This window comes from Novosphingobium sediminicola (assembly GCF_014196525.1).
GTDB lineage: Bacteria > Pseudomonadota > Alphaproteobacteria > Sphingomonadales > Sphingomonadaceae > Novosphingobium > Novosphingobium sediminicola.
The window spans coordinates 55798-111907 of sequence record NZ_JACIDX010000001.1 but is presented as its reverse complement, the minus strand read 5'-3'; the positions used below and the strand labels follow the sequence as shown (position 1 = coordinate 111907).

General features: G+C 63.6%; 55 protein-coding genes, 2 tRNA genes and 1 pseudogene (2 of these 58 running past the window's edge). 31 read left to right on the top strand and 27 right to left on the bottom strand.

What is annotated here, in order from left to right; genetic code table 11:
• Positions 1-2852 carry the 5' portion of a transglutaminase family protein gene (locus GGR38_RS00550; RefSeq protein WP_183621657.1) on the bottom strand. Its footprint begins 505 nt before the window's first position, so 2852 of the gene's 3357 nt are visible here — the first part of the coding sequence; its start codon is at positions 2850-2852; the stop codon falls past the left edge of the window.
• Between the two features lie 124 nt (positions 2853-2976).
• Between GGR38_RS00550 and alr the strand changes: the two genes are divergently transcribed.
• The gene (gene alr, locus GGR38_RS00545) at positions 2977-4059 is read left to right on the top strand and encodes an alanine racemase (RefSeq protein ID WP_343058935.1); all 1083 of its coding nucleotides are present in this window, start codon (positions 2977-2979) and stop codon (positions 4057-4059) included.
• Positions 4060-4100: 41 nt separating this feature from the next.
• Here the strand turns inward: alr and GGR38_RS00540 are convergent, their stop codons facing one another.
• Positions 4101-6551 carry a TonB-dependent receptor gene (locus tag GGR38_RS00540; protein ID WP_183621655.1) on the bottom strand — a complete coding sequence of 817 codons (2451 nt, stop codon included), beginning with the start codon at positions 6549-6551 and terminating at the stop codon, positions 4101-4103.
• 299 nt (positions 6552-6850) lie between these two features.
• Here GGR38_RS00540 and GGR38_RS00535 point away from each other — a divergent pair, with 299 nt between their 5' ends.
• The gene (locus tag GGR38_RS00535; protein ID WP_183621653.1) at positions 6851-7894 is read left to right on the top strand and encodes an AI-2E family transporter; all 1044 of its coding nucleotides are present in this window, start codon (positions 6851-6853) and stop codon (positions 7892-7894) included.
• Here the strand turns inward: GGR38_RS00535 and GGR38_RS00530 are convergent.
• The 5 genes from GGR38_RS00530 to GGR38_RS00510 all read right to left on the bottom strand — a co-directional run bounded on the left by GGR38_RS00530 (position 7885) and on the right by GGR38_RS00510 (position 14784).
• Positions 7885-10209: an EAL domain-containing protein gene (locus GGR38_RS00530; RefSeq protein WP_183621651.1), complete on the bottom strand. Its 2325-nt coding sequence runs from the start codon at positions 10207-10209 to the stop codon at positions 7885-7887. The genes GGR38_RS00535 and GGR38_RS00530 overlap by 10 nt on opposite strands.
• 131 nt (positions 10210-10340) lie before the next feature.
• A complete protein-coding gene (locus GGR38_RS00525; RefSeq protein ID WP_246404150.1) occupies positions 10341-11219 on the bottom strand; it encodes an HpcH/HpaI aldolase/citrate lyase family protein in 879 nt (292 codons plus the stop codon).
• Positions 11220-11339: 120 nt separating this feature from the next.
• A complete protein-coding gene (locus GGR38_RS00520) occupies positions 11340-11780 on the bottom strand; it encodes a chemotaxis protein CheW (RefSeq protein ID WP_183621650.1) in 441 nt (146 codons plus the stop codon).
• A gap of 91 nt (positions 11781-11871) precedes the next feature.
• A complete protein-coding gene (locus GGR38_RS00515; RefSeq protein WP_183621649.1) occupies positions 11872-12366 on the bottom strand; it encodes a flavin reductase family protein in 495 nt (164 codons plus the stop codon).
• A 120-nt stretch (positions 12367-12486) separates the two neighbouring features.
• The gene (locus tag GGR38_RS00510; RefSeq protein ID WP_183621647.1) at positions 12487-14784 is read right to left on the bottom strand and encodes an ATP-dependent helicase; all 2298 of its coding nucleotides are present in this window, start codon (positions 14782-14784) and stop codon (positions 12487-12489) included.
• Positions 14785-14890: 106 nt separating this feature from the next.
• On the opposite strand from GGR38_RS00510, the gene GGR38_RS00505 reads away from it, so the two are divergent.
• A complete protein-coding gene (locus GGR38_RS00505) occupies positions 14891-16168 on the top strand; it encodes an MFS transporter (protein ID WP_183621645.1) in 1278 nt (425 codons plus the stop codon).
• A gap of 218 nt (positions 16169-16386) precedes the next feature.
• Here GGR38_RS00505 and rsmD read toward each other — a convergent pair whose 3' ends face one another.
• Complete coding sequence (gene rsmD, locus GGR38_RS00500) at positions 16387-16947, bottom strand: 16S rRNA (guanine(966)-N(2))-methyltransferase RsmD (protein ID WP_183621643.1); 561 nt, start codon at positions 16945-16947, stop codon at positions 16387-16389.
• Positions 16944-18017, bottom strand: a complete 1074-nt coding sequence (locus tag GGR38_RS00495; RefSeq protein WP_246404149.1) for a pseudouridine synthase — start codon at positions 18015-18017, stop codon at positions 16944-16946. The genes rsmD and GGR38_RS00495 overlap by 4 nt, the downstream gene beginning before the upstream one ends.
• 129 nt (positions 18018-18146) lie before the next feature.
• On the opposite strand from GGR38_RS00495, the gene GGR38_RS00490 reads away from it, so the two are divergent.
• Positions 18147-19877, top strand: a complete 1731-nt coding sequence (locus GGR38_RS00490) for an AmpG family muropeptide MFS transporter (RefSeq protein ID WP_246404148.1) — start codon at positions 18147-18149, stop codon at positions 19875-19877.
• A gap of 235 nt (positions 19878-20112) precedes the next feature.
• Here GGR38_RS00490 and GGR38_RS00485 read toward each other — a convergent pair whose 3' ends face one another.
• The 5 genes from GGR38_RS00485 to trpB are packed head-to-tail and all read right to left on the bottom strand — an operon-like array spanning position 20113 to position 24521.
• A complete protein-coding gene (locus GGR38_RS00485; RefSeq protein ID WP_183621641.1) occupies positions 20113-21429 on the bottom strand; it encodes a folylpolyglutamate synthase/dihydrofolate synthase family protein in 1317 nt (438 codons plus the stop codon).
• Between the two features lie 23 nt (positions 21430-21452).
• A complete protein-coding gene (gene accD / locus GGR38_RS00480; protein WP_172341115.1) occupies positions 21453-22307 on the bottom strand; it encodes an acetyl-CoA carboxylase, carboxyltransferase subunit beta in 855 nt (284 codons plus the stop codon).
• Complete coding sequence (trpA, locus tag GGR38_RS00475) at positions 22304-23104, bottom strand: tryptophan synthase subunit alpha (RefSeq protein ID WP_183621639.1); 801 nt, start codon at positions 23102-23104, stop codon at positions 22304-22306. Before trpA ends, accD begins: the two co-directional genes overlap by 4 nt.
• A gap of 2 nt (positions 23105-23106) precedes the next feature.
• Entirely contained in the window at positions 23107-23259 is a 153-nt protein-coding gene (locus GGR38_RS00470) for a hypothetical protein (protein WP_183621637.1), read from the bottom strand.
• Positions 23256-24521, bottom strand: coding sequence for a tryptophan synthase subunit beta (gene trpB / locus GGR38_RS00465; RefSeq protein ID WP_183621636.1), 1266 nt, complete (start codon positions 24519-24521; stop codon positions 23256-23258). The genes GGR38_RS00470 and trpB overlap by 4 nt, the downstream gene beginning before the upstream one ends.
• Positions 24522-24856: 335 nt before the next feature.
• Here trpB and GGR38_RS00460 point away from each other — a divergent pair, with 335 nt between their 5' ends.
• Together GGR38_RS00460 and GGR38_RS00455 are read left to right on the top strand one after the other, a co-directional pair.
• Complete coding sequence (locus tag GGR38_RS00460; RefSeq protein WP_183621634.1) at positions 24857-25330, top strand: outer membrane protein; 474 nt, start codon at positions 24857-24859, stop codon at positions 25328-25330.
• Positions 25331-25527: 197 nt separating this feature from the next.
• Complete coding sequence (locus tag GGR38_RS00455) at positions 25528-25962, top strand: hypothetical protein (RefSeq protein WP_183621632.1); 435 nt, start codon at positions 25528-25530, stop codon at positions 25960-25962.
• A gap of 42 nt (positions 25963-26004) precedes the next feature.
• Here GGR38_RS00455 and GGR38_RS00450 read toward each other — a convergent pair whose 3' ends face one another.
• From GGR38_RS00450 to radC, 6 genes are all read right to left on the bottom strand, one after another.
• A complete protein-coding gene (locus GGR38_RS00450; protein WP_183621630.1) occupies positions 26005-26649 on the bottom strand; it encodes a phosphoribosylanthranilate isomerase in 645 nt (214 codons plus the stop codon).
• A gap of 4 nt (positions 26650-26653) precedes the next feature.
• Entirely contained in the window at positions 26654-27151 is a 498-nt protein-coding gene (locus GGR38_RS00445) for a GNAT family N-acetyltransferase (RefSeq protein WP_183621628.1), read from the bottom strand.
• Positions 27152-27156: 5 nt separating this feature from the next.
• Positions 27157-27834, bottom strand: coding sequence for an orotidine-5'-phosphate decarboxylase (gene pyrF, locus GGR38_RS00440; protein WP_183621627.1), 678 nt, complete (start codon positions 27832-27834; stop codon positions 27157-27159).
• Between the two features lie 9 nt (positions 27835-27843).
• Entirely contained in the window at positions 27844-28158 is a 315-nt protein-coding gene (locus GGR38_RS00435; RefSeq protein ID WP_183621626.1) for a lipopolysaccharide assembly protein LapA domain-containing protein, read from the bottom strand.
• A 103-nt stretch (positions 28159-28261) separates the two neighbouring features.
• Positions 28262-29575 carry an adenylosuccinate lyase gene (gene purB, locus GGR38_RS00430; RefSeq protein ID WP_183621624.1) on the bottom strand — a complete coding sequence of 438 codons (1314 nt, stop codon included), beginning with the start codon at positions 29573-29575 and terminating at the stop codon, positions 28262-28264.
• Between the two features lie 92 nt (positions 29576-29667).
• Positions 29668-30381: a RadC family protein gene (gene radC, locus GGR38_RS00425; protein ID WP_246404181.1), complete on the bottom strand. Its 714-nt coding sequence runs from the start codon at positions 30379-30381 to the stop codon at positions 29668-29670.
• A gap of 196 nt (positions 30382-30577) precedes the next feature.
• Between radC and GGR38_RS00420 the strand changes: the two genes are divergently transcribed.
• The 10 genes from GGR38_RS00420 to GGR38_RS00375 all read left to right on the top strand — a co-directional run bounded on the left by GGR38_RS00420 (position 30578) and on the right by GGR38_RS00375 (position 38288).
• A complete protein-coding gene (locus GGR38_RS00420; protein ID WP_183621620.1) occupies positions 30578-33733 on the top strand; it encodes an intermembrane phospholipid transport protein YdbH family protein in 3156 nt (1051 codons plus the stop codon).
• 47 nt (positions 33734-33780) lie between these two features.
• On the top strand, positions 33781-34053 hold the full coding sequence (locus GGR38_RS00415) for a YnbE family lipoprotein (RefSeq protein WP_246404147.1): 273 nt from the start codon (positions 33781-33783) through the stop codon (positions 34051-34053).
• On the top strand, positions 34053-34448 hold the full coding sequence (locus GGR38_RS00410; protein WP_183621618.1) for a YdbL family probable chaperone protein: 396 nt from the start codon (positions 34053-34055) through the stop codon (positions 34446-34448). The genes GGR38_RS00415 and GGR38_RS00410 overlap by 1 nt, the downstream gene beginning before the upstream one ends.
• A gap of 352 nt (positions 34449-34800) precedes the next feature.
• Complete coding sequence (locus GGR38_RS00405) at positions 34801-35121, top strand: AtpZ/AtpI family protein (protein ID WP_183621617.1); 321 nt, start codon at positions 34801-34803, stop codon at positions 35119-35121.
• Positions 35122-35214: 93 nt separating this feature from the next.
• Entirely contained in the window at positions 35215-36000 is a 786-nt protein-coding gene (locus tag GGR38_RS00400) for a F0F1 ATP synthase subunit A (protein WP_183621616.1), read from the top strand.
• 62 nt (positions 36001-36062) lie between these two features.
• Positions 36063-36290, top strand: a complete 228-nt coding sequence (locus GGR38_RS00395) for a F0F1 ATP synthase subunit C (RefSeq protein WP_168603674.1) — start codon at positions 36063-36065, stop codon at positions 36288-36290.
• Positions 36291-36447: 157 nt separating this feature from the next.
• Entirely contained in the window at positions 36448-36939 is a 492-nt protein-coding gene (locus GGR38_RS00390; protein WP_183621615.1) for a F0F1 ATP synthase subunit B family protein, read from the top strand.
• On the top strand, positions 36932-37486 hold the full coding sequence (locus GGR38_RS00385; protein ID WP_183621613.1) for a F0F1 ATP synthase subunit B family protein: 555 nt from the start codon (positions 36932-36934) through the stop codon (positions 37484-37486). The genes GGR38_RS00390 and GGR38_RS00385 overlap by 8 nt, the downstream gene beginning before the upstream one ends.
• A gap of 68 nt (positions 37487-37554) precedes the next feature.
• Entirely contained in the window at positions 37555-37749 is a 195-nt protein-coding gene (locus GGR38_RS00380; protein ID WP_183621611.1) for a DUF4169 family protein, read from the top strand.
• A 185-nt stretch (positions 37750-37934) separates the two neighbouring features.
• The gene (locus tag GGR38_RS00375) at positions 37935-38288 is read left to right on the top strand and encodes a hypothetical protein (RefSeq protein WP_183621609.1); all 354 of its coding nucleotides are present in this window, start codon (positions 37935-37937) and stop codon (positions 38286-38288) included.
• 10 nt (positions 38289-38298) lie between these two features.
• Here the strand turns inward: GGR38_RS00375 and gloB are convergent, their stop codons facing one another.
• Positions 38299-39057, bottom strand: a complete 759-nt coding sequence (gene gloB / locus GGR38_RS00370; RefSeq protein WP_183621607.1) for a hydroxyacylglutathione hydrolase — start codon at positions 39055-39057, stop codon at positions 38299-38301.
• Between the two features lie 320 nt (positions 39058-39377).
• Positions 39378-41081 (bottom strand): 30S ribosomal protein S1, encoded by a 1704-nt coding sequence (gene rpsA / locus GGR38_RS00365; RefSeq protein WP_172341136.1) that lies wholly within the window; start codon positions 41079-41081, stop codon positions 39378-39380.
• A 403-nt stretch (positions 41082-41484) separates the two neighbouring features.
• Here rpsA and GGR38_RS24375 point away from each other — a divergent pair, with 403 nt between their 5' ends.
• On the top strand, positions 41485-41928 hold the full coding sequence (locus GGR38_RS24375; RefSeq protein ID WP_172341137.1) for a hypothetical protein: 444 nt from the start codon (positions 41485-41487) through the stop codon (positions 41926-41928).
• A gap of 12 nt (positions 41929-41940) precedes the next feature.
• Here GGR38_RS24375 and GGR38_RS00355 read toward each other — a convergent pair whose 3' ends face one another.
• The 3 genes from GGR38_RS00355 to aroA are packed head-to-tail and all read right to left on the bottom strand — an operon-like array spanning position 41941 to position 44197.
• Positions 41941-42579 (bottom strand): (d)CMP kinase, encoded by a 639-nt coding sequence (locus GGR38_RS00355; protein ID WP_183621605.1) that lies wholly within the window; start codon positions 42577-42579, stop codon positions 41941-41943.
• Entirely contained in the window at positions 42576-42860 is a 285-nt protein-coding gene (locus GGR38_RS00350; RefSeq protein ID WP_183621602.1) for a CBU_0592 family membrane protein, read from the bottom strand. The genes GGR38_RS00355 and GGR38_RS00350 overlap by 4 nt, the downstream gene beginning before the upstream one ends.
• Positions 42857-44197, bottom strand: a complete 1341-nt coding sequence (gene aroA, locus GGR38_RS00345) for a 3-phosphoshikimate 1-carboxyvinyltransferase (RefSeq protein WP_183621601.1) — start codon at positions 44195-44197, stop codon at positions 42857-42859. The genes GGR38_RS00350 and aroA overlap by 4 nt, the downstream gene beginning before the upstream one ends.
• A 214-nt stretch (positions 44198-44411) precedes the next feature.
• Here aroA and GGR38_RS00340 point away from each other — a divergent pair, with 214 nt between their 5' ends.
• From GGR38_RS00340 to GGR38_RS00285, 12 genes and pseudogenes are all read left to right on the top strand, one after another.
• Complete coding sequence (locus GGR38_RS00340; protein WP_168603665.1) at positions 44412-44729, top strand: FYDLN acid domain-containing protein; 318 nt, start codon at positions 44412-44414, stop codon at positions 44727-44729.
• Between the two features lie 156 nt (positions 44730-44885).
• Positions 44886-44961, top strand: a tRNA-Ala gene (locus tag GGR38_RS00335).
• A gap of 23 nt (positions 44962-44984) precedes the next feature.
• A tRNA-Ala gene (locus tag GGR38_RS00330) sits at positions 44985-45060 on the top strand.
• 149 nt (positions 45061-45209) lie between these two features.
• Positions 45210-46700: a signal recognition particle protein gene (gene ffh / locus GGR38_RS00325; protein WP_183621599.1), complete on the top strand. Its 1491-nt coding sequence runs from the start codon at positions 45210-45212 to the stop codon at positions 46698-46700.
• 26 nt (positions 46701-46726) lie between these two features.
• Positions 46727-47086, top strand: a pseudogene (gene rpsP, locus GGR38_RS00320) (30S ribosomal protein S16); the annotation flags it as partial.
• A gap of 23 nt (positions 47087-47109) precedes the next feature.
• A complete protein-coding gene (gene rimM, locus GGR38_RS00315; RefSeq protein ID WP_425497034.1) occupies positions 47110-47592 on the top strand; it encodes a ribosome maturation factor RimM in 483 nt (160 codons plus the stop codon).
• 3 nt (positions 47593-47595) lie between these two features.
• Complete coding sequence (locus GGR38_RS00310) at positions 47596-47946, top strand: hypothetical protein (protein WP_183621595.1); 351 nt, start codon at positions 47596-47598, stop codon at positions 47944-47946.
• Between the two features lie 136 nt (positions 47947-48082).
• Positions 48083-48832, top strand: coding sequence for a TIGR04222 domain-containing membrane protein (locus GGR38_RS00305; RefSeq protein ID WP_183621593.1), 750 nt, complete (start codon positions 48083-48085; stop codon positions 48830-48832).
• A 48-nt stretch (positions 48833-48880) separates the two neighbouring features.
• Positions 48881-49630 carry a tRNA (guanosine(37)-N1)-methyltransferase TrmD gene (gene trmD / locus GGR38_RS00300; RefSeq protein ID WP_183621591.1) on the top strand — a complete coding sequence of 250 codons (750 nt, stop codon included), beginning with the start codon at positions 48881-48883 and terminating at the stop codon, positions 49628-49630.
• On the top strand, positions 49627-50007 hold the full coding sequence (gene rplS / locus GGR38_RS00295; RefSeq protein WP_172341147.1) for a 50S ribosomal protein L19: 381 nt from the start codon (positions 49627-49629) through the stop codon (positions 50005-50007). The genes trmD and rplS overlap by 4 nt, the downstream gene beginning before the upstream one ends.
• A gap of 126 nt (positions 50008-50133) precedes the next feature.
• Positions 50134-52374, top strand: coding sequence for a S9 family peptidase (locus GGR38_RS00290; RefSeq protein WP_183621589.1), 2241 nt, complete (start codon positions 50134-50136; stop codon positions 52372-52374).
• A gap of 83 nt (positions 52375-52457) precedes the next feature.
• On the top strand, positions 52458-53483 hold the full coding sequence (locus GGR38_RS00285; protein ID WP_183621587.1) for an aspartate-semialdehyde dehydrogenase: 1026 nt from the start codon (positions 52458-52460) through the stop codon (positions 53481-53483).
• Between the two features lie 75 nt (positions 53484-53558).
• Here the strand turns inward: GGR38_RS00285 and GGR38_RS00280 are convergent, their stop codons facing one another.
• Complete coding sequence (locus tag GGR38_RS00280) at positions 53559-54209, bottom strand: hypothetical protein (RefSeq protein WP_183621585.1); 651 nt, start codon at positions 54207-54209, stop codon at positions 53559-53561.
• Positions 54210-54428: 219 nt separating this feature from the next.
• On the opposite strand from GGR38_RS00280, the gene GGR38_RS00275 reads away from it, so the two are divergent.
• On the top strand, positions 54429-54731 hold the full coding sequence (locus GGR38_RS00275; protein WP_183621583.1) for an EF-hand domain-containing protein: 303 nt from the start codon (positions 54429-54431) through the stop codon (positions 54729-54731).
• 181 nt (positions 54732-54912) lie between these two features.
• Positions 54913-55692, top strand: a complete 780-nt coding sequence (locus GGR38_RS00270; RefSeq protein WP_183622300.1) for an alpha/beta fold hydrolase — start codon at positions 54913-54915, stop codon at positions 55690-55692.
• Here the strand turns inward: GGR38_RS00270 and GGR38_RS24510 are convergent.
• Positions 55682-56110 carry the 3' portion of a TonB family protein gene (locus GGR38_RS24510; RefSeq protein ID WP_183621581.1) on the bottom strand. 333 nt of this gene lie beyond the right edge of the window, so only the last 429 of its 762 coding nucleotides appear in the window; its start codon lies off the right edge, out of view; its stop codon occupies positions 55682-55684. The two genes, GGR38_RS00270 and GGR38_RS24510, sit on opposite strands and share 11 nt — an antisense overlap.

The window sequence follows — 56110 nt, the reverse complement described above, 5'->3', positions numbered from 1 at the left end:
ATTTCCAATTGCACCCCGCCGCCCTCGGTCGTCCCGTGGATGGGGAAGCGGAACTGGCGCTGGGCTTCAAACCACACGGGGTCGAAATCATAGCCCGCGCGGCGCAGATCGGACAGCACATCAAGGAAATCGGCCCAGACGAAATGGCCCAGCATGAAGCGGTCATGCAATTGCGTGCCCCAACGTACCAGCGGCCCGCCCTGCGGCTCGCGCCAGAACCATGCAGCCAGCGCGCGGATCAGCAATTGCTGGGCAAGGCTCATCCGCGCGTCCGGCGGCATCTCGAAACCGCGGAATTCGACCAGACCAAGGCGGCCCGTGGGGCCATCGGGGCTGAACAATTTGTCGATGCAGATTTCGGTGCGATGGGTGTTGCCCGTCACATCGACCAGCAGATTGCGGAACAGGCGATCGACCACCCATGCCAAGGGCTGCGGCTGATCCGGGCCGGGCACCTGCGAGAGCGCGATTTCCAGCTCATAAAGCCCATCGTGGCGCGCCTCGTCGATGCGAGGGGCCTGACTGGTCGGGCCGATGCACAGCCCCGAGAACAGATAGGAGAGCGAGGGGTGGCGCTGCCAATAGGTGACGAAACTTTTGAGCAGATCGGGGCGGCGGATGAACGGGCTGTCGAGCAGGCTTGGCCCACCCAGTACGATATGGTTGCCCCCACCCGTGCCCACCGCGCGGCCATCGACCATGAAGCGATCCGCCGTAAGCCCGACCTCACGCGCGACATCATAGAGCGTCTCGGTGATATGCACCGATTCGCGCCATGAGGCCGAGGGCTGGATATTCACCTCGATCACGCCGGGATCGGGCGTAACTTTCAGCACCATCAGGCGCGGGTCGGACGGCGGGGGATAGCCCTCGATCCGCACCGGCAGCCTGTTTTCCTGCGCCACATGTTCGACCGTGGCGATCAGGTCGAGGTAATCCTCCAGCGTTTCGACCGGGGGGATAAAGACGCAGAGGTGGTCGCGCCGGGCCTCGACCGTGATCGCGGTGCGCACCACGCCCTCGATGGCCACCTGTTCGACATAGCCGCTGCTTGTTGACGCATGCGGGGCTTCAGGAACGCGCTGGAATGCGCCTTGCGTACGCGCGGCGGCCTCGCGCTCGGCCGCCAGACCGTAGAAATCGGGCAGGGGGCCGCGTGGTGCGGCGGTGTCCTGCGGGTTGATGAAGGGATAGTCCGAGGCGCTGACATGGGGCAGCGAGGAGAGCGGCAGGCGATAGCCCAGCGCCGCATCGCCCGGCACCGCAAAGAGCGCCCCGCGCCGCAGCCGCCATTTTTCCGACCGCCAGCGCTGGATCGGCGCCTGCTTTGCCTGCCAGCGCTGGACCGGCAGGACATAGCCCACCGGCTTGTTCAGGCCGCGCTGGAATGTGCGCATGTAACGCGCGCGTTCTTCGGGATTTTCCAGTTCGGGATTATCGGGCGCGACATTGTCGGGCAATTGCGCCTCGCGCACGATCCATTCCACCGCATCTTCATAGACCGGCTGAACAAATTCCTCGTCCACGCCCAGCGTATTGGCAATGCCGCGCATCACCTCCTCCGCACCCTGCGGCGTGATTTCGGGCAAGGGTGTTTCACCCGGCAACATTTCGCCCGCGATCAGGCTGGCATCGCGCCACACCGGCACGCCATCCTTGCGCCAATAGATCGAATATCCCCAGCGCGGCAGGCTTTCCCCCGGATACCATTTGCCTTGCCCGTGATGCAGCAGCGATCCGGGCGCGAATTCCTCACGCAGGCGGCGGATCAGGCGGTCGGCATAGGCGGCCTTGGTGGGGCCGACGGCGTCGCTGTTCCATTCGGGCGCCTCGAAATCGCCGTCCGCGATAAAGGTCGGCTCGCCCCCGATGGTCATGCGCATGTCCTGCGCGGCAATGTCCTCATCCACCTTGTCGCCCAACGCCATCACCGCGTCCCAGCGCTCGTCGGTAAAGGGCTTGGTGATGCGCACCGCTTCATGGATGCGGTGGACGCCCATCTCGAAATGGAAATCGACCTCGGCCGGTTCGGCCAAGCCGCTGATCGGCGCGGCGCTGCGGTAATGCGGCGTGGCGCAGAGCGGGATATGCCCTTCGCCCGCCAACATGCCGCTGGTGGCGTCCATCGCGATCCAGCCCGCGCCCGGCACATAGGCTTCGGCCCATGCATGCAGATCGCAGACATCCTGCGAAACGCCCTTCGGCCCCTCAACCGGGATCACATCGGGCGTCATCTGGATCGAATAGCCCGAAACGAAACGCGCCGCAAAACCCAGCCGCCGCAGCAGATTGACCAGCAACCACGCCGAATCGCGGCAAGATCCCGATCCGATTTTCAGCGTTTCTTCCGGCTCCTGAACGCCGGCCTCCATGCGGATGACGTAATTGACCGCCTGATAGACCGCCAGATTCACATCGACGAGGAAGTCGACCGTGCGCTGCTTTACATCGACAAAGCGGTCGTAGAGCTTTTCAAACAGCGCCCCTTGCGGTTCGACATCGAAATAGGCGGCCAGATCCTCCTTCAGCGCCGGATCATAGGCAAAGGGGCGTTCCTCGGCATATTCCTCGACAAAGAAGTCGAAGGGATTGATGACCACCATATCGGCCAGCAGATCGACCTCGATGCTGAAATGATCGACCGGATCGGGAAACACCAGCCGCGCCAGCCAGTTGCCATGCGGGTCCTGCTGCCAGTTGAGAAAATGGTTTTCCGGGCTGATTTTCAGCGAATAGTTCGGCACCAACGTCCGGCTGTGCGGCGCGGGGCGAAGGCGGATCACCTGCGGCCCCAAACGGATCGGTTTGCTGTAGCGATAGCGGGTGAGGTGGTGCAGGCCAGCTGTGATCATAAAGGCGAGTGTGCGCGAAAGGTTTGTGCGCTGCAATATGGAATTGCGGGCCTTGTCAACAAAGCCGGTTGCGCTTTGAACCCCTGTGGTCCAGCAGGGCGGGTGAAACTGGAGTGACAGGCAAGTGCAGGCGCAAATGGCCCCCGCGCCGGGGGTTTTGACAATCGACCTTGGCGCATTGGTGGAAAACTGGCGCCGCGTGGCGCGCGAGGTTGCGCCCGCGCGGGCCGCCGCCGTGGTCAAGGCCGATGCCTATGGTCTGGGCGCTGCGCAGGTGGTGCCGGCGCTGGCGGCGGCGGGGTGCCGCGATTTCTTCGTCGCCAATCTGGTTGAGGCTCTGGCGATCCGCGCGTCGGTGCCTGAGGATGCCCTGCTGGGGGTGCTGAACGGGCTGCATCCGGGGGGCGAGGATTTTGCCGCAGAGGCCGGGATCACGCCGGTGCTGAACAGTATTGCGCAGGCTCGGCGGTGGCAGGCCTTTGACCGCCCGGCGATGCTACAGGTCGATACCGGCATGGCGCGCCATGGGCTTAGTCTTGAAGAAGCGGCGGTATTGGCAGGCGATGCGAAATTTCGCGCCGCCGTGCCCTTGCAGGCGATTATCAGCCATCTGTCCTGTTCGGATGAACCTGACCGGGCCGAGAATGCCGCCCAACTGGCTCGGTTTGAGGCGGCCGCAGCGCTGTTTCCGGGCGTGGCGCGGTGTTTTGCCAATTCGGGCGGGGTGCAATTGGGCGCGGCTTACCACGGCGATCTGGTCCGCGCGGGCCTGTGTCTTTATGGCGCCGAACCTGCCGATGGCCGAGCCGAGCCGTTCCGCCCGGTGGTGGCGCTACAGGCCCGCGTGTTACAAACCCGCACTGTGCCCGCCGGGACCGGCGTGGGCTATGGTCAGACTTGGCATGCCCCGCGCGAGACGCGGCTGGCGCTGCTCTCGATCGGCTATGCCGATGGTTTCCCGCGCAGCCTGTCGGACCGCGGCGCGGTTTGGGCGCATGGCGCGACATTGCCCATCGTGGGCCGGGTGTCGATGGATGTGACGGTGGTCGATGCCTCCGCCTTGCCTGAGGGCGCGCTGGCCGAGGGCGAGTTGGTTGAGATCATCGGCCCGCATCGCCCGATTGAGGCTGTGGCGCAGGAGGCGGGCACGATTGCCTATGAAATCCTGACCCAATTGGGCGGGCGGTATCAGCGCATCTATCGCTGATGCGATCCGGCGCGGGCGGACGACCCGCGCCGGAGGCTTCATCAGAAATCGAACTTCACCGTCGCGCCATAGGTGCGCGGATCGCCAAGGTTCGCCGCGATCAGGCCCGTATTGCCGCTGGCCACGGTCAGCATCTCGACATAATTGGTGCCGGTGGCGTTGCGGACCCAGCCATAGATGTCCAGCCCGCGATCCTGACGCCAGCCTGCGCGGAAATTGTGCAGCGAATAGCCCTTTACCCAGGTGTAGATCGAGGCTGAGGCATTGGACGACCAGCTCGAACGATAGGAGGCGTCATAGCCGACATAGACCTGACCATCCTTGCCGAACAGCTTGGCCGGAATGTTATATTCCCCGCCCCAGCTCAGCGCATATTTCGACACGCCCGGCAGGCGCTGGCCCGAAATGTCGCAACTGGCCGGGCTGAGCGCGCCCGGAACGCCCGCCGCGCCCGGCGTCTGGGTGCCCGTTACCGTGGTGCCGCCTGACAGTTCGGGCGGGCAGGGGGCAGTGGTGAACTTGGTGTATTTCGCATCCGTCAGCGCGGCGTTGACATAGGCGCTGAAACGCTCGCTGGGGCGCACCGAGAAATCGCCTTCCAGACCCTGCGTGCGGACCTGTTCGGCATTGGCCAGATAGCCGCGCAGCACGCCCAGCGCACCGTTGGTCACCTGCGCCTGGAAATTGTCGATGGTGGTGCGGAAAGCGGCCAGATTGACCGTCACCTTGCGGTCCAGCCACTGGCTCTTGAAGCCCAGTTCGAAATGGTTGACCGTTTCGGGCCTGACCGTGGCGGCGGCCAAAATCGGCTGGCCATTGGCGTCCGAGGGCACGCCGTTGAGGTTCACACCGCCCGACTTGAAGGTCTTGGCATAGGTGGCATAGGCCCGCACATCGCGCGAGAGCGCATAGGACAGCGTCAGGTCATAGCTGAAATTCCAAGCCGAATAGCGCGCGGGGAACTGCTGCGAGGACAAGACCCCCGCCTGCGCGCCCAGCAGCGAATTGGAGCCGGTGCCCGAGGTCGGCGTGATCAGCGTCCCAGCCGAATTGGTCACGACCGAATTGTACCAGCCCTTCTTCTGGTCATAATTCAGGCGCACGCCCGGCTGGATGGTGAAACGATCCGTCACCTTCCAGCTCAGCTGGCTGAAGGCAGCGAGGCTGGTGTTGTTGAGGCGGATGTCATTTTTGGCGGTCAGGCCGTTCAGGATATCCGGCACGCAGGTGGCCGACGAACCGGTGGGGCAGATCGCGCTGATCTGGGCCGATGAGAGCAGGAAGCGGCTCGCCGCGCTGCCCTGTTGCTGGGTGCCGGTGGTGTGGACGGCCTGATTGAAGGCGAACAGGCCCACGTTCCAGTCGAACTTGCTGGTCGAGAGGCTGTAGCGGAACTCCTGCGTATATTGTTCCTGCTTGGTCGGGTTCTGGCTCAGCGTGGTGATCGGCAGACCGGTGTAGTCGCGGTCGTTCGACGGGTTCCAGTCCCAGAAACGCCATGCGGTGATGCTGGTGAACGTGCCTGCGCCTATCTGGGCTTTCACCTTGAGCGAGGCGCCGCCGATGCGGTTGGTGGCGCGAAGTTCGCTGTCCAGATCGGTCACGCGGTCATAGGGGTTGGTGCTGGCGGGCTTATAGGCCAGCAGCGTGGCCAGCGCCGGGAACTGACGCGCCGATGCGCGCTGTGTGCTGCCATAGCCGTAATAGACGGTGGCGCAGCACGAGGGGTTCTGCTCGTTATAATCGGCGGCCAGCGTGACATCGACCGTGGCGGAGGGCCGCCACAGGATCTGTCCGCGCAGGCCCAGATTGTCCTGCGACTGGACCCAGCTTTTCGTGGTGGTGTTATAGATCGTGCCGTTGCGCCCGGTCGAGGACACCGCGATGCGCGCCGCCACCGTTTCCGACAAAGGCCCCGACACGGTCAGCTTCAACTGGCGATAGCCGTAATTGCCGACGGAGATCTCGCCCCGGCTTTCAAAGTTGAAGGTGGGCGCGCGGCTGGTGATGTTGATCGCGCCTGCGGTGGTGTTCTTGCCATAGAGCGTGCCCTGCGGCCCGCGCAGCACTTCGATCTGGCCTGCATCGAGGAAGTCGAACGTGCTGGCCGCCGCGCGGCTGAAGTAAACGTCGTCGACATAGATGCCCACGCCCTGTTCAATGCCATCGTTGGTCAGGCCGAACGGGGCGCCAAGCCCGCGCAGATTGGCCGCCGAATTGCGCGGGTTCGAGGAATAGAACTGCAAGGTGGGGGCCAGTTGCTGCAGGCGATTGACGTTGAAGGCGCCGGTCCGCTCCAGCGTCAGCCCGCCCAGCACCGAGATCGCCAAAGGCACGCTTTGGGCCGATTCGGTGCGGTGGCGGGCGGTGACGACGATGTCGCCGGGGGCTTCGGCCTGCACCTGATCGGCGGCTGCTTCTGCGGCAAAAGCGGGGCTGGCGAAAAGTCCGGCGCTGGCCACGCTGGCGAGGAAAATCTGGCGCAGTTTCATACTCGATCCTTTATCTTTGCAACGCGGCGGGCGCGTTCAAGCGATGGTGATCGGGAATGCGCATGGTGGCTTTCCGGCCTGTGCCGGGTGCGGCCCCATGCGAATGTCCCCCCTGTGTTGCTCGTCCTATTAATTTCTATCAATTAGGTAGAGTTGATCTGCTTCTAATCTCAATCTTAAAAATAGACATTCAAGGAAATCTGTTGAACGCCCAAGTCTGGCTAAACGCCCATCCCGCTGTTGCCCCGTGGCGTGGGCAGGCTATGCATGGGCGCATAGTCAATCGGGAGAACCGCCAGATGCAACCGGCGCGCATGTTTCTGTTGGGGCTGGTGGCGGCGATTTCGCTGGCTTTCGGCTGGCTGGTGGCGCCCTTTTGGGGCGCGGTGCTGTGGGCGATGATCGTCGCGGTGCTGTTCGATCCCCTTTATCAACGGCTGATGCGGTCGATGCCGGGGCATCCGGATCGCTGCGCGGCCATCGCGTTGGTCGTCGTCGTGGCTGTGGTGGTGGTGCCCGCGCTGGCATTGGGAGCGGCGCTGATCGAACAGGGCGGGGTGCTTTATGCAAGCGTCGAATCGGGCCAGATCGACCCCTTGCGCTTTCTGGCCGGGCTGCAGACGCGGATGCCGCATTGGCTTCAGGGGCAATTGGGTGTGGCCGGACTGGCCAGTCTGGATGACCTGCGCGGCTGGCTGAGCCGCGAGATGGGCGATCTGCTGCGCAATGTCGGCCCGCAATTGCTGCAATTAGGGCAGAGTACGCTGGGTCTGTTTCTGCAATTGGGCGTGATGCTCTATCTGGCCTATTTCCTGCTGCGCGACGGGCGGGCGCTGGGCGAAAAGATCGCGCGGGCGGTGCCGCTGGAACGGGCGATGACCGACCTGCTGATCGCCAAATTCCTTCAGGCGATCCGTGCCACCATCAAAGGCACTCTGATCGTGGCCGTATTACAGGGCGCGATCGGGGGCTTGAGCTTCTGGGTGTTGGGCCTGCCGGGGGCCTTGCTGTGGGGCGTGGCGATGGGGGTGTTTTCGCTGTTCCCCTCGGTGGGCACGGGCTTCGTCTGGGTGCCGGTTTCGGTCTATCTGCTGGCCACCGGCTCGGTGTGGCAAGGCGCGGCGCTGGGCGCGCTGGGCTTTTTTGTCATCAGCAGCGTGGACAATCTGGTGCGGCCCATCCTTGTCGGGCGCGATACGCGGGTGCCCGATTATGTCGTGTTGATCACCACGCTGGGCGGTTTTGAGCTGATGGGCTTCAACGGCTTTGTCATGGGGCCGGTGATCGCCGCGCTCTTCATCGCCATCTGGCAGGTGGTGGGCGAGAGCCGCAATCAGGCCTGACGCATATGGATCAGTGCGCGGGCTGCTTCATGCTCGCGTACATGACCGGACACATCGGCGGCGGGCATGGCACGGGCATAGAGATAGCCTTGCCCGGTATCGCAGCCCATCGTGATCAGATGCTCCTGCTGCTGCACGGTTTCGACACCTTCGGCGATCACCTCAAGGCCAAGGCAATGACCCAGATTGATGACGATCGAGGAAATCGCCTCGGCATCGCCCTTGGCACCGATCTGGCCGATAAACGAACGGTCGATTTTCAGCAAATCCACCGGGAACTGCGTCAGATGCGAGAGCGAGGCATAGCCGGTGCCGAAATCGTCGAGTGCGATGCGCAACCCGTGATGGCTGAGCCGCTTGAGCGCGCGTTCGACATCCAGCGCCCCCTTGTCGAGAAAAACATCCTCGGTCACCTCGATCTGCAGGCATGAGGCCGGCAGATTGCGCGCCTTGAGGCGATCCAGCACGGTTTCGACAATCCCGCCCGGGCGGAAATCGCCGCTGGTGACGTTGACCGCGACATGGCCAAAGGCCACGCCGTCGGCCACCCAGCCTTCGATATCGTTCAGGATCATTTCCAGCATGTAATCGCTGATTGCCACGCTCAGGATCGGGTCGTTAAAGGCGGCCTGAATCGCATCGGGGCCGCGCACATGCCCGTCCCGGTCGCGCCAGCGCAGCAGCGCCTCAAAGCCAACGATTCGTCCTTCGCCGGTCAGACAGACCTTGGGCTGATAATGCGGCAAGATGGTCTTGCGCTTCAGAGCAAAGCGGGCAGCGGTGATCATCGCCTGATGGCGCTCCACCTCGTCCATCATGGCGGGCTCAAAGATCTTCATCTGCGCCCGGCCTGCGGCCTTGGCGGCATAGAGCGCGATGTCGGCGGCCTTCATCACTTCGGATCGGCCCGGCCCATCCAGCGGGATAAAGCTGGCCCCGATGCTGGCCCCGCATTCCATCACCCGATCACCATGCAGGATCGGTTCCCGCAATTCTTCATAGATCCGCGCCGCGATCCGATGCAGTGCCTCATCATCGCGCGCGGCCACGATCAGCGCGAATTCATCGCCCCCCGTGCGCGCCACCAGATCGCCATGGCCCACCGCCGCGCGCAGCCGCGCCGCCAGCGCACGCAGCAGCACATCGCCGCCGTCATGGCCCAGCGTGTCATTGATGATCTTGAAATTATCGACATCCACGATCAGCAGCGCATGGCCCGGCGCATCGCCATCAACGGCCAGAATGCGCCCGTCGGCCTGCATCAGCGCGGCGTCCAGCCTGTCCTGAAGCACGGCGCGGTTAGGCAGACCGGTCAGCGTATCATGATGCGCCATCCATATCGCGCGTTCTTCGGAATGCTTTTGCCGGGTGATGTCGCGCGCCACCACGATGAACCGGCCCGATGCGTCCGAGGTTTCGTTGACCACCGTGTCGAACCACAATTTCTCGCCGGTCGGGCGCGTGAAACAGGTGGTAAAGCTGGTCAGCTCGCCGCGCTGCGCGCGCGCCAGCGCGGCGGCGGCGGCCGGGCGGTCCTTTTCCTCCAGCACCGAACAGAAATCGCGCCCCGTCAGCACCGATTGACACACCAGTTCTTCGGGCTGGCGATTGCTGAACACGATCCGGTGGTCCGCATCCAGAATCAGCGTGAGATCGGGGTTCGATTGCAGGATCGTTTCGTTGAGCGCCTTGCTGCGTTCCAGTTCCGCCGTCGTGGTCATCCATGACACCAGCATCCGGTGCAGCCCGAAAGAGGCCGAGAAGATGGTGACCATGAAGATCGGCAACTGCACGCTGATGATACGCAGCGAAGGCTCCTGCGTCATGAGGCCGCCCAGCGCACAGGGCGCCAGCGCGGCAAAGGTCATCACAGCGGCCAGGCGCGGCGTGCCGAAATTGCGCAGGCAGATGCCGCAGACCATCGCCGCGGTTGAAAGGCAGGCAATCGTGGCCAGCACCCAGTCGCCGCTGGTCAGGCAAAGCAGGGCGCCGACCCCCACCGACGTCGCCCATGCCACCGACAGCAGGCTGGCCAGATGGCGCAGCCGCTCCAGCCTTTCGGGCGTTGCGCTGTGCGAGGATTGCACCACGCCGATCCGCACCAGCCCCAGCAAAGCCTCGAACACCAGCCAGCCGATGAAGGGAGCGGTATGCATCCGCCCCGCCGCCACGGCCGCCACGGCCACGCTGTTGATCACCCCGCCGATGAAAATGGGCAGCGATCCGAACAAGCCATTGGCCAGTTGCGCGGCGATGGGAGCCGAGACTTGCTCTCTGGTGCTAAGCAGCCAATGGGTCACTCTCGGTATTGGCACGCTCGGCAAGCCTACTCTTGTTGATCCAGATTGAGCGAGTCTAGCGCCAAAGTGTTAATACATAGGTGGGGGTGAAAAAGAATTTATCAATTCAATGAATGCTTTCGATGACGCAAGTGCGAAGGAACCGTTTATCCCCGCGCTGCAATCCGCCGCGCCAGCGCCAGCAGGCTCTGCGCCTGATCTCGGTGGAGCAATTCGACCATCCGTCCGTCCAGCTTGATCGCCCCCTTGCCGGCATGCTCGGGCTGGGCAAAGGCCTCGATCACCCGCCCGGCCCATTCCAGTTCAACGGGCGAGGGGCTGAACACCTCGTTGCAGGGCGCGATCTGGGCCGGATGGATCAGTGTCTTGCCGTCGAAGCCGAACATCAACCCCTGCTCGGCCTCCTTGCGGAAAATGTCCATATCCTTGAATTCATTGCAGACACCATCCAGAATCGAGAGGCCATGCGCCCGGGCCGCTGCCACGGCCAGCGACAGGAAGGGCTGCAGGAAGGTCCGCCCTGCATCGGGTCGCGCGCGCAATTCGCGGGCCAGATCATTCGGCCCGATTACCCAGAGCGCCAGCCTTGTCTGCCGCGCCAGCGAGGCGATGGCGTCAAGCCGCAACACCGATCCGGCCGTTTCGATCATCGCCCAGAGTTGCAGATCCGAAGGCGCATCGCTCAGCGCCTCGTGATAGCGCAGCACATCCTGCGGGCTGGAAACTTTGGGCACCAGCAGTGCATCGGCACCCGCGCGCGCCAGCGCCTCCAGATCATCGGCGCCCCATTCGGTGTCCAGCCCATTGACCCGCACCGCCACCTCGCGATGGCCAAAGCCGCCGGTATAAAGCGCGCGCAACGCCGCCTCGCGCGCGGCCTCTTTCTGTTCGGGGGCGACGGCATCCTCCAGATCGAGAATGATGACATCGGCATCCACCTCGCGCGCCTTGGCCAGAGCCTTGGGGTTGGACGCGGGCATGAACAGAGCGCTGCGGCGGGGGCGGTCGAGGCGAAGGGCGGGCATGGGTGATCCTCTGCTGGTTCGGCCATGGCTTGGGGGTGGTGCCGCGACCTTGATAGGGCTGAACAGACGCGATTTTGTTCACAACGCTCCGATGCGTCAAGCCGGCATTAGGTCGTGGTTCTATCCCTCGCCGCGCAACCAGTCGCGCCCCACTAGTTGCGCCAGATTAAGCACCAGCAACATGCGATTGCCCACCGGCGCCAGTCCATCGATAAAGGACGTCATATCCTCCACCCCCAACGAGGGCGGCTGTTGCAGCGAGGCCTCGGCCAAGGTAACCAAATCGGATACTGTTTCGACGATCAGCCCCGCCATCAGCGCGCCCATCTGCACCACGATAATCGCGTGGCGCTCGGTGGTCTGTGTCGTGCCCCAGCCCAGCCGCGCGCCCAGATCGATGATCGGCAGGATCGTGCCGCGCAGATTGGCCATGCCCGCGATATAGGGCGGCGTGCCGGGCATCCGCGTGACCCGCGACCAGGCGCGGATTTCGCGGATCGCGGCAATGTCCAGCCCGAACAATTGCCGCGACACTTCGAAAGTTATCAGTTCGCGCGTCATGCCACCCTTTCTCTTCCGCACCAGCCTTTGGCGGATCAGAGCAGCATGGCGCAACGCCAGATGGGTTCAAATTGGCGCTGACGACTGCCGGTTACAGCGCGGCAAAACCGCCATAATTTCCGCGATGAAACAGCAGCGGATCGCCCTCGCGGCCGACATTCATCCGGCGCACCGCGCCCAGCACGAAATCATGATCGCCTGCGGGCAAAGTGGCGCTGATATCGGCCTCGATTGTGATCAGCGCGTCCGCCAGCAAGGGCAGGCCATCCTCCGACAGCGCGTATTCCACCCCGGCAAATTTGTCACCGCGCCCGGCCAGTTGCCCGCACAGCGCGGCCTGATCGCTGCCCAGCACATTGACCGCAAAACGCCCCGTGGCGGCAATCGCCTGCCAACTGGCCGAAGTGCTGGTCGGCAGAAAACCCACCAGCGGCGGATCAAGCGAAACCGAGGTGAACGTGCCGACCACCAGCACCAGCGGCGCGCCATCGGCCCCGGTCGAGGTGATCGCGGCCACGCCGGTGGGATAATGGCCCAGCACGCGGCGATAGTCTGCCGGTTCGATGGCCGTGGCCGTTTGCGTCATGGTCTGTTCTGTCCCCACCGTGAAAGTTTCGCGCCATGCCGTGCCAGAGCGCGCGCGATGCTGCAAGTGCGTGATGGGGCAGGGGACCTATGGGATTTGCTTATAATCGCCTTTCGGAGATCATATACGCTTTACGAAACTGTCCAGCACGCGCTTGAAGCCGCCGCTGTCGAATTCGATCTCCAGCTTGTTGCCTTCCTGCGCTTTGACCGTGCCATTGCCGAATTTTTCGTGGAACACTTTGTCGCCGATGCGGATGTCGAGCCGGGGTGTTGCGGCGAAACTGGCCGCGCTGCGCGTGCTTTCGGCGATCTTGCGGGCGGGGGCAAAGGTGGTCTGACTGGCGCGTTGCCAGCCGGGGCCGCGCGTTTCCATGCGCTGCGGCTTGTTTTGCGCCAGATGGGCAAAGGGATCGTCCCGCTCGCTCCATTGTGCGCGCCACAGGCTGGCCCCGCCGCTCATCGTGCTTTCGCTGTGAATATGGGCGGGGGGCAATTCGCCGATGAAACGGCTGGGCAGCGAGGATGTCCACTGGCCATAGATGCGCCGGTTGGCCGCATGCAGGATCGTGCAATGGCGCCGCGCGCGCGTGATCGCCACATAGGCGAGGCGGCGCTCTTCCTCCAGACTGGCAAGGCCGCCTTCGTCGAGTGAGCGCTGCGACGGGAACACGCCTTCCTCCCATCCGGGCAGGAAGATATGGTCGAATTCCAGACCTTTGGCGGCATGGATCGTCATGATCGTGACCTTTTCGGCGTCATTATTCGCCTCATTGTCCATGACCAGCGATACATGCTCAAGAAACGCGCCCAGCGATTCATAATCCTCCATCGCGCGGGCCAGTTCCGACAGGTTCTCCAGACGCCCCGCGCTTTCCGCGCTGCGGTCGGCCTGAAGCATCGAGGTATAGCCAGATTCGTCGAGCATCACCCGCGCCAGTTCGGCAGGCGTCGCCGTCTTGGCCAGATCGCGCCAGCGCGCCATGTCGCGCATCAGAGCCAGCAGCGTGTTGCGCGCCTTGGCGGGCAATTCATCCGTATCGGCCATGGCCAGCGCGGCGGCGGCCAGCGGCATGCCATGAGCGCGGGCGAAACGGTGCAGCTTTTCCAGCGTCTTGTCGCCAAGGCCGCGCTTGGGCGTGTTATAGATCCGCTCAAAGGCCAGATCATCGGCGGGCTGGGCGATGATGCGCAGATAGGCCAAAGCATCGCGAATTTCGGCGCGTTCATAGAAACGGAAACCGCCGATGATGCGATAGGCAAGGCCGATGCTGATAAACCGGTCTTCAAACTCGCGCGTCTGAAACTGCGCGCGCACCAGAATGGCGATCTTGTCGAGAGGCAGTCCCTCGCGCTCCAGCCTTTCGATCTCCTCGCCCACCCGGCGCGCTTCCTCGGGCGCGTCCCACACGCCGATGATGCGCACCTTGTCGCCGCCGGTCGCCTCGGTCCAAAGCTGCTTGCCCAGACGCTCGCTGTTTTCCTTGATCAGCCCGCTGGCCGCGCCAAGAATATGCGGAGTGGAGCGATAATTCTGCTCCAGCCGGATCACCTTCGCGCCGGGAAAATCCTTTTCAAAGCGCAGGATATTGGCAACCTCGGCCCCGCGCCACGAATAGATCGACTGATCATCGTCGCCCACCACGCAGATATTGTGGCGTCGCCCCTCGATCCCCTGCGCCAACAGGCGCAGCCAGAGGTATTGGACCGAGTTGGTGTCCTGATATTCGTCCACCATGATATATTTGAAACGGCGCTGATATTCTTCCAGCACATCGCGGTGCCGCCGGAAAATATCGAGCATATGCAGCAGCAGATCGCCGAAATCGCAGGCATTCACCGCCTTCAAACGATCCTGATACAGCCGATAGAAATGCGCGCCGCGCCCATTGGCATAGGCTTCATTCTCCACCGCGTCCAAGTCGCCCGGCCCAAAACCCCGGTTCTTCCAGCGGTCGATACACCCGGCCAAGGCCTTGGCGGGCCAGCGCTTTTCATCCAGCCCCTCGGCCTGAATCAACTGCTTTAACAAACGCAACTGATCGTCTGTGTCGATGATCGTGTAATTGCTCTGCAATCCCGCCAGTTCGGCATGGCGGCGCAGCATCTTGGCCGCAATCGCGTGAAACGTGCCGAGCCACGGCATCCCCTCGACCGCAGGCCCGATCAGATGGCCCACCCGCTCGCGCATCTCGCGCGCGGCCTTGTTCGTAAAGGTCACGCACAGGATTTCCGACGGCCAAGCCAGCCTTTGCGCAATGATCTGCGCCATACGCGCGGTCAGCGCCGCCGTCTTGCCCGTGCCCGCGCCCGCCAGCATCAGCACCGGTCCCTCGGTCGTCAGCACCGCCTCGCGCTGGGGCGGATTCAGCTTGGCCAGCCAGGGGGCGTCATGAGCAGGGGTCTCGGGCATAGTCATCTGGAACGCCTAGAGAACATGAAGCCCCCGCGCAAGAGGGGCTTTTGGACAGAAAACTGCATTTTGGGTTGACCTGAGGCCAATCCGCCATCAACCCGTTGCGCCCATGAGCCAGAACAATCCGCATCCCATCATCAAGAACGCCCGAATTCTGACCGCCGCCCTTGTCGGCACCTCGGTCGAATTCTACGATTTCTATATCTTCGCCACGGCCACGGCGCTGGTGTTCGGCCCGATGTTCTTTCCCGAGGCGGCGCCGGGGCGGCAATTGCTGCTGGCTTTCATGTCGCTTGGCATCGCCTTTGTAGCGCGGCCCGTGGGCGCAATCGCTTTTGGCCATTTTGGTGACAGGATCGGGCGCAAGTCCACGCTGGTGGCCTCGCTGATCCTGATGGGCGGCTCGACACTGGCGGTGGGCTTCCTGCCTTCCTATGCGCAGGCGGGGGTGCTGGCGCCGATCCTGCTGTGCGTCTGCCGCTTTGGTCAGGGTTTCGGCCTTGGCGGCGAATGGGGCGGTGCGGCCTTGCTGGCGGTGGAAAACGCCCCTCGCGGCTGGGAGGCACGCTTTGGCTGCGCGCCCCAGCTTGGCGCGCCGGTTGGCTTTCTGGCGGCCAATGGCCTGTTCCTGATCCTCGGCCTGGTCATGCCCGAGGCTGATTTCAAGGCATGGGGCTGGCGCATTCCCTTCCTGCTCTCGGTTGTGCTGGTGGGCGTGGGCCTGTGGGTGCGGCTGAAAATCACCGAAACCGCCGCCTTTGCCGCCGCCCGCGCGCATGAAAAGCCGCCCGAAGTGCCGCTGGGCCTGCTGCTCTCGCAACACTGGAAGCCGTTGATCGCAGGCAGCGCGGGCGTCGTCTCCTGCTTCTCGCTGTTTTACCTCTGCACCGCCTTCGCATTGGCGCAAGGCACCGGGCCGCTTCATTATCCGCGCACCGGCTTCATGGTCGCGCAATTGGCGGCCAATCTGATGCTGGCGGCAGGCATCGCGTTTGCTGCTGTCTGGTCCGACCGCTTCGGTTCGGGGCGCATTCTGGCATGGGGCGCATCGCTGGGCGCGGTGATCGGCGCGGTCTATTGGATGGGCCTCTCCTCGGGCAGCCTCATCATCGTTTTCATCACCCTCTCGGCCGCGCTCTTCGCCATGGGCATGGCCTACGGCCCGCTCTCGGGCTGGCTCTCGGGCCTGTTCCCGGTCGAGGTTCGCTACTCCGGCATCTCGATGGCGTTTAACGCGGGCGGCATCATTGGTGGCGCGTTGACGCCCGTCCTCGCGCAGGGCCTGATCGAGAAGGGCCACGGCAACTGGATCGGGATCATTCCGGCGGTGGCGGGTGTGGTGACGTTGATCGGGATCGGGTGGACACGGCGGTTGAAGGTGAAGTGAAGGTTTGCCTCCGGCGGGCAAAGGGCGGGGGCCCTTTGCAATCCCGTTAATGGGGTGGTGGGAAGTTTGAAGCGTTTAGCTACTAAAATTAAAGCCTGCGGCGCAGTTAAATGGCGCCGCAGGCTTTAATTATTCCTTCGCCGCGTCCGACACAAAACGCCGAACCCGACACGCAACCTATACAGTAACGGGAGCGCGAGGGTTTAGACCCTCGCATCTTACCCTTCCTGCTTCTCTTCCATCCTGAACAAGGTAATCTTCGCCTTACCGACCTTGCGATCAGCATCGACCACAAACCCGCGCACCTGCGGGTTCTCGGTCGCGGCGGTTTCCAGCGCAACCCATGTGCCTTCCCCGATCCAGCCGAGGCGGCGCAGCTTGTCGATCGCCACCTGTCCCGCGCCGGTGTTATAGGGCGGGTCGAGCAGCACGAGGTCGAGCGGCTCCTTGGTGGCGGTCAGGGCCATCACGCTGCCCGCGCGCACGTCGCAGCGGGTGTGGGCTTTCAGGTTGGCGATATTGGTGCGGATCGCGCGGATCGCAGGGGCGGCCTGTTCGGCAAACAGGCAATGCGCCGCGCCCCGGCTCAATGCTTCAAGGCCCAGCGCGCCCGATCCTGCGAACAGGTCGGCCACGCGCAATTCCTCGAAACCGCCAAGGCGGCTGTTGAGCATGGAAAACAGCGTCTCGCGGGTGCGGTCGGCGGTGGGGCGGGTGTCGTCACCTTCGGGCGCGGCCAGTTTACGGCCACGCCATTCGCCGGCAATGATGCGGATCATTCGCCGCGCGCCTTGGCAAATTTCAGCCCCTTGCGGAAGCGTTCGACCTGCACCTGCGGGATCTGGATCGCCTGTCCGCGCGGCAGATCGAGCAATTCGAACGGCCCGTATTTGGTGCGCATCAGACGGCTGACCTGAAGCCCCAGAGCCTCCAGCACGCGGCGCACTTCGCGGTTCTTGCCTTCGCTCAGCGTCAGTTCGATCCACTGGTTGCGGCCCGTGCGGCGCTCCATATTGGCGTCGATCCGGCCATAGCGGATGCCATCGACCTCGATGCCTTCCATCAGCTCTTCCAGCCGGTCCTGCGTGATGTCGCCGAAGGTACGGGCGCGATAGGTGCGCGGAATGCCGCTGCTTGGCAATTCCATCGCGCGCTTCAACTCGCCATCGTTGGTCAGCAGCAGCAGGCCTTCGGTGTTAAGATCGAGCCGCCCGATGGGCATCAGGCGCGGCGTCCCTTCGGGCAGGGCGTTGCGCAGCGCGGTGTAGATCGTGGGGCGACCTGCTGCATCGCGCTCGGCGGTAATCAGCCCGCTGGGCTTGTGAAACGCATAGAGGCGCGCGGCTTCGGGCGCTTTCACCGGATTGCCGTCCACTGTCACGCCTTTGAGCGTGGTGAGCAGCGTGGCGGGCGTGGTGACCGTGATGTCGCCCACTTTGACCCGACCCGCCTCGATCAGGCGTTCCACCTCGCGGCGGCTTGCCACGCCCGCGCGGGCCAGCAACTTGGCGATACGCTCGCCTTCGCCTTCCAGCTTGTTGATCGGCTCGGGCGCGGGGCGCGGGGGCCGGGGGATGCGCGGCGGATAGAGCTTGCCGGCGGACTGGGCATTGCCGCCCGCCCGCGACTTGTCGCCATAGGAGGGCTTGCCGCCATACGATGGTTTTCCGCCATACGATGGTTTGTCGCCATACGAGGGCTTACCGCTCCGTTCGGCCTGCGGCTTGCCGCTGCGGTCAAATTGCGGTTTCCCGCGGGGGGCGGCGTCGGACGCGCGGCCATTGCGCGAGGCGGGGCCACGCGATGAAGGGCCCTTTGACGGGCCACCGGGATTCTTAGTATAAGACATGGGGTCGCCTTACTCTTCTTCGGGCCACAGGTCAAAAGCGGGGGACAGGTCGGCGATTTGCCCTTTCTTTTTATTCATCATACCGCCTAATCTGCGCGCATCATTTCCCAATTTCAGGATATATTCCGCATGGCCAGCAGCGCCCCGAACCCAACTCAGGCCGCTGATCAGGCCGCTGATCAGGCCGCTGGGGCCAAACCGCCCCGGCCCAAGGGGCTGGCGTTGCTGCGTGTGGCGCTTTCCACGCGCAAGGCCGGGTGTATGCTGGGCTTCGGCTTTTCCTCCGGCCTGCCTTTCGCCCTGCTGATCGGCACTTTGAACGCATGGCTGGGCGAGGTGGGGATCAAGCTGGCGACGATTGGCGTGCTGTCATGGATCGGCCTGTCCTATTCGTTCAAATTCCTCTGGGCGCCGCTGGTTGACCGGCTGAAATTGCCGGGGCTTGAGGTCTTGGGGCGGCGGCGCAGCTGGATCATCCTGTGTCAGGCGGTCTTGGCCTGCGCGATTGCCGGGCTGGCCATCACCGACCCCACGCGCGCCATCGGCACTTTCGCCATCATCGCCTTCATCGCCGCCTTTGCCAGCGCCACGCAGGACATCGCGCTGGACGCATGGCGAATCGAGAATGCCGATGAGGACACCAGCCTCGAACTGCTGACCGCGCTGTATCAATTCGGATATCGCACGGCCTCGATCGTGGGCGGGGCGCTGGCGCTGATGCTGGCGGCGCGGATTTCATGGCCGCAGGTGTTTGGCGCGATGGCGGGGCTGATGGCGGTGATGATGCTGGTGACTTTGCGTGCGCCCGATACCGAGCGCACGATCACCGCGCGCCTCCATGCCGATCTGGGGCAGCCGGGCGAACTGGCGCCGGGCGTGCGCGCCGCGCTGCTGTTCATCGTGCTGGCCAGTTGGGTCTGGGCGATTGCCACGATTGCCCATTTCATGATCGCGATGCTGGCCCCGGTGGCGCCGGGGGGCAAATTGCCCTCGGTGGCTGAATTTACGAAAACGCAGGGGCCGTGGATCGTGGCCGCCACCGTGTTCGTGCCGCTGATCGTGGCCAGCGTGGCGAACCACATGAAGGCCCGCGCGCTGGGCGTGCTGGCGGCGGAGGATCACGCCCATGGTCCCTCGCGCACCATCGCCAACCACATTTATGCCGCGCTGGTAACGCCTCTGGCCGAGCTGGCGGGGCGGCTGCGGGCGGGCGTGCTGGTGGTGCTGGGCTTCATCCTGACCTATGCGTTCTGCTACAATATCTGGTCCAGCTTCGCCTTTCCCTTCTATCTGGACTATCTGCATTACACCAAGGATCAGGTCGCCTTCGCTTCGAAAATCTTTGGCATTATCATGACGATGTTCGGCATTTCGCTGGGCGGATACCTGTTCCTGCGCATAGGGCGCTTTCCCACGGTGTTGCTGGGTGCGATGCTGCCGCCCCTGGGCAATCTGCTCTATGCCGACCTTGCCGATGGCGGACATGTGATCGACGCCTTTGCCCATGCCATCGCGCTCGACCGTCTCGGCGGGGCGCTGGGGGCCGATGCGCGGATGCTCCGTCTGCTGCTGGCCATCGTCTATGAAAACATCGCCACCGGCCTCGCAGGCACCGCTTTCGTTGCCTATGTCTCCAGCGTCGTCTCCAAGCGCTATACCGCGATCCAATATGCGCTGCTTTCCTCGCTGACGTTCCTTGTCGGCACGCTGGGCCGCGGCGTGGCGGGCGAGGCTTTTGACACCTACGGCTATGGGCCGGTGTTCCGCGCCACCGCGCTGGCGGGCGTGGTCAGCGTGTCCTTTGTTTTGATGGAATGGGTGCGGGTTAGTCGGGCAGAGGCTCGGGCGGTTAAGGAGTAAGAGTTTGCCTCCGGCGGGCAAAGGGCGGGGGCCCTTTGCAATCCCATTTTGGGGTGGTGGGAAGTTTGCAGTCCTTGCGTTATAATAATGAAAGCCTGCGGCGCAGTTAGATAGCGCCGCAGGCTTTCATATTTCTACGCCGCTTATTGGCCACTTTGTTCGAACCTAAACCGCAACCCAGACAGCAACGGGATTGCAAAGGGACAGTGTCCCTTTGCCCGCCGGAGGCAAAACCTCAGTCCGGAAACTCCAGATTCCGCCGCAACACATCCCCGGCCAGATAAAGCGACCCGGCAATCAACACATCGCCCTCTGCCGGCAGCGCCCGCAACGCCTGCTCCACATCCTCAAACGGATGGGCGGGCAGGGCGGTGAAGGGCGCAAAATCCTCGGGTCGATGCGCGTCATGGCCGGGCGCGGGGACGACGCAGAGCGAGAGCAGTTTGCCCGCCAACGGGGCGATGATCGCGCTGGGGTCTTTGTTGGCCAGCATGCCGGTAATGAGGTGAAAGGGCGGGGCATCGGCAAAGTGGCGCGCGATGGCCAGGCCCGCGTCGGGATTATGCCCACCGTCCAGCCACACCGCGCGGCCCCCGGCCAACGCCGTCAGCGGCCCATCGCCAAGCCGCTGCAGCCGCGCGGGCCAGCGCGCGGCGCGAATGCCCGCCGCCATGGCCTCTGGCGAGACCTCGACCGTCGTCTGATGCCGGATCAGCGCCACAGCCAGCGCGGCATTTTCCGCCTGATGCCGCCCGGCCAGTTGCGGCAGGGGCAGTGACAGCACGCCGCGCGTATCGCGATATTCGATCGTCTCGTCAATATCGGCAAACCAGTCGCGCCCGCGCCGGATCCAAGGCGCGCCCGCCTGCGTGGTCAGCGCCGCGATCTGCTCCTCGGCCACGGCGGGATAGTCCAGCGTCACCATGGGCGCGCCGGGGCGCACGATGCCGCCCTTTTCCCATGCGATGCGGGCGAGGGGAACCTCCGGCGCGCCTTCTTCGGGGCGCAGCAGAAAGCCTTCGTGGTCGATGCCCAGCGTGGCAATGCCGGTGGCTGCGGGATTGGGGATGACATTGGTGGCATCCAGCCGCCCGCCCAGCCCGACCTCGATCACGCAGGCGTCGGCCGGAATGCGGGCAAAGGCGAGGAAGATCGCGGCGGTCGTCACCTCGAAAAAGCTCGGCCCCAGATCCTCGCCCGCATCATTGGCGTCCAGCACCTCGGCCAAAAGCTCGGCCAGCAGATCATCCTCGATCAACCGCCCGGCCAGCCTTATCCGCTCATTATAGCGTACCAGATGCGGCTTGGTGGCGCTATGAACGACCAGCCCCTGTGCTTCGAGCATCATGCGCAGATAGGTGCAGGTGCTGCCCTTGCCATTGGTGCCCGCGACATGAAACACCGGGGGCAGGCGCCGCTCCGGATTGCCCAGCCGCGCCAGCAGCCCCTCGATAATCTCCAGCCCCAGCCGCCCCTGCGGCACGGAAAGCTGCTCCAGACGAGCCAGTTGCGCGGCCACGCCGGGGTGGTCCGAGATGGCAAAATCCTTCACCGAATCACCCCGTTCGTCGCGTTTCAGGCCGCCTTGGCGGGGCTGAGATAGGAGAGTACCTGCGCCAGCTTTTCGCGCAGCGCGTGGCGATGGACGACCATGTCGACCATGCCGTGTTCATGCAGATATTCCGCGCGCTGGAACCCTTCGGGCAGCTTTTCGCGGATCGTATCCTGAATGACGCGCTGTCCGGCAAAGCCGATCAGACAGCCCGGTTCGGCAATCTGAACATCGCCCAGCATCGCATAGGAGGCCGTCACGCCGCCGGTCGTCGGATCGGTCAGCACGACGATATAGGGCAGGCCCGCATTGTTGAGCCGGCGCACCGCCACCGTGGTCTTGGGCATTTGCATGAGCGACAGAATGCCCTCCTGCATACGCGCGCCGCCCGCCGCCGTGCAGATCACATAGGCGCATTTTTCCTTCAACGCGCGCTGCGCCCCGGCCACGAAAGCCGCGCCCACAGCCATGCCCATCGAGCCGCCCATAAAGCCGAAGTCCTGAACCCCCAGCACGACCTTGTTGCCCTCGATCTTGCCAAGGGCATTGGTCAGCGCATCGGGATGCGGATTGGCAGCGCGGGCGGCCTTCATGCGGTCCGGATACTTTTTTGTATCGCGGAATTTCAGCGGGTCGTCCTTGACCTTGGGCGTGGGCAGCACGGAAAAGCCGGGATCGAGCAGATGCGCGAAACGCGCGTCCGTGCCTATGCGGCCATGATGATCACAGCGCGGACAGACCGAGAGATTCGCCTCATATTCCTGAGCGAACAGCATCTCGTTGCAGTTCTTGCACTTGATCCACAGGTTGTCGGGCGTATCGTCCTTCTTCGCGGTGAGCGAGGAAAGCGAGTTGCGTACTTTGTTAAGCCAGCTCATGCCAGCGCCTTAGCGTTATGGACGGCATCTGCCAAGGCAGCGGTCAATTCGCGCACCGGCTCGGCGGCATCGGCGCCATGCTGGGCCACCAGATCGACCAGCGCAGAGCCAACGACAACGCCTTCGGCATGGGCGGCAAAGGCGGCGGCCTGTTCCGGTGTGCGCACGCCAAAGCCCACCGCGATCGGCAGATCGGTGCCCGACCTGATGCGCGCCACGGCTTCCTTGATCGTGTCCACGGCGGCCTGCTGCTTGCCCGTCACGCCCGCGACCGAGACGTAATAGAGGAAGCCCGACGAGCCTTCGACCACGGCGGGAAGGCGCGCGGTGTCGGTCGTTGGCGTGGCAAGGCGGATGAAGCTGATGCCATGGGCGCGCAGGGCGGGGCCGATTTCGGGGTCTTCCTCGCTGGGAATATCGACGCAGATGATGCCGTCGACGCCCGCATCGGCGCATTGCGCGGCAAACCATTCGCTGCCCCGCGCCACCATCGGATTGGCATAGCCCATCAGCACCAGCGGCGTTTCGGGATGCCGCGCGCGGAAATCCTTGGCGATGCGGAAAATGTCGGCGGTGCGCGTTCCGGCGGCCAGGCTGCGCAGATTGGCAGCCTGAATCGCGGGGCCATCGGCCATCGGATCGGTGAAGGGCATACCCAGTTCGATCACATCCGCCCCGCCCGCGACCAGCGCATCAAGGATGGCGGGCGTGGCGTCCGGCGTGGGATCGCCCCCGGTGATGAAAGTGACAAGGGCGGGGCGGCCTTTGGAGAAGGCAGCAGAAAGGCGGTTGGTCATTTTCAATTCCATTCGATCAGGCGCGAGGCCCCAATGGCAAGGCCGATCATCAGCGCGGTCTGGCTAACCGTGTTATGCAGCGAAAAGTCGACACCTGCGCAAACCGCCATGGCCACAATCGCGGACGTGGCGGCCTGGCGCAGGTTCCATCTCACAATTTCACGCCCAGCTTTTCGGCCACGGTGAAAATGTCCTTGTCGCCGCGGCCCGAGACATTGACGATGATGATCTGATCCTTGCCCATCTTGGGCGCCACTTCGGGCAGTGCGGCAAGGGCATGGGCCGATTCGAGCGCCGGGATGATCCCTTCCAACTGACAGCACAGCGTGAAGGCTTCCATCGCCTGATCGTCGGTGATCGGCAGATATTTGGCGCGGCCGATGTCGTGCAGCCAGCTATGCTCAGGCCCGATGCCGGGATAGTCCAGACCGGCGCTGATCGAGTGGGCCTCTGTGATTTGGCCGTCCTCGTCCTGCAACAGATAGGTCTTGTTGCCATGCAGGATGCCCGGCTTGCCGCCGGTCAGCGATGCGGCATGTTCCCTGTCCAGCCCATGACCGCCCGCCTCGACGCCGAGCATCTGCACATCGGTATCGTCAAGGAAGGGGTGGAACAGGCCGATGGCGTTCGATCCGCCGCCCACCGCCGCGATCAGCAGGTCGGGCAGGCGCCCGGTGCGTTCGAGCAATTGCGCACGCGCTTCGGTGCCGATCACGCTTTGGAAATCGCGAACCAGTTCGGGATAGGGGTGCGGGCCCGCCGCCGTGCCGATGATATAGAACGTGTCATGCACATGGGCGACCCAGTGGCGCAGGGCCTCGTTCATCGCATCTTTCAGCGTCGCCGCGCCGCTGGTGACGGGAATCACCTCTGCGCCCAGCAGCTTCATACGGAACACATTGGGCTGCTGACGCGCCACGTCGGTCGCGCCCATAAAGATCGTGCAGGGCAGGCCAAAGCGCGCGCAGACCGTAGCGGTCGCCACGCCATGCTGGCCCGCACCGGTTTCCGCGATGATCTTGGTCTTGCCCATGCGGATGGCCAGCAGGATCTGGCCGATGCAATTGTTGATCTTGTGCGCGCCGGTGTGGTTCAGCTCTTCGCGCTTGAACCAGATCTGGGCACCATTGTCCGGCTTGCCCTGTGCGGCGGCCTGCGCGCGGAAATGTTCCGTCATGCGCGGCGCGTAATAGAGCGGGCTGGGGCGGCCCACGAAATGCTTCATCAGATCGTCGAATTCTTCCTTGAACGCGGGATCGGCCTTGGCGGCCTTATACTCGCGCTCCAGATCGAGGATCAGCGGCATCAGGGTTTCAGCCACATAGCGCCCGCCGAACTGGCCAAAATGACCGCGTTCATCAGGTTGCGTGCGCAATGAATTAGGCAGGGGCGAATTGGGGATGGTGGCGGTGTTCATAGCGAAAAAACGCCTGCCACGCCGAGCCCTCCAAGTCCAGTCCCGCCAAAAGGGCAATTGCATGGATGGGGCCCCGCCCAAAGGCATGGATGTATCATCCGCAAGGCAGGGTGCCCCAATGGCGATACATTTCGCGACAAATGCGGCGCGGGGGTGCCTCAATGCCGGATTTCTGCGGTGATCAGCCATACTGGCATAGTTTTATGAACGAAATCTGACATTTGCCTGACTTTCCTGTTCACTTGGATGTCAGGCGCAGGGGTCCAGACAGGATGCAGGCGCCGATCAACGATGAAATTCTTTGGCGCCCAGGGATAACAAACGGAGTAACGATTATGCGTCTGGTTCTTTTCTCGCTCGCCGCGTCGCTGGCTGTTGCCGCGCCTGCCATGGCCCAGGGCGAAACCAATGGCATGGGGGCCCGTTTTGACGTTCACACCGGCGCCGCATGGAATGATGGCCGTTCGATCCAGGGCACCGTCGGCGCCACGCTGGGCTACGACATTGCCACGGGCGGCAACACTTTCGTCGGCCTCGAAGAATCGGTCGACAAGGTGCTGACCAGCCAGGACAAGGCTCGTTTCAGCACGACCGCCCGCCTTGGTGTCAAGGCCACCCCCAATGACAAGGTCTATGGCCTTGCCGGCTACACCTATGGCACCGGCCCGAACGGTGCGCATATCGGCGCGGGCGTCGAGCACAGCCTTGGCCAGCAGTATTTCACCAAGGTGGAATACCGCCACACCTTCAACGAAGACAATGCCCGTGACAGCAATGCTGCGCTGGTCGGCGTGGGTATGCGCTTCTGATCCAGCCCTGACGGGTTGCGTATAAAGAGCGGGCGGTCTGCATCATGCAGGCCGCCCGTTTTTTGCGGCAGGCGGGGGCGTTTGCGGTTTATACCGGCTTGCTCTGGACAAGGACGGGGACCATCCTGCAAGGCCGATGGCTTTGATAAACAGGAAACAATACTATGCCTCGTCTCCCACTTCCCATCATGGCTGCGATGGCCCTTTGCCTGGTATCGGGCGCGGCGCAGGCCGGTGAAATCCGGATCGAAGGGCGCGGCGGGGTCAGTTGGCAGGGCAATGGCTCGACCAAGGGCACGGCGGGCGCAGCCATCGGCTATGACACGGGGATCAGCGCGCTGGGCAATGGGGTCTTTGCGGGTATCGAGGAATCGGTGGACCGCTCGGCCGGGGGCAGCGGGACGCGTTGGGCCACCTCGGCACGGCTGGGGATCAAGGTGCTGTCGCTGGGCGCGCTTTATGGCATCGCGGGTTATCACTATGGCTCGGGGCCGAACGCCACCTCCATCGGCGGCGGTTATCAGCAAGGGCTCGGCCCGGTCTATGGCAAGGTCGAATATCGCCACTATATCAATGAGGGCGCATGGCGTCCGGGCGATACGTTGACGCTGGGCTTTGGCGTAAAGTTCTGATGAAACGAGGGCGGCGGGATTAATCTGCCGCCCACACGGCGATTATCCTGCCGCTCGCGCGGCCTCGCAAAAGGCGGCGATCCGGGCCGCGTCCTTGACGCCAGGCGCGCTTTCAACGCCGGAGGAGACATCGACGAAATCGGCCCCCGTGGCCTGAATCGCCTCGCCCACATTGCGCGGATCAAGACCGCCCGCCAGAATCCAAGGGATGGAATGGCGGTAACCGGCCATCAGCGACCAGTCGATCCGCAAGCCTGTTCCGCCGGGAAGGTCTGCCCCCTCGGGCGGCTTGGCGTCGAACAGGATACGGGCCACGCCCTGATAATCGCGCGCGGCGTCCAGATCGGCGCTTTTCCGCACACCGATCGCCTTCCACACCGGCAGGCCCTGCGCGGCCATCACCTGCGCCACGCGGGCTGGGCTTTCCTTGCCGTGAAGCTGGATTACGTCGAGGTGGACGCTCTGGCGGATCTGGCCAAGGAAATCGCCATCGGGATCGACAAACAGGCCGACGATTTTGGCCCGCCCCGCCGCATGATGCGCCAGCGCGGCGGCCTGTTCGATGCCGACATTGCGCGGGCTCTTGGCGAAAAACACCAGCCCGATATGGTCCGCGCCCGCGCCGATGGCCGCGTCCAGACTGGCGCGGTCGGAAATGCCGCAGATCTTGATGCCGATGCGCGCCATGGGATTATCCCAAGGCCTTGGTCAGCACCACCATCGTCAGATGGTCAAACTGGGGCAGGGGAAAGGGGCGGATTTCACCGGTTTGCGCATAGCCGCGCCGCTCGTAATAGGCGATCAGTTCGGTGCGGGGGGCCACAACGGTCATTTCCATGATGGTCGCGCCGAAATCGCGCCGGGCCTGCTCCTCTGCCGCCGCGATCAGGGTGCGACCCATGCCGCCAGCCTGCAAGGCCGGATCAACGCAGAGCATGCCCATATAGGCAATCCCGTCCGCGCGCCGCGTAACCGTGACCGTGCCGATCAGCGCGCCATCGCAGTGCATCACCAGCACGCGATTGTTCGCCTCGTCCAGCGCCTGCGCCAGTTCGGCCTGTGAGGTGCGCTGCCCTTCCAGCAGGTCGGCCTCATGGGTCCAGCCCCCGCGCGCCGAATCGCCGCGATAGGCGCTTTCCACCAGCGCATGCAGCGCGGGCAGGTCGTCATGCAGAGCCAGACGGACCATGGGTTTTACAGCGTGCCTTCGATGGCGCGTGCGGCGGCCACCGGGTCTTCGGCGCGCGTGATCGGGCGGCCGATGACCAGCACGCTGGCCCCGGCATCGCGCGCGGCGCGCGGCGTGACCGAACGCTTCTGATCGCCCAGAACGCCATCGGCGGGGCGCAGGCCGGGTACGACGAAATAGCCGTCCTTCCACTGACGCCGGATATCGCCCACTTCATGGCCCGAACACACGATGCCGTCGACGCCCGCACCATGCGCCAGCTCGGCCAGACGCAGCGCCTGATCGCTGGCGCGGTTGGCATAGCCGATGGCGCTCATGTCATCATCGTCAAGGCTGGTCAGCACGGTCACGGCCACCACCTTGGTATGCTCGCCCGCCGCAGCCTTGGCATCCTCCAGCATCGCCCGCCCGCCCGAGGCATGGACCGTGACGATGGCCGGTTGCAGCACATGGATCGCCTGCATCGCGCCCGCCACCGTATTGGGAATATCGTGCAGCTTCAGATCGAGAAAGATCGGCAGGCCGACCTTGGCCAGTTCATGTACGCCGTGATGGCCATGGGCGCAGAAGAATTCCAGCCCCAGCTTGATCCCGCCCACATGATCCTTGATCCGCCGCGCCAGCGCTTCGGCGGCATCCAGACGGGGCAGGTCGAGGGCGACATAGATCGGATTATGGTTCATCTTTGCGTCTCAATTCTTCTCGGCAGCGGCATCGAGCTGGGTTGCGGTGGCGATCGGCGGAGTGGGGGTTGCGGCGCGCAGCGTGTTTTCAAGGCCCGCGATGCGGCGGTTCAACCGCCAGATCTTCGCCTTGGCCAAAAGCCACACCGGCACCATGCCCGCCACAAAAGCGGCCAGCGCGATCAGCCCCACCGGCCAATCAACATGCAGATAGCCGTTTTCCAGCGGCCACAAATTGATCGAAGTCTTTTGCCAGTTGATCGCCACAAAAGACGAGATCAACACCGCCGCCAGGATCCAGAGCGCCGTCCGTAAGATCTGCAAGGTCTTCCCCTCCTGCGCGGTCATCGTACCCAAAGACTTATGCTAGGCCGGAATGTTCCGGATGGAAAGGGGCGCTATATCAGCGCCCCTTGTCCACGCGTCTTCAGGCGCCGAACACGCGATCAAAGATCGTGTCGACGGCCTTGAAGTGGTAGTCGAGGTTGAACTTGTCCTCGAGCTGCTGCGGGGTCAGCGCCGCGGTCACTTCGGGATCGGCCTTGAGCAGTTCGAGCAAGCTGAGTTGACCGTCCGATTCCCACACCTTCATCGCATTGCGCTGTACCAGACGGTAGGAAGCATCGCGCTCCAGACCGGCCTGAGTCAGGGCCAGCAGCACGCGCTGCGAATGGACCAGACCGCCCATGCGGTCGAGGTTCTTCTGCATACGCTCAGGGTAGATCACCAGCTTATCGACCACGCCGGTCAGACGGGCGAGGGCGAAATCGAGCGTGATCGTCGCATCCGGGCCGATGTAACGTTCGACCGAGGAGTGCGAAATATCGCGCTCGTGCCAAAGCGCCACGTTTTCCAGCGCCGGGGTGACAGCCGAACGCACCACGCGGGCCAGACCCGTCAGGTTTTCGGTCAGCACCGGGTTGCGCTTGTGCGGCATCGCCGACGAACCCTTCTGGCCGGGCGAGAAATATTCTTCCGCTTCCAGAACTTCGGTGCGCTGAAGGTGGCGGATTTCCACGGCGAGGCGTTCGATGGACGAGGCGATGACGCCAAGCGTTGCAAAGAACATCGCGTGGCGGTCGCGCGGGATGACCTGCGTGGAAACGGGTTCCACCGACAGGCCCATCTGCTCGGCCACATAGACTTCGACGCTGGGGTCGATGTTGGCAAAGGTGCCCACAGCGCCCGAAATCGCGCAGGTGGCGATGTCTTCGCGCGCGGCCACAAGGCGCGCACGGTTGCGGGTGAATTCGGCATAGGCCTCGGCCAGCTTCTTGCCGAAGGTGGTCGGTTCGGCGTGGATGCCGTGGCTGCGCCCGATGGTGGGCGTATACTTGTGTTCAAACGCGCGGCGCTTGATCGCGGCCAGCAGCGCGTCAATGTCCTCGATCAGGATATCGGCGGCCTTGGCCAACTGCACCGAGAGCGTGGTGTCCAGCACGTCCGAGCTGGTCATGCCCTGATGCATGAAGCGCGCTTCGGGGCCGACCTGTTCGGAAACCCAGTCGAGGAACGCGATCACGTCATGCTTGAGGATCGCTTCCTTGGCGTCGATGGCGGCCACGTCGATGACAGGGTTGGTCGCCCACCAGTCCCACAGCGCCTTGGGGCCGCTTGCGGGCACAACGCCCAGCTCGCCCAGCTTTTGCGTGGCATGGGCTTCGATCTCGAACCAGATCTTGTAACGGGCTTCGGGCTCCCAGATCGCGGTCATCGCGGGGCGGGCGTAACGGGGTACCATATGTGTCTCCGGCGCAGATTCTCTTGCTCGCGCCGCTAGGGCTTCATGCGTCGAAAGGCAAGTTTTGCGTTACAAAAGCCCCCACTGGCCCCTCATAAGAGGCCGCGCTGGCGCAGCGAAACATGCCCCTCCCGCCCGATCACGACATGATCGTGAACGCTGATGCCCAGATGATGGCCCGCCTCGGCAATCTTTTGCGTGATCTGAATATCGGCCCGGCTGGGCTCGGGCGATCCGGAGGGGTGATTATGCACCAGAATCATCGAGGCCGCCCCCAGATCGAGCGCCTTGCGGATCACCTCGCGCGGGTGGATCGCGGCCTCGTCAAGGCTGCCGTCGCCCAGATGTTCGTCGCGGATCAACCGGTTCTTGGTGTCCAGATAAAGCGCGCGCACCCGCTCGACCTTCAGATGCGCCATGTCCACGGTCAGATAGGAGATCAGCATCTGCCATGTGTTGAAGATCGGCTGTTCGCTGACCTGATGGCGGGCAAAGCGGCGGGTGGCGAGCGCGACGATGCGGATCGCGGCCGCGCTGGTTTCGCCCATGCCCGGATGCGCGGCCAGCGCCACCGAATCGGCGTTGAACACCCCCGCCAGCGAACCAAACCGCGCCAGCAGGCTGCGTGCCAGCGGCTTGGTGTCGCGCCGGGGGATGGCGGTCATCAACAGATATTCGATGATCTCATGATCGGCCAGCGCCCCTTCGCCCCCATCCAGCAGCCTTTTGCGCAGACGCGCACGGTGGCCGGAGGGATCATGGGCGATCTGTTGCAGCTTTTCGCCCGATGGCGGGGCGGGATTCAGGTCCTGTGCAGAAAACAAAGTGCCATGATGCGCCTCACGCAGACGGTCCGGTGTTGGTTGTGTGGGGGTCGATCGGGTGTCGAAGGCATCATCATCGCTGGTCACATCCATCCCCCGGTCCCTCGCGGCGACTGATCGCGGCAATTGCGTATAAGCATTGCCTTTCCCGGCCCCCTCGCGCAAGAGTCTGTAGGTGATGGATGAATTGCCCACCGATGATGAAGTAACGAGCCCGCCGCGTGGGCGCGGACGCCAATTGGCCCTTGCCGGGGCGGGATTGGTGGCGCTCGCGCTGGGTCTTGGCTGGGCCGAAAGGCTCTCGATTGCCGATGCGGTGCTGCGGCGCGAACTGGTGCGTCTGGGGCTGGCGGCCAATTATAAGGTGGTCGAGCTTGATACGCGCCATGCGGTGCTGGCCGATGTGGTGGTGGGCGATGTGCGCCATCCCGATGCGGTGATCCCCCGGATCGAGGTCTGGGCCGGGATGGTGGGTCTGACGCCGGGCATTTCGCGGGTGGACGTTTCATCGCCGCGCATCTTTGCCGCGATGAAGGACGGGCACATCAGTTTCGGCGCCATCGACACTTTGATGAAGGGCGGCGGCAAGCCTTCGGGCCTGCCCGCGATCGACCTGCGGATTACCGATGGGGTCATGGCTCTGGCCACGCCTGCGGGCGGAGTGGGCGCAGTGGTGTCGGGCCGGGGCAATCTGGCGGGCGGCTTTGGCGGCGCGCTGGTGGTGTCGGCGCCGCATTTGCGCGGCGCGGGATGCGCGGGCGGCGCGCGGATGATCGGGCGGATCGCCGTGAAGGGCGGATCGCCGATGCTGGATGGCATGGCGCATCTGCTGCCGGCCTCATGCGGCGCGATCCGGCTGGGCGCTTCGCAGATTGGGGTGAAGGGCAGGCTGGACGAATTGCTGGATGGCGGTCAGGTCGATCTGGCGCTGAGGACCGGCGCGCTGGATATGCCGGGTGCGCGGATCGGGGCGATCACCGGGCCTTTGCGGCTGGCGCTGCGCGATTCGGCGGTCAATGCGATGGGGCGGATCGCCGCGCATGATCTGACCGCCACGGGCGTTGCTGCGCGCGAAGTGGGGATCGAGGGCCGCCTGCGCGCGCCTTTGACCATGGCGCGGATCGATGGCGACGGCACGGTTTCGGGTCAGGGCATTGTGCCCGACAAGGCCAGCTATGCCGCGCTGGCCAAGGCGCGGGCCGGGGCGGCAGGGACGCTGACCGAGCCGCTGATCGCGCGGATCGAGGCGAGCCTGCGCAAGGAAACCCCGCGCAGCCGTCTGGAGGGCCGCTTTAACCTTCATGCGGGCGAGGGGCGTTTCAGCCTGGTCGCGCCGCTGCTGCGGCTGGTTGGCGAATCGGGCATGCCTTTGCTTGACGGCGACCGGCTGACGCTGATCAGCGATTCGGCAAAGGTGCCGCGCTTTACCGGATCGCTGCGCAGCGCGGCGCCGGGGCTGCCGCGCATTCTGGCCGAAATTCCCAAAAATGGCGGACCGATCCGCCTGAGCATGGCCGAGTTCCGCGCGGACAATGGTGCGGCTTTGGCGCTGCCCCGGATGGAGATTGTGGCCAAGGGCGGCGAAATCCGCTGGCGGGGCGAGGCTTTGGCCTCTGGCGCGCTGGCGCCGGGGGTGAAGGTGGCGGCTTTGCGCCTGCCGCTCGACGGCGTGGGCGACAAGGGCGGGGCGCGTCTGTGGTCGTCCTGCGTGCCGGTCAGCTTTTCCGGGCTGGAGGCCAATGGGCTGAGCCTGAGCGCGGGCAAGGTGGCGGCCTGTCCGCTGTCCGGGCCTTTGCTGGAGCTGGATAAAGGCGGATGGCGCGCGGGCGTGCGGGTCGCGGGGCTGGATCTGAACGGGCGGATGGGTGATTCGCCGTTGAAATTGAACAGCGGACCTTTGGAATTGCGCGCCGGGGCCGGACGTGATGCGGCGCTCAATGCGCAGGCGCTTGCCGTGCAATTGGGCAAGCCGGGCGAGGGGACCAGCCTGAAGCTGGCTTCGGTGACAGCGCAGATGGGCGCGGGGGCCGCGGGGGAGTTCAAGGGGCTGGAGGGATCGCTGGCCGCGGTGCCGATGCTGATCAAGGATGGCGCGGGGCAGTGGCGCTACACTGGCGGCACGCTGGCGCTCAGCGATGTGGCGATGCAGGTGAGCGATGTGGAAAAGCTGGCCCGCTTTGCCCCGCTTGTCGCCCATGGTGCCAGCCTGACGATGACCAATGGGGTGATTCGCGCCGATGCCGTGCTGCGTGAGCCCAAGCATGACCGCCAGATCGTTCAGGTCGCCATCACGCATGAATTGGCCAGTGCCAAGGGCTTTGCCGATCTGACGCTGGACGGGCTGACCTTTGACGCCGGTTTGCAGCCGGACGGGCTGAGCGCGCTGGCGCAAGGCACGATTGCGAATGCCGCAGGGCGTTTCGATGGCACGGGCCGGATCGACTGGGCCGATGGCAAGGTGACAAGCCATGGCAGGATCACCACCCAGAGCTTTGATTTTGCAGGCATGGCTGGCCCGGTAAAGGGCGTGGCGGGTACGGTGGAGTTCACCGATCTGCTTGGCCTTGTCACCGCGCCGCATCAGAGCCTGCGCATCGGTTCGATCAATCCGGGCATCGAGGCCACCGATGGCAAGATGCGCTTTACCATGCATCCGGGCTATCTGCTGGAAATCGAGGATGCGCGCTGGCCCTTCCTTGATGGCGAGATGGAGATGCTGCCGACCAAGCTGCAACTGGGCGGGGCGGCGGTGCGCCGATTCGAATTGAAGCTTTCGTCGGTGAACGCGGCCAAGCTGATCACCCATATGGAGGTGTCGAATCTGGCCGCGACGGGGCTGTTCGATGGGCGCATCCCCTTGGTTTTCGACCAGAATGGCGGGCGCGTCTCGGGCGGTGAGCTGATTTCGCGGCCCGGCGGCGGGTCGGTGTCCTATGTGGGCGAGCTGAGCTATCGCGATCTGACGCCCATGGCGAATCTGGCGTTCCGAACCTTGCGCGACGTGCAATTCAAGGAAATGCGAATCGGCCTCGACGGCGATCTGGCCGGTGAGGTGGTGACGCGCGTGTCCATGAAGGGATTGCGGCAGGGCAAGGGGGCCTCGAAGAATTTCCTGACCCGTCAGGTGGCCAAATTGCCTTTGCAATTCAATGTGAACATCCGCGCTCCCTTCTATCAACTGATCGGGTCGCTGCGTTCGCTTTACGATTCGAACTATATCGGCGATCCGCGTGACAAGGGCCTGACCCTGCCGTCCATGCGGATCATGCCGACGCAGAGCCCTCTGCCAAAAACCGCAACCATTCAGCCTTCAGTCAGCGAGCATCGTCCATGAAGCGTAATAGATTGACCCACCGTCCCGCCGTGGCAAAAGATTCCCGTATGGACCAGCGGGAAGCACGACATGGCAGGGCACAGGGGCCGGGCGGACGTCTGTTGCCAGAAATGCCAGTGTTCTGGCGCAAACGACCCGTCCGGCTGGGGGTTTCGGCTCTTTTGCTGGGAATGACCGGTGCGCTCTCGGGGTGTATCACCGTAAGCGCGCCTGATAAGCCGATCGTGATCGAGCTGAACATCAACATCAAACAGGAAGTCATCTATCGTCTGGCCGCTGATGCGGGCAAAACGATTGATAGCAATAAGGATATCTTCTGATGTCGCGCGTTTTTGCTTCTGTTTCGCCTTTTTTGGTCGCCGCGCTGCTTGTTCCGGCAATGGCGGGCGTTGCCATGGCGCAGGTTCGCGATCCGGCCTATGCCGCCGCGCGTTCGGCCGGACAGGTGGGCGAAATGCCCACCGGCTATCTGGGGATCGTGGGTGCCTCGACGCCCGATCTCAAGCGGTTGGTCGATGACATCAACATCAAGCGCAAGGCGGTCTATGCCGAACGCGCCCAGGCCCAGCATGCCACGGTCGAGGAATATGCCTTTACCACCGGATGCAAGCTGGTGATGCAGACCCAGCCGGGGGAAAAGTATCAGACCCCCGACGGCAGCTGGCAGGTGAGGGGCGCGGGCGCTCCGGTGCGCGACAGCCGCTGTCCTGCATAAGCGGGTTTAACCGTTGTTAGGATCGACCGCGTGGGGCATGGTTCCCGCGCGGTTTTTCTTTGCCCTTTGCCGGGGGCCTCAATCAGGTGGGTCTTTGGTACAGGTGATTCGCGCGGGTTGGCGCAGATGTCCGACAATTGCGCGATATTTGCCGGTTCCCGCATTTTCTGTGCATACGTACCCGCCTGAAAATGGCGCGAACGGCTTTATGCTACCTTACTACTACCTAGCGACCGGTTGACTTGGGCTGACCCCCCGCCTAAGGGGCAGGCGCCCTGAGCGGACAGCCGTTGCACAAGGCTCTTTTTGGCCCCACAGTCCGGTTTAAAGGACAGGCAGGCGGGAGAGAGAATTGAGCAACGAGCCGGAGGCACAGGATCAACGCGGTGAGGATGCGCGCCTCGCATCGCTCGATGAACGGATTAACGCCGTTCGGGAGCGGGAGGAAATGCGTAAAACGCCGAATGCGGGGGCGCAATCTGACGATAGCTATCGTCTGGGCAACCGGGTTCTGGCCGAACTGATCGCGGGGATCGGTGGCGGTGCGTTCATCGGCTGGACTATCGACCAGTTGATCGGGCGCGGCCATTGGGGTCTGTTGGTGGTGATGGGGCTTGGCACCTTCGCCGCTTTCAGGAACATTATCCGGATTTCCACCCGGCGGTCTGAATGATCCTTGAACAGAGCATGGGCTCTGGACAAGGTTCGCCCCAACGAAGGGGTTACGAACGACCGCTTACGATGCATAGGCAAGGGGGCATAAAGCGTGGCCGAACAGGGCAAAGTCGATCCGATGCACCAGTTCATGATCGAGCCGCTTTTTGGCACCGATCAGTGGACCATTGCCGGGCACAACATTGCTTTCACCAATTCGGCGCTGTGGATGCTGATCTCGGTTGGCGTGCTTTTCGCGTTTGTCGCGGGCGGCGCCAAGGGTCAGACCGTTCCCGGCCGCTGGCAGGTGATGGTTGAAGGTCTGGTTGGCTTTATTGACAATCTGCTGGCCGCCAATGTTGGCCCCAAGGGCAAGAAGTATGTGCCCTACATCTTCTCGCTGTTCAGCTTCATTCTCTTCTCGAACGTTCTGGGGCTGCTGCCGCTGGGTCTGTTCGGGATCCATCCCTTTACCGCGACCAGCCACTTTACGGTGACCGGCGTTCTGGCGATCCTGTCCTTCTCGATCGTGCTGATCGTGGGCTTTGCCCGCCATGGCCTGCACTTTTTCAGCCTGTTCGTGCCGCATGGCACGCCTGCATGGCTGCTGTGGCTGATCCCCTTTATCGAGCTGATCTCGTTCCTCGTGCGTCCCTTCTCTCTCGCGCTGCGTTTGTTCGTGGCGATGATGGCGGGCCACGTGCTGCTCGAAGTGCTCTCCAGCTTCGTCATCAGTTCGGCCAATTCGGGCGTGCTGTGGGGTGCTGTTGTCGGCCTGCCCAGCTTTGGGTTGATGATCGCCATTTGCGCGCTGGAAATTCTGGTGGCTGGCATCCAGGCTTATGTTTTCGCGCTGTTGACCTCGCTGTATCTCAACGACGCCGAAAACCTGCACTAAGTTTTCAAGACGTACATCAAAGCCTTTCAACCAACGAAATTCGTTCAAAAGGAGTTATGGAAATGGAACCTGCAAGCGCAAAGCTGATCGGTGCTGGTCTGGCCGCTATCGGCGCCGGTGTGGCTGCCCTGGGCGTGGGTAACGTGTTCGGTTCGTTCCTCGAATCCGCTCTGCGCAACCCCGGCGCCGCTGATGGCCAGCAGGGCCGTCTGTTCATCGGCTTCGCGGCTGCTGAACTTCTGGGTCTGCTCTCGTTCGTCGTGGCGATGATCCTGATCTTCGTCGCCTGAACGAATACCAAGGTGATGCTGACCGGGGCGTTTTGCCCCGGTCGGAATCGCCGCATGAATTTCTTGGCCCGGTTGTCCTGTTCTGGATGATACCGCGGCCTTGCGGTAACACCGTCTGGTCCATCCGGCCCGACGCACAGCGACCGGAACCTAAGTGATGCCTCAGATTGCGCAGCTATCCGCAACCTATGCGTCCCAGATCTTCTGGGCGCTGATCTTCTTCGGATTTGTCTTCTTTGTCGTTGGCCGAGGCTTCGTGCCCAAGGTTCAGGCAACGGTGGCAAATCGCGACAAGCAGATCGCTGATGATCTGGCCGCCGCCGAAGCCGCGCGCCGCGCCGCCGAAGCAGAAGAGGCCAATTGGGCCGCGACCAGCAACAAGCAGCGCGCCGAAGCTCAGGCCCTGATCGCCAAGGCCAAGGCCGAAGGCACCAAGGCCAGCGAAGCCCGTCTGGCTCAGGCTGCCTCTGTGATCGACGCCCGTATGGCCGAGGCCGATGCGCGCCTTGCCACGGCCCGCGCACAGGCGCTGACCGAAATCGAAACCGTTGCCAGCGAAGCGGCCAGCGACATCGTCGCCCGCCTTGCCGGCCTGAGCGTGGAAGGCGATGCCGCCCGCGCCGCCGTGAAGGAGGTCCTCCATGGCTGATCTTGCTACTCTGGCCGTTCTGGCTGCCGGTGCTGCCGAACATGGCGGTCACGAAGCCGCCGAACCGCTGATGCTGGGTGTTGCCTCGGCGCCGCAGATCGTTGCCGCTTCGATGGCGGTGCTGATCCTGGTCGCTATCGTGCTCAAGGTTCCCTCGGTGATCACCAAGGGACTGGACGGCAGCATTGCCGAAATCCGCAAGCAGTTGGACGAAGCCAAGGCGCTGCGCGCTGAAGCCGACAAGCTGCGCGCTGAATATGCCGCCCGTATTGCCGGTGCCGAAAAGGAAGCCGCGCAACTGGTTGAGCATGCCAAGCATGAAGCCGAGGCGATCATCGCCAAGGCCGAAGCCGACACCACCGCTGTGATTGCGCGCCGCGAAAAGATCGCCGGCGACAAGATCGAAGCGGCGGAACGTGCGGCTGTGGCCGAGCTTCAGGCCAAGGCGGCCGAAGCTGCTGCTACGGCGGCTCGCGGTCTGATCGCCGGCCGTTACGGCGTCGATGCTGACAAGGCTCAGGTGGACGCGGCGATCGCCGGTCTGTAATCCTGATCTTTGCGGATCTGGTGGAAAGCCCCGCTCCGGCGGGGCTTTTTGCGTTTGGAGGCAGGATCATGGCGGATATCATCAATTTGCGCATGGCCCGCAAGGCGCGGGCGCGCGGCGAGGCGGAAAAGCAGGCGCAGGCCAATCGTGCTCTGCATGGTCAAACCAAGACTGCGCGGGTGATCGCCAAGGCCGACAAGGAGCGGGCCGAACGCCTTCTCGATGGTGTTAAGCGGGAAGATCAGGACGGCCCCAAGTCGTGAAGCTTTAAAAATCGTGTAAAATTAGCTATATAATCTCTGGGTGGGACGATGGCTCATACTTGCTATCGTTGAAACGGAGGAGTGAGCAGGACTACCTCGTCATTCGCTGCAAAATGCAAAGATCCCTTGGGCTAAAAGCATGTGCTCTTCGGGCGGGATCTAGCAGTGAAAGAGACGAATTGGCGATGAATTGTCTGAATTTGGCGGCTATCGGCCTTCACCTGCTCTCCATTCACGAAAAGCCGGGCTATAACGATCAGAATTATGGCCTCTACGCCCAAAGCGAATGTGGCTTTGTCGTGGGCGGCTATTACAATTCCTATCGTCGGCCTTCATTTCAGATCGGGTGGCGCGCGGAAACGGATCACCTGCCGCTGTTCTTCGAAATCGGAGGTGTCACCGGCTATCCGAACCATCTGATCGAACCCTATGCGATGGCGGGCGTCAAATTGGGGCCGCTGCGCGTGGGCTTCGTGCCGCATGTGACGGGGGTGAACAAGACCTCCGTCGTCCATGCGGTGGTGCAGTTCAAGCTGTGACGCGCCTTGCTTAAAAGCTGTTCTTGGCCTCACGCAAGGCGGCAAAGGCACTGACCGGATCGGCGCCCCAGCGGGCCTGAATATCGGCGCTGTCGGCCCGCAGGAACGGATTGGTGACCAGTTCGCGCTCCAGAGAGAAGGGAACGGTCGCCTCGCCTCGCGCGCGCCGGGCGGCGATTTCTTCGTAATAGGCGGCCAGCGCGGCATTTTCCGGGTCGGCATGCAGCGCGAATCGCGCATTGCTGGCCGTATATTCATGCGCGCAATAAAGCGTGGTGTCGGCGGGCAGCGCCTTGATTCGCTCCAGACTGGCCCAAAATTGCGAGGCTGTGCCCTCAAACATCCGTCCACAGCCCAGCGCAAACAACGCATCGCCAACGAACGCCACAGAAGCCTCAGGCAAATGGTAGGCAACATGGCCCAGCGTATGGCCGCCTACATTGATGACCTGTGCGCGATACGCTCCCAAAGCCACGGAATCGCCTTGATCGACCGTCCGGTCCACGCCCTCAATCTTGCCCGCATCGCCTGCGGGCGCGGTGATCATACAGCCTGTCGCCGCCTTGATCGCGCCATTCCCGCCCGCATGATCCTTGTGCCAATGCGTGTTCCAGATCTGGGTGATCCTCCAGCCCCTCGCTGCGGCCTGACGCAGGTATTCCTCAGCGTCCGGTGTGTCGATACACACCGTCTCGCCCGTGGCCGGATCGTGAAGCAGAAAGCCGTAATTATCCGAAAGACAGGGGAATTGGTGGATCTCGATGGGCATCGTCAAACGGTCCTGTGGTGGGGATTCGGGAAAGGCTTATGCCTCCGGCGGGCAAAGGGCGAAAGCCCTTTGCAATCCCGATACTGGTTGCGCTTTGCTTGCGAACAAGCGTCATGCGGCAAAGCCGCCTTATTTAAAGCCTGCGGCGCGGCAAGCTGGACGCAAGGGTGAACCTTTGGCGCAACGAGGACAGTAATGGGAGCGCGAGGGTCTAGACCCTCGCATTCTATCCCTAAACCTAAACCCCCAACAAAAAACCCGCCCGGATCGCTCCGAGCGGGTCTTTGTGTCTCAGGCTACAGCGCTGAGAAGGTTCAAGCTTACTGCTTGGCCTTCAGAGCGGCGCCCAGGATGTCGCCCAGCGAAGCGCCGGCATCCGACGAACCGTACTGTTCGACGGCTTCCTTTTCTTCGTGCAGCTGACGCGCCTTGATCGAGAAGCTGGGCTTCTTCGAACGGTCGAAACCGGTGACCATGGCGTCGATCTTCTGACCGACCTGGAAGCGGTCGGGGCGCTGTTCGTCGCGGTCGCGACCCAGATCCGAACGCTTGATGAAGCCGGTGGCGCCATCGTCGCCAGCCTGCACTTCGAGGCCGCCGTCACGCACTTCGAGCACGGTCACGGTGACAACTTCGTTGCGCTTCAGATTGGAACCAGCAGCGGTCGAAACGCCGCCGGCAGCCGGGGCGCCCTTTTCGAGCTGCTTGATGCCGAGCGAGATGCGCTCCTTTTCGATGTCCACGTCCAGAACGATCGCCTTGACGCTTTCACCCTTGCGGTGCAGCGCCAGCGCGTCTTCGCCCGAGATGCCCCAAGCGATGTCCGACATGTGAACCATGCCGTCGACTTCGCCGTCCAGACCGATGAAGAGGCCGAATTCGGTGGCGTTCTTGACTTCGCCTTCGACGCTCGAACCAACCGGGTGACGTTCGGCGAAAGCTTCCCACGGGTTCTGCTGAGCCTGCTTGAGGCCGAGCGAGATGCGGCGCTTGTCCGAATCGACTTCCAGAACCAGCACGTCGACTTCCTGCGAGGTCGAAACGATCTTGCCGGGGTGGACGTTCTTCTTGGTCCAGGACATTTCCGAAACGTGGACCAGGCCTTCGATGCCGGCTTCCAGCTCCACAAACGCACCATATTCGGTGATGTTCGTGACGGTGCCGCGCAGCTTGGCGCCGACCGGGTACTTGGCGGCAACGCCATCCCACGGATCCGATTCCAGCTGCTTCATGCCGAGGCTGATGCGCTGCGTGTCCTGGTTGATGCGGACGATTTGCACGCGCACGGTGTCGCCGATGGCGATCACTTCGCTCGGGTGGTTCACGCGCTTGTAGCTCATGTCGGTGACATGCAGCAGGCCGTCGATGCCGCCCAGATCAACGAACGCACCGTAATCGGTGATGTTCTTGACCACGCCGTCGATGATCTGACCTTCCGAGAGGTTCTGGATCAGGCCGCTGCGCTGTTCGGCGCGGGTTTCTTCCAGAACGGCGCGGCGCGACACGACAATGTTGCCACGGCGACGGTCCATCTTGAGGATCTGGAACGGCTGGGGAACGTCGAGCAGCGGGGTGACGTCGCGCACGGGGCGGATGTCGACCTGCGAGCCGGGCAGGAAGGCCACGGCGCCGTCGAGGTCGACGGTGAAGCCACCCTTGACGCGGCCGAAGATGACGCCTTCAACGCGCTTGCCTTCGCCAAATTCGTTTTCAAGCTTGTCCCAAGCGGCTTCGCGGCGAGCGCGGTCACGCGAGAGCATCGCTTCGCCGTCAGCGTTTTCGACGCGGTCGACAAACACTTCGACTTCATCGCCAACCGACAGACCGTGGGGCTGACCGGCCATCGCGAATTCGCGCAGCGGCACGCGGCCTTCGCTCTTGAGGCCTACGTCGATGACGGCCTTGTCGTTTTCGATGGCGGTGATGGTGCCCTTGACTACGCGGCCTTCAAAGCCACCGTTGGCGGCGCCGCCAAGCGATTCGTCAAGGAGAGCCGCGAAATCGTCGCGGGTCGGGGTGCTCATAAAAGAGTCCTTCAAGTCTAACGTTCTTCCGGCCAGGCGGTTGGGAGGCGTTCCCTGATTAACAGGGCCTCCGTCCGCCGGTCTTTCCTCCGGCATCGCACCATGCGATGGCCGGGCCAAAAAGGGCCGAACCGCCATGGAGGCCGGATGCCATCCACAGCACCCACCCACAGCCAAGGCCACGGGCAGACCGGCGGCGACTAGGCCAAACGGGGGCGAAAGGCAAGGGAAATACCGCCTTATACTGTATCTATACGGTGGGCGCCGGGTGGCGGGTCAACACGGTTCGTCCTGCGCCGGGGGCGGACCATCCGGGTTTGTCATTTCGTTCATTTTCGGCACAGGACGGCCCCGGCTTGTTCAGAATTCCACTGGATGGAAACATTGTGAAGGAGGAGAAGCCATGCGTATTTCTTTGGGCCTGATGGGGACGGGTCTGGTGGCGGCGTCTCTCGCGCTTTCGGGTTGCGCCACGACCGGTTCGGTCAAGCGGGCGCAGGCGCGCGCGGACGAAGCCTATGCCAGCGCTCAGGAAGGCAATGGCGCGGCATCGCGCGCGCAGGGGACGGCGGATAATGCCCTTGCCGCATCGGGCCGGGCCCAGGGGGCGGCCGATGCGGCCAATATGGCCGCGCAAAACGCGGGCAATTCGGCCAATTCGGCCAATTCACTGGCCGCCGCCGCCGCCGCCGATGCCCGCGCCGCCCGCGAACAGGTGGCCGTGCTGAAGGCGCGTCTCCACAAGCTGGAAGCGAAGAACAAGAAACGCCATCATGCGAAGACCGCGGCCAAGAAAAAGACCGTCGCCAAGGAGGCTCAGGTCACGCAGGCCCAGTTCCGGCACTAAGACGTTCTGCCATTAAGACGCTTCGCCGCTAAGGCAGCGCATCTGTTCGACCAGCGCGATGGCGGCGGCAATCGCCGCCTCGCGCCCCAGATCGGATGTGTCGAGCGTGATCGCATCCTCGGCTGCGCGCAAAGGCGCAGCGCTGCGGTTGCGGTCGCGTTCGTCGCGCAGCGCAAGGTCTGCTTCGATCTCGGCAAGGGCGACATCGCGGCCCTGCACCAGCATTTCGGCATGACGGCGCTCGGCCCGCGCGGCCACGCTGGCGATGACGAACAGCTTGGCGGTCGCCTCAGGGGCGATCACCGTGCCAATGTCGCGCCCGTCCAGCACCGCTCCGCCGCTTTGCGTGGCAAAGGCGTGCTGGCGTTCATACAGCGCCTGGCGAACGGCGGGATGCACCGACACGCGACTGGCCAGCCCGCCCGAGGCTTCGGACCGCAATTCGGGATCGTCCAGCAAACTGTCGGCAAATCCGCAGGCCGCCAGCGCATCGTCCGCATCATCGGGATCGCCGCCGTTCAGCGCCACCTGTCGCCCCACTGCGCGATAGAGCAGTCCGGTGTCCAGATGCGGCAGACCGTAATGCGCGGCCAGCGCCTTGGCGATCGTGCCCTTGCCCGAAGCGGTCGGGCCATCGACGGCGATAATCATGCGTTTTTTCCTTTGGCCATGATGGCGCGGACAAGGCCGACAAAGGCGATGGCCGACCACAGGCTTTCCAGCGCCAGCGAGGCCGGATTGGTATCCACCAGCAGCGAAATCACCAGCAGCAGCGCGCCCACCAGATTGGCGCCATGCTGGACGAAGGGGTTGGGCTCGCGCGTCTTCCCGGTAAAGGCCGTGGTATAGCCATAGGCAAAGACGCAGAGCGCCATGCCCGCAAAACCGCAGGCGGTGGCAATCTCTTCGGGAATCCCGGTGATCAGGCTCATCTGGCCACCAGGCTGGCGAGCAGCGCCTCGAAATTGGGGAAGCTGGTGGCGATCGGGCTGGTGTCGTCGATGGCGACGCCATTCATGCTGTTAAGGCCCGCAATGGCCATGCTCATGGCGATGCGGTGGTCCAGATGCGTGGCGACATGATGCGCGCCCGACGTGCCGGGCAGGGGCGCGCCGCCGGTGCCATCAATGATCAGGCCGTCTTCGGTCTCGGTCACATTGGCGCCCGCCAGTTCCAGCGCCACGCGCATCACGGTGATGCGGTCGCTTTCCTTGACGCGCAATTCCTCAAGGCCGGTGGTGACGGTGCGGCCCTTGGCCTGCGCTGCGGCGACGAACAGGACGGGGAATTCATCGACCATGCTGGGCACGATTTCGGGATCGACCTCGATGCCGTGCAGTTGCGAGTGGCGCACGCGCAGATCGGCCACCGGCTCGCCGCCGACCTCCCGCGGGTTCACTTCCTCGATGCTGCCGCCCATCTGGCGCAGCACGGTGACGATCCCGGCGCGGGTGGGGTTGAGGCCCACGTTCTCGATCAGCACATCGCTGCCCGGCACGGTGAGCGCGGCGACGATGAAGAAGGCGGCGGAGGAGGGGTCGCCCGGCACCACGATGGTCTGGCCCTTCAGCTCGGCGGGGCCGTGGATCTGGATGGTGCGTGTGCCTTCCTCATCGACATCAACGGTCAGATTCGCGCCGAAGCCGCGCAGCATGCGTTCCGAATGGTCGCGGGTGGGCACCGGCTCGATCACGGTGGTGATGCCCGGCGTGTTGAGGCCTGCCAGCAGCACCGCCGATTTGACCTGCGCGCTGGCCATGGGCAGGCGATAGGTGATCGGCACGGCGGGCGAGGCGCCGCGCATGGTCAGCGGCAGGCGGCCTTCGACGGAGGTGAAATCCGCGCCCATCGTGGAGAGCGGGTCGATCACCCGGCCCATCGGGCGCTTCGACAGCGAGGCATCGCCCACAAAGGTGGCGGTGATGCCATGGCTGGCCACCAATCCCATCAGCAGGCGAGTCGAGGTGCCCGAATTGCCCATGTCGAGTGCGGTTTCCGGTTGCAGCAGCCCGCCGACGCCCACGCCGTTGATGATCCATTCGCCATCATCGGTTTTCACGATTTTTGCGCCCATGGCCCGCATGGCGGCCGCCGTGGACATCACATCCTCGCCTTCCAGCAGGCCCGTGACCCGCGTTTCGCCCAGAGCCAGCGCGCCCAGCATGATCGAGCGGTGGCTGATCGACTTGTCGCCGGGGACGCGGATCGTGCCATTCAGCGCGCCTGTGGGCAGGAAACGGCGGGGGCGGGGGGTGGCAGAAGCGCTCACAGGCAGGATTCCTTGGGACTATGAAGACTGGGGATGCGAAAAACGCTTGCGTCACGGGCAGGCACCCGTCAGAAGCGCGCGGCTTTTGACAGCGCGGGGGCTCTATGGCAAGGCGCCAGAGCATGGCAGGGTCGGTCAAATGGCCCTTCGCGCCAGTTACGCATAGCAATGGATACCGCCCGCCGCTTTGGCTGGGGCAGACATGAGGAATAGCATGGTCAAGCCAGAATGGGGCGCCAAGCACGGCTGCCCGAAGTGCGGCACCCGCTTTTACGATCTGGGCAAGGACGATCCCGTCACTTGCATCGAATGCGGCTATGCCTGGGTTCCTGAACCGGTTCTCAAGAGCAAGCAGCCGATTCCCTTTGAGGAGATCCAGAAGAAGGACGCCGATGAGGTGGCCGACGGCGATTTGGCCGATGAGGATCTGGACATCGATGATGACGGCGATTCGCCGGACAATGATGTCGACTTGGGCGGCGATGACGACCTGGGCGTGTCGGGCCATGATGAAGAGCCTGACGAAGTGTAAGCTCTTGTCCGGAACCTTGGCGGGGCTTTTTTCAGAAAAATGAAATTTCTCGAAAAAAGTTCTTGCCAAGGTTCCGGGGTCGTCCTAGTGGGGCGGCCCGCCGACGAGGCGGAAGCGAAGCAAACCACCCAGGGATGCCTAGCTTATTGAATGAATGGGGCCTTAGCTCAGCTGGGAGAGCGCCTGCATGGCATGCAGGAGGTCAGCGGTTCGATCCCGCTAGGCTCCACCATTCAAACATATACCCATTGGTTAGGGGCCTTAGCTCAGCTGGGAGAGCGCCTGCATGGCATGCAGGAGGTCAGCGGTTCGATCCCGCTAGGCTCCACCAAAGGGAAGGTATCGCTTCATTGAGCGTTACGCTGGCCGACGAATTTACGTCCGCCGGCGTTTTTCGCTTGATGGGAATATGCGCTGATCGGCCAGGTTTGGCCCATCGGCGTTTTTGGCGTAATTTTGCGCCGCTGTTGGGGTTGGCTGATGTTCGACGCTCTGTCTGATCGCCTTGGCTCGGTCTTTGATCGGCTGAAGGGGCGCGGTGCGCTCAAAGAACAGGATGTGCGCGATGCGATGCGCGAAGTGCGCATTGCCTTGCTCGAAGCCGACGTGGCCCTGCCGGTGGTGCGTCGCTTTATCGACGAAGTGACCGAGAAGGCCGTTGGGCAAAATGTGCTCAAGTCGGTCACGCCCGGTCAACAGGTCGTCAAGATCGTCAATGACGCGCTGGTCGAGATGCTGGGCGGGCAGGATGTCCCCGGTCTCGATCTGAATGCCGCGCCGCCGGTGGTCATCATGATGGTCGGCCTGCAAGGGTCGGGCAAGACCACCAGCACGGCAAAGCTCGGCAAGCTGCTGAAGGAAAAGCACGGCAAAAAGGTGTTGATGGCGTCGCTCGACGTCAACCGCCCCGCCGCGCAGGAGCAGTTGGCTGTTCTGGGCGAGCAGGTGGGCGTTTCGACGCTGCCGATCGTTTCGGGGCAGATGCCGACTGCGATTGCCGAACGCGCGATCAATTCGGCCAAGCTTCAGGCTGTGGACGTGCTGTTGCTCGACACGGCGGGCCGTCTGCATGTCGATGCGGCCTTGATGGAAGAGATGAAGGCTGTTGCCGCCATCTCGACCCCCAAGGAAACGCTGCTGGTCGTCGATTCGCTGACCGGTCAGGACGCGGTGAACGTTGCCCAGAGCTTTGCGGGTGAAGTCGATCTGACGGGTGTGATCCTCACCCGTATGGATGGCGATGCGCGCGGCGGTGCGGCGCTCTCGATGCGTGCGGTCACGGGCAAGCCGATCAAGTTTGCCGGTATGGGCGAAAAGCTCGACCAGATCGAAGTGTTCAATCCCGGCCGCGTGGCGGGCCGTATTCTGGGCATGGGCGATATCGTCAGCCTGGTGGAAAAGGCCGCGCAGGCGGTTGATGCCGAGGACGCCGAAAAGCTGGCCGAGCGCATGGCCAAGGGTCAGTTCGACATGAACGACCTGCGCAGCCAGTTGCGCCAGATGCAGAAGATGGGTGGGCTTGGCACGCTGGCGGGCATGCTGCCCGGCATGAAGAAGGCGCAGGCCGCGATGGCCAACAGCGGGATGAATGACCGCACGCTGCTGCGTATGGATGCGATCATCGGTTCGATGACGCCCAAGGAGCGCGCGCGCCCCGAATTGCTGAACGCCAAGCGCAAGATCCGCATCGCCAATGGCTCCGGCACGCAGGTGCAGGAAGTCAACAAGCTCCTGAAAATGCATCAGGAGATGGAAAAGGCGATGAAGCAGATCAAGAAGATGGGTGGGCTCAAGGGCCTTGCCGCGCTCTTCGGCAAGGGTGGCCTTGGCGGCGCTCTCGGCGGGATGGGCGGCGGCGGTCTCCCCGGCGGCATGGGTGGCCTTGGCGGTCTTGGGGGCGGCCCCGGCGCCGGTGGGCTTCCCGGTCTTGGTGCCGGTGGCCCAGATCTCTCAAAGTTTCTCAAGAAATAATACGAATTTATTGGAAAGGTACGAAAATGTCGGTTTCTCTGCGTCTGTCGCGTGGCGGTTCTAAGAAGCGCCCTTACTACAAGATCGTTATCGCCAACTCGACCGCCCCGCGCGACGGCAAGTTCCTGGAGCAGGTTGGCACCTACAACCCGCTGCTGTCCAAGGACGATGAAAACCGCGTGCGTCTGGTCGAAGACCGCGTGAAGTACTGGCTGGGCGTTGGCGCGCAGCCGACCGACCGCGTTGCCCGTCTGCTGGACAAGGCCGGCGTCAAGGAACGCAAGGCGACCTACAACCCCAACGCTGGCGTCCCCGGCAAGAAGGCCAAGGAACGCGCTGAAGACAAGGCCAAGAAGGCCGCTGAAGCTGCTGAAGCGGCTGCTGCTGAATAATGAGCCGGCCCGTGACAATGGCCGCTGTTGCGGCGGCGCATGGCATCACGGGCGAGGTTCGTCTCAAGCTGTTTGGTGAAGGTGTGGCGGCGCTCAAAAGCTACCGCACCTTCAACAATGGCGCGCTGACGCTGAAATCGATCAAGGATGACGGCAAGGGGGGCGCTTTTGCCCGCTTTGCCGAAGTCTCTGATCGAACGGCGGCGGAAAAATTGCGCGGGACGGCACTGACGGTTCCCCGCTCGGCCATGCCGCCTCTGGCGCCGGGTGAGTATTATCACGCCGACCTGCTCGGTCTGGCGGCCCAGTCCACCACGGGTGCGATGCTGGGTACAGTTGTCGCGGTCGATAATTTCGGCGCGGGCGACATTCTGGAAATCGAAGCGCCCGCGGGCGAAGATGGCAAGAGCCACCGCTTCATGGTGCCCATGCGCGCCGAGGCCGTGCCCGAATGGGACGAGACGCGGGTGCTGATCGAGGATGCCTACGCGCAGGGCTAGTTTATGCTCACCGGCGCGTTCATCCTTGCTATCCTCTTTTTGGTCTATTGGGTGCAGGGATTATGGGCCCTTCACATTGCGCGCCATCGTTTGCGCTGGTCGCGGACGCTGATTGCCAATCTTGCGGCGCTGCCTGCGCTTTTCATCGTCCTTTTCGTTCTGATCGCTATCGGCGCATACGGATGGCTGCAGGGCTGGATTGATCCTGCCGAAGCGGCGGACTGGCTTTTTTCGGGGCCGACGCTTGGATCGGCGATGGGCCTTTGGCAGGCGGGCGCGGGGGTGGCCTGGTGGATGATGCGGCGCAAGGGGCTGCCGGTCAGCATCACCCGCCTGACGGGAACCTTTGAATAAGGACCATGCGTACCGCCGTGGTTAACACTTCGTCTGATTTTTGTCCGTTTTTGCAAAGCTGTGATTGTACCTCGCCCGCTTGAAGGTTAAAGACGCGCGGGGTCTTCGTCGCCGGATGGCAGATGAGGAGAGGATCATGGCGGGGCTGGACCCGTTGCAATTAAGCGGGGAACAGTTTCTCGCGGTCTATGCCGCTTTGCTGCTGGCGGCGGCGGGCATGGCGTGGGTGTTGCCGCATTGGCTGCGCCCCGATGGCCGGACGCTGGTTCTGCATCACCCTTTTGAACTTGCCTGTCTTTCGGGCGGGGCCACGCGCTATGCTGAAACTCTGGTGGTCACGTTGATGCAGGCGGGCCATCTGGCCCTGCGCGACGAAAGCCATTTCGAGCCCCTGCGTCCCACGGCGGGCCTCAGCCGCGCCGAGGTGACGGTGCTGGGCCTGCCGCCGGGCACCGACTGGGCCATGCTGATGGCCAGCCTGTGGGGCGCGATCCATTGGGTTGAACTGCGGCTGATCGCGCGGGGGCTGTGGGTGGACCGGGCCGATTGGTGGCGCATCCGGGGCTGGGCCTGCCTGCCATATGTGCTGGTGCTGATCTTTGGCGTTGTGCGCTGGGAGATCGCTTTGCTGCATCATCAGCCTGTGCCTTATCTGGGCTGGCTGCTGCTGGCGGCTTTGGTGGGCGGGATACTGCGCTGCGCAACCATCGACCGGCGAACAAGAGGCGGTGCGCGGGTGCTGACGCGGGCGCGGCGCGAGGCGCGTAATCTGGGCCGCGGGCATCAGATGGAGCAGGCGCAGATGGCCGTCGCCCTGTTCGGCACCGAGGTTTTGATGGGCACCCCTTATGAGGCGCTGCACCGGCTGCGGATTGGCCGGGGTTGAGCCTGCAAGCCCCTTGCGGTTGGATCGCGCAGGGGGCATGGGGGCGCCATGAGCTTTTCCGCCACCGTCCTGACGCTTTATCCCGATATGTTCCCCGGTCCGCTGGGGGTCAGCCTTGCCGGCCGCGCGCGCGAGGAGGGCAAGTGGGACATTGACGCCGTTCAGATCCGCGACTTTGCCCAGGACAAGCATCGCACCGTGGATGACACGCCCGCAGGCGGCGGGGCAGGGATGGTGCTGAAAGTTGATGTGCTGGCCCGCGCGATTGACCATGCGCGCGGCGCAGGCCCGATGGGCCGCCCGGTGATCGCTATGACCCCGCGCGGCAAGCCGCTGACGCAAAGCCGTGTGCGCGAACTGGCGGCGGGGCCGGGGGTGATTGTGCTTTGCGGCCGTTTTGAGGGGTTTGACGAGCGGATTTTCGCCGGGCGCGATGTCGAGGAGGTCTCGATGGGCGATATTATCCTCTCGGGCGGCGAACCTGCGGCGATTATGATGCTTGATGCTTGCATTCGGCTGCTTCCCGGCGTAATGGGCGCGGCCTCTAGTGGGGATGATGAGTCGTTCGAAAACGGATTGCTCGAATATCCGCACTATACCCGACCCAATGATTGGGAAGGGCGATTGATCCCTGAAGTGCTGCGATCGGGGGATCATGGAAAAATCGACGCCTGGCGGAAACAACAGGCGCGCGATGATACTCGGTCACGCAGGCCCGACCTTTGGGAGCGCTACGGTGGTGCTTCGGGTCAGTCTGCCTCTGGCGCGCGGCGCAAAACGAAGGATTTGGGTCAATGAACCTGATTCAGCAGATCGAAGCCGAAGAAATCGCCAAGGCGCTTTCGGCTACGGGCAAGGAAATTCCGGAATTCCGCGCTGGCGACACGCTGCGCGTGGGCGTGAAGGTTATCGAAGGCGAACGCACCCGCGTTCAGGCCTATGAAGGCGTGGTGATCGCTCGCTCGAACCGCGGCATCAACTCGAACTTCACCGTGCGCAAGATGTCGTTCGGCGAAGGCGTGGAGCGCGTATTCCCGCTCTATTCGCCCAACATCGAATCGATTACCGTGGTGCGCCGTGGTGTCGTGCGTCGTGCGAAGCTGTACTATCTGCGCGGCCGCACCGGCAAACGCGCACGTATCGCCGAGCGCCGCGACACCCGCGCGGAAGGCTGAGCCGGAACAGAAGTTCCCCAGCCAACCAGCGGAACACCGTGACAAGGGCGCCTCGGCCAAGACAGCCGGGGCGCCCTTTTGCTTGCGCGCCATCCATCCTTGCTCTGACAGGTATCCTTCCTTGCCATGCGCTTTCCCGCTCTCCTGCTTGCCGCAGCCATGCTTGTGCCTGCGCCCTTTGCCTTTGCGCAGGGGGCGGCTGTGAACGCGCCGGTGAATCAGAACCTGTCTTTCGAGCGCGTGTTCGCCAGCCCTTCGCTCAACGGCCCTGCGCCGCGCGGGGTCAAGCTGTCGCCTGACGGGCGCTATCTGACGCTGCTGCGCAACCGGGCCGATGACCGCGAGCGTTATGACCTGTGGGGCTATGACCGCCAGAGCGGGCAATGGCGGATGTTGGTCGATTCGGAAAAGCTGTCCTCGGGCCGCGCCTTATCCGAAGCGGAAAAGATGCAGCGCGAGCGGCAGCGGATCGGCGATCTCAAGGGCATCGTCACCTATAGCTGGGCGGCCGATGGCAAGAGCGTGCTGGTGCCTCTGGATGGCGAATTGCTGCTGGCCGGGCTGGATGGCTCGGTGCGCAAGGTTGAAGGGGCGGGGGCCGATGCGCTCAATCCGCGTCTCAGCCCTAAGGGCGGTTTCGTCTCCTTTGTCCGCGATCGCCGCCTGTGGGTGGTGCCGGTCAATGGCGGCGCCCCGCGTGCGATCACGCCGGTGGAAGCCAGCCAGACCGTCCATTGGGGCGAGGCTGAATTTGTCGCGCAAGAGGAAATGGCCCGCCTGACCGGCGCATGGTGGTCGGGCGATGACAAGCATGTGGCGGTGGAACGCTTCGATGAAGCCCATGTCGGCATCGTTACCCGCGCGGCCATCGGCGCAACCGGCACCAAGACTTTCGACCAGCGCTATCCGGCGGCGGGTACGCCCAATGCCGAAGTGTCGCTCTATGTCGTCAGCCCCGATGGCGGCGCCCCGGTCAAGGTTGATCTTGGCGCTGACCCTGACATCTATCTGGCGCGCGTCGATTGGGCGCCCGATGGCAAGGCGCTCTATGTTCAGCGCGAGGACCGGGCGCAGACCCGCCTCGACATGCTGCGGGTCGATCCGGCCACGGGGCGCTCGGAGGTGTTGTTCAGCGAGACGGCGCGGCCCAAGAGCTGGATCAACCTCACCGACAATTACCGTTTCCTGCGCGACGGCAGCCTGATCTGGTGGAGCGAGCGCGATGGTTTCGGCCATCTCTATCGGTTTGCCAATGGTCAATGGCGGCAGCTCACGCATGGGCGCTGGATGGTCACCTCGCTGGACGGCGTGGATGAGAAGGGCGGCAAGGTCTTTTTCACCGCCACGAAGGACGATGTGCTGGCCCATCAGGTCTATGCGCTGGATTACAACCATCCGGGCGAACCGAAGCGCCTGAGTGATCCGGCCTATATGAACAGCGCGACGATGGATCGTGCCGGGCAAACGCTGGTCATCACCCGCAGCGCGCAGAATCAGCCTGCCCAGACCTATCTGGCCGATGGCGCGGGCAAGCGCATCGCATGGGTTGAGGAAAACCGCGTGGATGCGGGTCATCCCTACGCGCCCTTCCTTGCCGCCCATCGCGCACCCACTTTCGGCACGATCAAGGCGCAGGACGGCAGCGATCTGCACTGGAAGATGATTACGCCGGTGATGGAGCCGGGCAAGCGCTATCCGGTGTTCTTTGAGCATTATGGCGGCCCCCATGTGCAGGTGGTCAACAAGGGCTGGTCGGGCGCGCTGGCGCAGGCGATCGTTGCGCGCGGCTATATCTATTTTGAGATCGACAACCGGGGCAGCGCCAACCGTGGCGTCGATTACGAAAGCCAGATCTGGCAGGCGATGGGCACGGTGGAAGTGGCCGACCAGATCGCCGGGGCCGATTACCTCAAGAGCCTGCCTTTCGTGGACGCGCATAAGATCGCCACCTATGGCTGGTCCTATGGCGGCTACATGACGCTCAAGATGCTGGAGGCGCATCCGGGCGCCTTTGCCGCCGGGATCTCCGGCGCGCCGGTGACCAAGTGGGAATTGTATGACACCCACTATACCGAGCGTTACATGGGCGATCCGCGTAAGGTCGCGGGGGCCTATAAGGCCGCCAATGCCATCGACAAATCCGATGCGATCCGCGATCCGCTTTTGCTGATCCACGGGCTTTCGGATGACAATGTGGTGTTTGAAAATTCCTCGGCGCTGATCGCCAAGATGCAGAACGAGGCAACGCCTTTTGAAATGATGCTGTATCCCGGTCATACCCACCGCGTGGGCGGGCCCAAGGTCAGCGTCCATCTCTGGAACACGATTTTCGCTTTCCTGGCACGGCATGGAGTGACGCCGCCGTAATTCTCTAGCCAGTTGTTGTAATGCGGCTTTGCGTCTCAGGCCGCGTGAAACAGGTCCCTTTATGGGCCGCAGGAGTGAGTAACATGGGTTATCGGGTTGTCGTCGTTGGCGCCACGGGCAATGTGGGCCGCGAAATGCTCAACATCCTTGCCGAGCGTGAATTCCCCATCGACGAACTGGCGGCGGTCGCTTCGTCGCGTTCGCAGGGCACCGAGATCGATTTCGGCGAAACCGGCAAGAAGCTGAAGGTTCAGAATATTGAGCACTTCGACTTCACCGGCTGGGACATCGCCCTGTTTGCCGCAGGTTCGGCGCCGACCAAGATCTATGCCCCCAAGGCCGCTTCGCAGGGCTGCGTGGTGATCGACAACTCGTCGCTCTATCGCATGGACCCGGACGTTCCGCTGATCGTGCCCGAAGTGAACCCGGACGCCATCGACGGCTATACCAAGCGCAACATCATCGCCAACCCCAACTGCTCGACCGCGCAGATGGTTGTGGCCCTCAAGCCGCTGCACGACAAGGCGAAGATCAAGCGCGTCGTGGTCGCCACCTATCAGTCGGTGTCGGGCGCGGGCAAGGAAGGCATGGACGAGCTGTTCGAACAGAGCCGCGCGATCTTTGTCGGCGATCCGGTCGAGGCCAAGAAGTTCACCAAGCAGATCGCCTTCAACGTGATCCCGCACATCGACGTCTTCCTGGATGATGGTTACACCAAGGAAGAATGGAAGATGGTGGCCGAAACCAAGAAGATCCTTGATCCCAAGATCAAGCTGACGGCAACCTGCGTGCGCGTGCCGGTGTTCATCGGCCACTCCGAAGCGCTGAACATCGAATTCGAAAACGAGATCAGCGCACAGGAAGCTCAGGACATCCTGCGCGAAGCCCCCGGCGTGATGCTGGTCGATAAGCGCGAGAACGGTGGCTATATCACCCCGGTCGAATGCGTGGGCGATTTCGCCACCTTCATCAGCCGCGTGCGTGAAGACTCGACGGTCGACAACGGCCTGTCGCTGTGGTGCGTTTCGGACAACCTGCGCAAGGGCGCGGCCCTGAACGCGGTGCAGATCGCCGAACTGCTGGGCCGCCGTCACCTTAAGAAGGGCTGATCGGCGCGCCATTGATGGCAAAACAAAAGGGTGGGGCAGGCAAAACCTGTCCCACCCTTTTTGCATTTGCAGGGTTTAATTCACCCGCTGGGTCACGGTGGTGGTGGTCGAGGTAGCGGCGGGAACCGGCTTCTTGACGACGCGCGTCCTGACCACCTTCTTGGCGGCCACCCGGCCCGTATTCTGCGTGGTCACCGTGGTTTCCATGGCGGGCTTTTGCTCCATGGCGGCCTGAGCGTTGGCGCGCGCTGCTGCGGCATCCTGCTGGGCGGTCTGCGCGGTTTGCTCGGCATTCGCGGCGCGCTCATTGGCGGCGGCAACCTGCTGGGCGGCTGCCTGTTGCGAAGCCTCGCTGGCCTGCTGCTGGGCAATGGCGGCATCGGTCTTGGCCGCCTCGACACGGGCGGCGGTGCGCTCGGCCTTAATGCGCTGGGCCTGACCAAGGTTGGCATCGGCTATCATTGCGGCATGATTGGCGGTCTCGATCGCCTCTTCCTTGCGGCCTGCCGACAGATCCTCGCGCGCATCGGCCAGAGCCTGCTTGGCCTTGGCCTGATCTACCGCCAGCAAAGTGTCCGCGCCCGCCGTATCGGCGGCGCTGATCTTGGCCTCGGCCACGGCGATGGCCTTTTTCGCACGATCGGCCTTGCCCTCGGCCATCGCCGGGCCGCTCCATGTCACGGCCAACATGGTGGCGGCGAGCAGCGTGCTGTGAAGGGTCTTCATGGGTCTACTCCTCTCGAACATGGACCATGCCCAAGGAAGAGTCCGGCGAGGCGATGGTTCCACGCGACGAGGCGAGCCGCCCGCGCAGTCCGATCCAGCTTTGTACGAAATGCCCGAAATTGCCCGATAAAAGCATGAGCAGAATTGCGCATACCGGACGCCTGTCCGAAAAGCTAGGCCGCGCGGCGCGGGGGTGGGGACTTTCGCATAGGAGGAGTTATGAATATCCGTTTTGGCCTCGCCGCCGTGGTTTTGGCCCTTGCCGGCGCCACGCAGGCCAATGCCGCTGCTGCCGGTGACACGGCGCTGGCCGAAATCCTGCCCCATGTGCCGCGCGATGCCGATGGCAAGGTCACCCGCGAAGCCTTCGTCGCCTATATGGAAACCGCCTTTGACCGCGCCGATACCGCCAAGAGCGGCCAGATCGACCCGACCCGGCTGAAGCGCGCCGGCGCGGCGCGCGTCTGTTCGCCCATGTTCGGCCCGCGTTATGTGCCCGGCGCCTCGCTGACGGGCTGCTGAAACAGACGACAGATCATGCAGGGCGGGCGCTTTACCCGCCCTGTTTCCTTTCGCGCCATTGGAGCGCCTTTCCTTGATCCACGAATATTTTCAGGCATCGGCCGGCACAAGCCGCTTGCCCCTTTGGCTTTTCCGCGCCTATCGCGATCTCCTTGCCCATTCGCCCGAAGAGGATGTCGTCATGCCCGAAACAGTCACCACCAGCTATTTTCGCGGTTGGGCGGGAACGCGGCTGGCGCTCCATCGCATGGGGCCTGCATCGGGAGGGAGCGGACGGCCTTTGCTGCTGTTTCACGGGCTGTTTTCATCGGCGGCGATCAACTGGGTCAAATATGGCCATGCCGAGCGTCTGGCGCAGGCCGGGTTCGAGGTCATCATGCCTGATCTGCGCGCCCATGGCATGAGCGAGGCGCCCCATGACGCCACCGCCTATCCTGAGGACGTGCTGGTCACCGACGCGCTGATGCTGGTGCGCGAACTGGGGTTTGAGCCGGGCGAGTTCGATCTGGGCGGTTTCTCGCTCGGCTCGCGCACGGCCACGCGCGCGGTGCTGGCGGGGCTGGAGCCGCGCCGGTTGATCCTTGCGGGCATGGGGCTGGAAGGATTGGCGGGATGGGCGCGGCGCAGCGCCTTTTTCCTCGACGCCATCGCGCGTTACGGCACGATCAAGCATGGTGATCCGGCCTATGTGGCCCAGCAGTTCATGAAGGCGCAAAAGGTCGATCTGCGCGCCGCACAATTGCTGCTGCAATCGGTGGACGATACGCCGCCCTCGGATCTGGCGGGCATCACCATGCCCACGCTGGTGGTCTGCGGCGCCATCGATCAGGACAATGGCAGCGCCCCGCGCCTGGCCCAGACCTTGCCCGATGCGCGCTATGCCGAAATCCCCGGCACGCATATGAGCAGCGTGACCCAGAAGGAACTGGGCCAGCAGATGGTCGAATTTCTTACTTCTTGAGCCCGAAAGGGATTTTCAGGAAACCGCGCAGCATCACCGCCTCGCCGCCGCGCATCATCGGGGTCCAGCGCCATTTGCGCACAGCCTCCAGCGCGGCCTTGTCGAGGCGGGGAAAGCCGCTGCTGTTGGCCACGGTGATTTCCGCCACCCGCCCATCGGTGCCGACCAGCAGGCCCAGCGTCACCGTGCCTTCTTCCATATTCCGCCGCGATTCCAGCGGATAGGACGGCGGCGTGAAGGAGAGGATCCGCGCGCCCAGATCGCCGACCTCAGCCGGACCCGCAGGCGCCTTGGGCGCGGCGGCCACCGGGGCAGGGGCGGGGGGAGCAGGCGGCGCGGGTGGCTGCGCGGCCGCTTCCTGACCCACGGCAATCGCCACGGCCAGCGGCGGGGTGGGGGCGTCAGGCTGCGGCTGGGC

Bases quoted from the DNA above. Each gene is read 5' to 3' on its own strand.
- GGR38_RS00540 (WP_183621655.1), bottom strand. From the start codon at position 6,551: ATGAAACTGCGCCAGATTTTCCTCGCCAGCGTGGCCAGCGCCGGACTT.
- GGR38_RS00535 (WP_183621653.1), top strand. From the start codon at position 6,851: ATGCAACCGGCGCGCATGTTTCTGTTGGGGCTGGTGGCGGCGATTTCG.
- GGR38_RS00525 (WP_246404150.1), bottom strand. From the start codon at position 11,219: ATGCCCGCCCTTCGCCTCGACCGCCCCCGCCGCAGCGCTCTGTTCATG.
- GGR38_RS00520 (WP_183621650.1), bottom strand. From the start codon at position 11,780: ATGACGCGCGAACTGATAACTTTCGAAGTGTCGCGGCAATTGTTCGGG.
- GGR38_RS00515 (WP_183621649.1), bottom strand. From the start codon at position 12,366: ATGACGCAAACGGCCACGGCCATCGAACCGGCAGACTATCGCCGCGTG.
- GGR38_RS00510 (WP_183621647.1), bottom strand. From the start codon at position 14,784: ATGACTATGCCCGAGACCCCTGCTCATGACGCCCCCTGGCTGGCCAAG.
- GGR38_RS00505 (WP_183621645.1), top strand. From the start codon at position 14,891: ATGAGCCAGAACAATCCGCATCCCATCATCAAGAACGCCCGAATTCTG.
- rsmD (WP_183621643.1), bottom strand. From the start codon at position 16,947: ATGATCCGCATCATTGCCGGCGAATGGCGTGGCCGTAAACTGGCCGCG.
- GGR38_RS00495 (WP_246404149.1), bottom strand. From the start codon at position 18,017: ATGTCTTATACTAAGAATCCCGGTGGCCCGTCAAAGGGCCCTTCATCG.
- GGR38_RS00490 (WP_246404148.1), top strand. From the start codon at position 18,147: ATGGCCAGCAGCGCCCCGAACCCAACTCAGGCCGCTGATCAGGCCGCT.
- accD (WP_172341115.1), bottom strand. From the start codon at position 22,307: ATGAGCTGGCTTAACAAAGTACGCAACTCGCTTTCCTCGCTCACCGCG.
- trpA (WP_183621639.1), bottom strand. From the start codon at position 23,104: ATGACCAACCGCCTTTCTGCTGCCTTCTCCAAAGGCCGCCCCGCCCTT.
- trpB (WP_183621636.1), bottom strand. From the start codon at position 24,521: ATGAACACCGCCACCATCCCCAATTCGCCCCTGCCTAATTCATTGCGC.
- GGR38_RS00460 (WP_183621634.1), top strand. From the start codon at position 24,857: ATGCGTCTGGTTCTTTTCTCGCTCGCCGCGTCGCTGGCTGTTGCCGCG.
- GGR38_RS00455 (WP_183621632.1), top strand. From the start codon at position 25,528: ATGGCCCTTTGCCTGGTATCGGGCGCGGCGCAGGCCGGTGAAATCCGG.
- GGR38_RS00450 (WP_183621630.1), bottom strand. From the start codon at position 26,649: ATGGCGCGCATCGGCATCAAGATCTGCGGCATTTCCGACCGCGCCAGT.
- GGR38_RS00445 (WP_183621628.1), bottom strand. From the start codon at position 27,151: ATGGTCCGTCTGGCTCTGCATGACGACCTGCCCGCGCTGCATGCGCTG.
- pyrF (WP_183621627.1), bottom strand. From the start codon at position 27,834: ATGAACCATAATCCGATCTATGTCGCCCTCGACCTGCCCCGTCTGGAT.
- purB (WP_183621624.1), bottom strand. From the start codon at position 29,575: ATGGTACCCCGTTACGCCCGCCCCGCGATGACCGCGATCTGGGAGCCC.
- GGR38_RS00420 (WP_183621620.1), top strand. From the start codon at position 30,578: ATGGATGAATTGCCCACCGATGATGAAGTAACGAGCCCGCCGCGTGGG.
- GGR38_RS00415 (WP_246404147.1), top strand. From the start codon at position 33,781: ATGGACCAGCGGGAAGCACGACATGGCAGGGCACAGGGGCCGGGCGGA.
- GGR38_RS00410 (WP_183621618.1), top strand. From the start codon at position 34,053: ATGTCGCGCGTTTTTGCTTCTGTTTCGCCTTTTTTGGTCGCCGCGCTG.
- GGR38_RS00395 (WP_168603674.1), top strand. From the start codon at position 36,063: ATGGAACCTGCAAGCGCAAAGCTGATCGGTGCTGGTCTGGCCGCTATC.
- GGR38_RS00390 (WP_183621615.1), top strand. From the start codon at position 36,448: ATGCCTCAGATTGCGCAGCTATCCGCAACCTATGCGTCCCAGATCTTC.
- GGR38_RS00385 (WP_183621613.1), top strand. From the start codon at position 36,932: ATGGCTGATCTTGCTACTCTGGCCGTTCTGGCTGCCGGTGCTGCCGAA.
- GGR38_RS00380 (WP_183621611.1), top strand. From the start codon at position 37,555: ATGGCGGATATCATCAATTTGCGCATGGCCCGCAAGGCGCGGGCGCGC.
- GGR38_RS00375 (WP_183621609.1), top strand. From the start codon at position 37,935: ATGAATTGTCTGAATTTGGCGGCTATCGGCCTTCACCTGCTCTCCATT.
- gloB (WP_183621607.1), bottom strand. From the start codon at position 39,057: ATGCCCATCGAGATCCACCAATTCCCCTGTCTTTCGGATAATTACGGC.
- rpsA (WP_172341136.1), bottom strand. From the start codon at position 41,081: ATGAGCACCCCGACCCGCGACGATTTCGCGGCTCTCCTTGACGAATCG.
- GGR38_RS24375 (WP_172341137.1), top strand. From the start codon at position 41,485: ATGCGTATTTCTTTGGGCCTGATGGGGACGGGTCTGGTGGCGGCGTCT.
- GGR38_RS00355 (WP_183621605.1), bottom strand. From the start codon at position 42,579: ATGATTATCGCCGTCGATGGCCCGACCGCTTCGGGCAAGGGCACGATC.
- GGR38_RS00350 (WP_183621602.1), bottom strand. From the start codon at position 42,860: ATGAGCCTGATCACCGGGATTCCCGAAGAGATTGCCACCGCCTGCGGT.
- GGR38_RS00340 (WP_168603665.1), top strand. From the start codon at position 44,412: ATGGTCAAGCCAGAATGGGGCGCCAAGCACGGCTGCCCGAAGTGCGGC.
- ffh (WP_183621599.1), top strand. From the start codon at position 45,210: ATGTTCGACGCTCTGTCTGATCGCCTTGGCTCGGTCTTTGATCGGCTG.
- rimM (WP_425497034.1), top strand. From the start codon at position 47,110: ATGGCCGCTGTTGCGGCGGCGCATGGCATCACGGGCGAGGTTCGTCTC.
- GGR38_RS00310 (WP_183621595.1), top strand. From the start codon at position 47,596: ATGCTCACCGGCGCGTTCATCCTTGCTATCCTCTTTTTGGTCTATTGG.
- GGR38_RS00305 (WP_183621593.1), top strand. From the start codon at position 48,083: ATGGCGGGGCTGGACCCGTTGCAATTAAGCGGGGAACAGTTTCTCGCG.
- trmD (WP_183621591.1), top strand. From the start codon at position 48,881: ATGAGCTTTTCCGCCACCGTCCTGACGCTTTATCCCGATATGTTCCCC.
- rplS (WP_172341147.1), top strand. From the start codon at position 49,627: ATGAACCTGATTCAGCAGATCGAAGCCGAAGAAATCGCCAAGGCGCTT.
- GGR38_RS00290 (WP_183621589.1), top strand. From the start codon at position 50,134: ATGCGCTTTCCCGCTCTCCTGCTTGCCGCAGCCATGCTTGTGCCTGCG.
- GGR38_RS00285 (WP_183621587.1), top strand. From the start codon at position 52,458: ATGGGTTATCGGGTTGTCGTCGTTGGCGCCACGGGCAATGTGGGCCGC.
- GGR38_RS00280 (WP_183621585.1), bottom strand. From the start codon at position 54,209: ATGAAGACCCTTCACAGCACGCTGCTCGCCGCCACCATGTTGGCCGTG.
- GGR38_RS00275 (WP_183621583.1), top strand. From the start codon at position 54,429: ATGAATATCCGTTTTGGCCTCGCCGCCGTGGTTTTGGCCCTTGCCGGC.
- GGR38_RS00270 (WP_183622300.1), top strand. From the start codon at position 54,913: ATGCCCGAAACAGTCACCACCAGCTATTTTCGCGGTTGGGCGGGAACG.